This window comes from Lacihabitans sp. CCS-44 (assembly GCF_024343735.1).
Lineage (GTDB): Bacteria > Bacteroidota > Bacteroidia > Cytophagales > Spirosomataceae > Leadbetterella.
This window is the reverse complement of record NZ_RJUE01000054.1, coordinates 115,343-173,013: the sequence shown is the minus strand read 5'-3', so window position 1 is coordinate 173,013 and position 57,671 is coordinate 115,343. Positions and strand designations below refer to the sequence as shown.

Genomic DNA, 57,671 nt, shown 5'->3' with positions numbered 1-57,671 from the left:
TATTAATGGCTCCAACGGTTGCTTGTAGCATTAATATTCCATCAACATAAATTTTTTGATTTACACCATCGTAGGTACATAATACATGTTTCCAAATATTATCAATACTATAAATTGGAGATGAAATCGTACTTGAACCCAATTCAAAATTCAATTTGTAAGAATCAAAAGAGCTTGCCTCGCCACATGATGACGGAGTTATATTTCTTTGGATGGATAATCCAAATGCATTATCGCTCACATCTTTTCCTTTTCCAATTAATTGCTCTCTCTCGGTGTAACAATTCAAATCAAATAACGAAGGTTTTATCCAAGCGGATAATGTCATTGAGGTGAGATTTTGAAAGCTTGAATTGTTAGCAACGGAAACGAATTGTCCAGAATTGGGACTAAAGTTTAAAGCTTGTTGACTACCCCTTAAAATAAAGTTTGGATTACCTTGTATAATGCCGTTATTACTATTCCCGCTCACATCGTTTGCATTACCATTAAAAGGACAATAAAGCAATAGTCCATCAGTTGGAATAGTTGGTGGAGAGGTCGTTTGAACTTCGGGACAATCTTTTATTTCAGCTTGAAAAACTGTATTCTCGGCAACAAACCCTGGTTCAAGTAAAATATTTTTCCCAGCCCTGTAAGAAATTGGTTGGTATATATTTGCCTTTGATTTCAGATTATCTTTGAATGCATATTCTCCTTCTGGTTGCATGACAGATTCAAAGACATCAGAAAATTCGCAATTTTTTAAATTTAAATTTATGGTGGCTTTGTTCAAGCTTTCACAAGAGTTCTTTGTACATGAAGCGTAATAATTTCTATTATTAAATATATCTGGAGTTTTGAATTTATTCCCAACAAAAATAGGGTAACTGTCATTTAAATTTTCGTACCAAGAAACCAATCCATCATCGCATCCTAATATTTCAATATTACTATATTGACCTGAAAACACTTCTTTGGTTACATTTGAAGGAGCAGAAGGTGTAGAATTAATTTTAAATTCGACTTCAGACCTAGCAGTTTCTAAAGATCCGCAAGCACAAGAAACATAAAATTTTGTGGTGGATTCATAATTCTTGAACTCAACTTTGTTACTAGAAGTCTCCAAGAAAATATTTCCATCAGTCAGATTTTGATACCACCTAAACACTCCATAACAGTTTTGTGCTTCTAAAGTATCAGTACCTGGCCCGCACCTTTCAGAGGAAATAGTAAGAGGTGGAATCATTTCCTCATATTTACAAGGGTTATATGCCCAGAAATCATTTAATTCTGTTGAATGCCAAACATTATATCCGCCACCAAAATAGCCAACTCCGTTCACTTCAAACGAAAAGGAACTTACTCTTGAAAGACTACTATGGGACCCAAAATTATTCCAATTATCATTTTCAATATTATATTCAAAGAAAAGATTATTTGCATCAGGATTTCCAACATAATCCCCGCTCACATATCCATTTTTGTTTAGACCGAATGAAATGTATTTCCATTCAGAAATCATTGGGATATTCTGTTTTGCAATCCAAGCATCAGTTTCTGGAATATATTGATAGAAATCGGAATAATACTTCATATATCCTGTAGGCAATAAGCTCCTGCCGCCGCCCATAAAAATTTTATTATTGGCAGCAAAAGTAAATGCGTTAAATCTATCTGTCGGAATATTATTTAATTTAGTCCATATATTGGTGATTGCATCATATTGATAAAAATCATTTAAACCCATATACTCATTATTTGAAGGACTTCCACCTCCTACGTAACCTTTTGTCCCATTACTAAAGCCAAAAGCATTATTTCTTTTGGCACCAGGAAAATTCGCTTTTTGTGACCATGTATCTAAAACTGGATCGTATTCCCAAAAATCATTGGTGTTATTATGATAAGATAAATTACCTGTACCCAAATATCCTTTATTATTAATAGAAAAACTAACTGCCCCTGGTCGTCCTATTGGTAAATCATTTTTTTTAGTCCAATTGTTATTGGATGGACTGTATTCCCAAGTATCTTTTTTTATTCCTTTATACTCACTTCTACCAGAAACTACATATGCTTTTTCGTTCAATACAAAACTTGCTGCATCCGCAACACTATAATTGTATTGAGAAAATTTCTGCAACCATGAATAGTTGGAGGGGTTAAGTTCCCATAAATCTGCTTTATAAAAATTATAATATGTATTAAATTCATCCCTTCCTCCTCCTACGAATACTCTGGTTAAATTTGAAAACATAAAAGCTCCATTCCTTGCAGATATTGGAGTGGAAGAAATATAATTCCAACTATTTGAAATATTGGGATTATATTCATAAAATGTTTTACTACTTGCGTGTCCAGAACTACCTCCAAATCCCTCCCCCATACCAATGTAAGCTTTATCACCTACAGTTGCAACCGAGGATCTAGAAGTCGATGAAGTTGGGTAATTTCCTTTTTGAACCCAAGTATCACCTAATGGATCATATTCCCAAATAGCCGTTTGATATATTGAACTTGTTTGATAATTTGCCCCTAAACCGATATAACCCTTCCCACTAATGGAAAACCCAATTCCTCTTTCAATACCAACACCACCAAAATCTCTTTTTTGAGTCCAGATATCCAATAAAGGGTCGTATTCATAGAAATCCTTTCTTAACCTTGGTCCTATATTATCACCAGCCAAACCAGTTCCTATGTAAGCTTTTCCATTCAGCGAAAAACCAGCCGAACTAGTTCTTTTGTCTATGAAATCTGCTTTTCTCGTCCACTTATCAAGTTCAGCATTATATTCCCAAAACTCTTTGGTTCCACCAGCACCAACATATCCTTTATTATTTATTGTCAATCCTACTGCAGAAATTTTGCCCTCACCAGGAAAATCAGCTTTTCTCGTCCATTCATTAGTAATCATGTTGTATTCCCAAAAATCATTAAGTGCAGAACCTTCAGCTTGGCCATTAACAGTTTTTTGACCACCACCTATGTACCCCATATCTCCAATTGAGAAACTGAAACCATTATACCTTTCTAAAGCCATAGGCGTTTCTATCCCCAAGCTAGCTTTTCTTTCTACAGTATTTTGGGCAACTAAAAAATTAGACGCTAAAGAACTAATTAGCATAAATATAACCAAGGGAGTGTAAGAAGTTGTTTTCATTTTATATTGAGTTTTTTTAAATCTTCTTTTGTTACTATTGGAGGAAACCTTCCTGACTCCATTTTCAATAGTACTAATTGAGCAATTTTAATACAATCTACTTTTGACTTAAAGCCCATATTGCCGTCCCTACCTGGTACAATTTCTTGGTAAATCAAGACTTTTGACTCCTTCCTTATTTTATATCCGTAAGATTTATCAGTTTTTTGAAAGATTTCATAATTGTACACTGAAATTTGAAAACAAAAAGCAGTGACCTCAAGAATTATTATCAAACAGAATTTGAGCATTTTATTGTTTTTATATCAAAATATTATTATTTTATTTAATATTCCCTAACTTCACACCCTCCTCCTCCTAGCCAAAGGCAAACGCTTCCCACAAGAAAGAAGTACCTCACTCTCATTGTGTGAAGCAATAAACTGTCGATTTACCAAAAAGCGGCGGTGGATGCGGGAGAAGGCTTTGGACGAAGAAAAATCAGTTTCGTATTTTTTGAGGGTGTAGGCGTGTATCTCTCTGTGGCCATCTTTGAAGTGAAAAATTGTATAATTGACTGAGGCCTCCAAGTGGGTGATGTTAAAAGAGTTAGATAAATGTTCTTTCATAGTTTATTTGGATAAATTAATCATCCAAATTTCAGAAAACCAACGAAAAGAGTCAACCGCTAAATAAAATTCGGTCGGATTTTATAATATTTGGTAAATGTGGATTTAGCATTATAAAAATATTGCTAATAGCACTGCCGGATTTTAAAACATTTTAAAAATACATTAAGAAGTAATTAAATAAAAATCGACAAATACCCTAAATCCTCAACTTTGCCAGTAAATCCTTCACAAAACCTAGCTTCAGTTTGGTGGGCGAAAAGCCCATCAAATATTCTTTCAAAACCTTGCTGCCACTCCTTGAAGCCTCCAGCTCAAGGCCATTATTAAGTATTATTTTTTTAGTGGTAGGCGTAAAAGTTTTGAGGTAGTTGAGGTTTACTATTATACCTTGGTGTATTTGTATAAAATCATAATCTCTACAGAGGTTGTCAGCATAAAACCCTATATTTTTAAAGCCTTTCAACTCAGAGCCGTCAGTAAATTTAAAGACTGTCAAAATACCGTCAGACTTGAGATACATCACGTCTTTTAATATTACGTTTTGAATCTGCCCTTTGGCGGTTTGCACCCCAATTCGCTGGTTGAGGTTGTTGGGGTTGTCTAACAATTCCAGCAGCAAGTCAAGCTTGTGATTTTGGTCTTGCTTCTGTTTTACAGTTTCTATTATGGCCGAAACGGAGTCCTTGAGCATGGCTTGGTCTAGGGGTTTCACTAGAAAATCGTTGGCAGAATATTTTATGGCCTTTATCGTATTTTCGGTGTTGCTGTGTGCAGTTAGAAATATAAACTTGAAGGCCACACCGCCTTTGGCTTTGAGGTTTGTTAAAATATCAAAGCTCGTACCATTGATGATGTCAATGTCAAATATCACAAAATCAGGCTCTAGGCTACGGATTATTTCTTCGCCCTCCTCCACGCTTTCGGCCTCGCCTACAAGGTCTATTTCTTCAAAGTTTGTGGTTAGAAGTATACCTAACGACTCTCGAATCTTCGGATTGTCTTCTATTAGTATGGTTTTAATCTTCATATTTTTGTTGAATTTTAATTATTACAGTTGTTCCCTGCAGTTTATCTATAGTTTGGATATTTATCTCATAATCAGACTCGTTCAGCAATTTCACACGTTCATAGACCAAGTGTGTACCGTAGGATTTGTAGGAATGCTCCGACCGTCTTTTGATTTCGGCAGCAGCCGCTCTTCCTATGCCGTCATCGTCAATGGTACATACCAAAACCTCCTCTGCGTATTCAAACTTTATATGTAAACTCCCCTTGCCCTTTTTGTGTACCAAGCCGTGTTTTATGGCATTTTCTACAAATGGCTGAATAATAAGTGGAGGTAATTTGATACTATCAAGTGGTAATTCTTCCGAAAATGTAATTTGATAATCGAATTTATCTTGGTGCTGAATACTCTCCAAGTCTAGATAGGAATGTAACAATTCAATTTTATGCCTGAGGCTTATCTCATTTTTCTGAATCCTCGGATTATTGGCCACCACACTTGACTCCAAATATCCTCGCATCAAACTTGCGAGTTTGGTTAAACTATTGTTGGCCAATGCGGTTTCTTTCTTGAGTATTAAATGCTGCAAAGAACTCAATGCGTTGAATAAAAAGTGAGGATTAAGTTGAGCCTGTAGTGTTTGTATTTGAAGATAGTTTATAGTTCTTTCCTTTTCGGCCAACTTTCGTTTTTCATACCTGCCTTTAAAGAAAGAATACAAAAACCATGAAAATAAGAATGCACAGGCTATTCCAAGATATAAGGCGAAGTTGGGCGATTTATAAAAAGGTGCCTGAATATCAACCTTTAAATCAACTGGCAACAAGTTTTCGTCCAAAATGCCCTCCGTTTTGGCTCTCACTTGAATCAGATGTATGCCATTGGGCAAGGCCGAAACAAAATACTCAGACGATTTCTGCCAGCTGCTCCAGTTGCCACCATCAACTTTTACACTATATTGCGACTCCATAGGCCTATTAAAGCCGTTCGCCCCTACCTCCAAATGGATTTCGTTTTCTTTCAAAACCAGTGCATCTTTTTGAAAAAAACTTATGTTCTTTTTGTTAATCTTTTCTATGTATGGTACCAATGCGTTGTTGTCCAAGTCCAATTTATCTGGCTCTATTACACTCAAAACAGAGCCCGACGTTATCCAAAGCCTACCTTTAGAATCTTTAAATAGTCCATTTTGACCGGGCTCAAGACCTTCGAAACCATTGTGATAATTATAGAGCTTAATAAGTGCTGGTTGGTTGGCCTTCAGTTTTTTTCTATCTAGTATCATCAGACCTTCCTCTACACCAACAATCAACTTATCGTCAGACACTTGCCCAATAAGTGTTACAAATTTTTTAATTTGATTAGACATGACTTTCTGCCAAGAATCGCTGCTTTCTACATAATAATATAAGCCATCAACAGTGCCAGTCCAAAGCGTACCATCCACGTCTTCAAACATGGTAATAAATCCTCTAAATGGTATATTTTTTTTCGCTTGGCTATACTCCTTCGATTTTTTCTTGAAAACATCGGCAAAAGTCTCAAATCTGTTCATACCGCCCCAACCGCCCAACCAATAGCGTTTTTTACGATCTTTATAGATATACATGTAGTTGGGATAGGACAATAATTCCTTCCCACCATGCAAGAAAAACTCTTTTTCGGGAGAAAAGGCTGGGTAAACACCTATACCCAATGCACTTCCTTGAAAAATATAGTCATGTTCGGCATCGTAATAATTATAATATGCCCCGTAGAGATTCGGCATACTGAAATTGCCATTTTTGTACAATATCTGACTACTAGAATTGGGTAACCAAAGCCCCCCTCTTTTATCCTTAACGGCTGAAAAATAAAACCGATTGGCATCGGAAACAGTATGAATATTTTTATTCCGCCCAACAAACGGAAAAAGCTTCAAATGACCATTTTCAGTTCTGACAGACTTGCCATTAAAGACCTTGAGGGGTGCCTCAAAAGACAGCATCCAAATATCATTTTTATCATCCTCGGTGACGGACCAAACGTATTCTGCATCCTTTTCGTCGAAATGTCTAATGCCATTGTTGGTAAATTGCAGAAGACCTTTCTCAGTGGGCATCCAAATCAATTTCTCATCTTTTGATTTGACACTGCTTAACACAGCTACAAATCCTTCATTTAGTAAATTTAAGTCCTGAGAGTTTTTAGAAATATAGAAAATCTTGTTATTGTTGGCCACAAGTTGGTCTCTTTTAGATACACTGACTACATTTAAATTATCATTTTTATCTAAGACTAGCCATTTTTTAAATTCAGTCGCTCCCTCTTTTATATCGTATACTATTGTACCACCTTCATTTCGATACTTGGCAACTATCTGATTATCATCCGAATAATTAAATGAAGCCAATTCCCGTGGATAAGTTTCTAATATTTTTTTATAATTATTATTTGAATCATAAGTGTATACATCCTCAGAAACAAGTTCAGTGTTGATACTATTGCCGTAGTAAACCTGGGTGTTAGAATCAAAATATTCTGGAGAGAATGAATACCCCTTGGAAATTTCCCTAAATGTATGTCTTGTAAATTTTCTTGATGTGAGACTATATGTAAAAACACTGTTTGGGATTCTTGAATTATCTTTTGTAGTTATACAAATTAATTGTTTTTTTTGATGATTATAATACAGTCCATTACCGAATTGATAGGTTTCTACTTCCCTAGGCAAAGCTATTTTTTTAAATGAAATATTATCATAAAACATTAAATACTTGCCATTCATGAAGCAAATTTCGCCATTAGGCAACTCAACGATTTTACTGAAACGGGTATTATTCTCTAATCCATCCTCAGTATAAAATCTTTTAAATGTCTTACCATCAAACCTATTCAGGCCATTTTTGGTAGTTATCCACAAGAAACCTCGGCTATCTTGAAAAACAGAAGTGCACTGCATGGCCGAGAGGCCGTCTTTGATCGTAAAAAGCTTGTAAGGGTATTTTTGAGCGGATAGAGTAAAGCTCGTTTGCAGAAATAATAATAGGAAAACGCCAATTCTATTTTTTTGAGTTACACAAAAGCGGCAGAAATTCATAAGGAATGGTATAGGTTTGTGCAATACTACTTAATCTTTGCTGTCCACTAAATAAAAAAACAAAAAATTTATTATTCGGCAAATATAGACTTAGTGATTAAGTATATTTGGCGGAGAGTCCGTCAAAACTCTTAAATATTTTGTAAAATATGATACAACAAAATTTTCTACAAATAGCTCTGGAAGAACTCAACAAGAGATACCCCACCGATGCTAGTTATGATTTTTTGGTAGAAAAAACCACGCAAGAAACCGAGATAGAAAACCTCAAAAAAACGGTAAAATATGAGCAGTTTTTCTTTGTACTCAATCTTCCCGAAAGAAAAATAGAACATGCCTACGGCATCGGAGAATGGCTGGGTTATCCTGATGCCAACTTTGCCTTATTTGACTATTTCCGCATTATTCACTCGAGGCACTTAGCTGCTCTAAATATGTCGGCACAGTCGGCTTTTGCAACGGCCAATTCTGATGCTTTTAGTTTAAAATTCATGGGTCAAAAGATTGTAATTCAGATACCTTTGTTACATGCCAACGGAAAATATATCTTGACGAAAAGAACACTTTATCCGTTTCAGATAGACAAAAAAACAGGCATGGTAACCTCCTACCTCAATCATTATGTGGTACTAAAGGAATACCAAGACCTTGACGCCATGGATTTAAGAGTGGGAAATGAGGCGGAGCTTGTGACAAAAGCCGAAAGCAATGCCTTGAAAAACAATCAAAAAATGCTGCTTGATACTTTAAACAAACCTTTTAGCTTCAACACAAACGAAATAAAAATCCTTGAATTGATAGCCTTCAAACCCGATATCACACAAAAAGAAATATGCCAAAAACTAGATATCAAACTAGAAACATTGCAAAAAACCACTAACCGAAGAATTATAGCCAAGGCAAGAGAACACTTCGACATAGAGGCTTTTTCGAGTATTAAGGAAGTGGCCATGTTTCTGAAGAAAGAAGGTGTAATTTAATATATTTACCTAAGCCTTGGGGAATATATCATCTAAGATCGGGTGTAGCAGATTGCGAATCTCTACAACCTACTGGCTAGAACATCGAAAAACAATGAAAATATTGAAGCAAACAAAACTAGGCACTAGACTTATGCATCCTTGCCTTTTTTTATCACTGAGAACACATGGTTTTGAACAAAGGCCCACAGTGTTGTATGTACGTATGCCTTTTGCCTCGTTGCCTTAGTGCCTTAATACCCCCTCCCTCCCCCTTCCAAAGAAATTTCTCTTACTGCAATAACGATTTCGTGAAAAATTCATAATTTCGTAGTCTAACCTTTAATATTTTAATACTATGAAAATCGTAAAAACTATTTTGTTTGTAGCTGGCGGCTTGGTTTTAGTGGCACTTATTGCCGCTGCCCTCATGCCCAAAAGCTACACTGTTACTGTTTCTGAAACCATCAACAGACCCAAAGCCGAGGTGTATGATTACCTCAAAATATTCGCAAATCAGAAGGAATATTCTGAATGGACCAAGCCTGACCCAAATCTGCAGCCTGTCATCAGCGGTGTAGACGGCACTGTGGGCTCAAAATCTTATTGGAAAAGTTCGAACCCCGATGTGGGCGAAGGAAGCCAGACCATTACGGCCATGTCTGACAACGAGATAGCATTAGACTTGGAGTTTATTTCGCCAATGGAGGGCCACGGAAAGGTCGTGAACAAATTTGAGAGCAAAGACTCTACCACCACGGTAGTAACGGTTTCTACGGCTTTTGATGCTCCATTTCCTATGAACCTACCCTCGATATTGATCGGTAAACCCATGATAGAAAAAACTGAAAAGCAGATATTGGTGAATGTAAAGCAGATAATGGAAGCCAAGAAATGAGAGAGGCTTCCTTAAAGACACTAATTCCTATAATATCAGTTCTCCAAATAACAATACTGATTTAATATTTGAAGATTAAGTTTAAAATTGAATAAAGTATCATTTAAATGAGCAAACAATGAAATTAAAGCTATTCATATCTTTTATATTTTTAGCCGCTAGCTTTGCGGCCTATAGCCAGCAAATTCATGAAGGTCACAACATCGCCACTGGTGAAAAAGGATTAATTAAGGTTTCTGTCATGTATCCTTATGCCGAAGGTAAAACCTTTAATATGGACTATTACGAAGCCAAACACATGCCTATGGTGGCTGGGTATTTAGGCTCAAATCTGGTTAAATATACGATTGAAAAAGGCCTTGGCAATGGTATTCCAAACCAAGCATTGCCTTATATGGCGATTGGCACATTTTACCTAAAAAACATTAGCGATTATCAAGCCGCCATAGGACCTCATCGAGATGCCATACGTGCCGATTTCCCAAATTACACCAATGTCACGCCTGTTATATTAGTGAGTGAGGTAGTGAAGTAGCAGGATTTAAGAGATTTGTCTTTTCCGAGAATTGACGAATCTCTTAATTTCATCACATTTTCATCTTGCTCATCATTTTACCAATAAAATTGGTGGCCATTCTTGGGCTAAGCCGATAGAGCAAATCTAATATGGTAGCGTCTTTACCTACAGTTACCCTATATTTATTATTTTCTATAGCTTTGACGATTATTTCAGCTGCTTTAATCGGAGAAAGTGCCATTTTAGCCTGATTTGCATTGGCTTCCATTTTGGGTTTCCCTAGGCCAGAATTTTCGGTGATATTGGTAGCTATAGCTCCTGGATGCACCACTGTAACTTTCACCTGTGTATTTTTCAGTTCAGCATACAAGCCTTCTGTTAGAAGCTTTACGGCTGCTTTGGCAGCACCGTAGATGGTTTGCCCAGGAAAAGGTATAAAACCACCCATGCTCGAAATATTCACAATATGTGCTTCTGGTCTTTGTAAAAAATGCGGCAAAAAAGCTTTTGTCAAATACAAAGTACCAAAGAAGTTGACATTAAAAACGCGATTGATTTCTTCATAAGACAAATCATTGACAGGAATAAAATGTTGGATGATACCGGCATTATTTATAATACCATCTACAGCTCCAAAATGCTTAATAACCTCGAGCGGCAAGGCATCTGCCTTTTCTCTGTTGCTGATATCTAAGCTTACCGCTAAAAACCTATCCTCTGCTACCTTGGCCATTTCACGGGTTTCTATTAGCTTGTCTAGGTGAATATCTACTCCGACGATATTGGCATTTTTTTGTAATAATAACAAGGCCAGCTCTCTACCAATACCACTACCAGCACCAGTGACCACTATGATTTTGTCTTCTACTTTCATCGATTATTTGCTTTTTATCATTAATATACCATCTTTTAAATCAGTTGAAGTTGCCTTTATGCTAATATTTCCAGCTTTTCCATTTGGTTGAATTATAACTAAGCCTCGACCTTGAAATACATTTTTCTCAGGTTTCTTAAAACTGCTCATATCTCTTGGATTTCCATTTCCTGCACCTACCAAAATGCCATTTCCAGTTATTTGATATTTTATCAATTTATCATCAATATTAGGTACAATGTTTCCTTCCGAATCTACAATTTCAACAGCTATATAAGCCAAATCATTTTTGCTGGCTTTGATGGTTGTTCTATCTGATTTTAAGCGAACGGCAAAAGGTTTTCCTGCGGTGGTGAGTGTTTCTGAGGCAATTTCTTTTTCGCCTTCAAAGCTTCGAGCGACCAATTTACCTGCCGTATAAGGGACATTAAATTTGGCAATGATGGATCCTTTCTCCAGTTTTTGTTCAGCAATAATTTTACCATTCAGTTCCAATTTAACAACTGAACTTCTCGTAAAAACCCTCACTTGAAGCGTGTCATTTTCATGTCCCGGCCAAGTCCAGCTTTTCATTTCATCTGGAAAATCATAAAAGCCAGTAAGCTCTTTTTTGCCTGCCGGAATTGGGCGATGAACCATCATTTCGATTGGGGTGTTTCGCCAAACTACATCCAAATAATAGGATGAGGCTTTTTTATTACCAATTAAATCTAATTCGCCTGTGTAGGCATTGAAAATTGGCCATTCTGGTGCCATGAAAGTATCCTGAAATCCGCCAACTTTATCGGTTTTGTTTTTCAATCTTGATAAACCCAGCCCGGCTTCGCCCAAATAATCAATGGCCGACCAACTAAACATTCCAATCACGTATGGATTTTTCTCTACATAATTCCAGTTTTCGAGTGCTTTTGGTGGAAAATACTCGGTAGCCACCATAATTCTTTCGGGGAATTTCTTGTGGTCACCTTCATAATATTGCGTAGCGTAATTATAACCGCCCACATCTAAACTTGCAAAAGCGGGGTCGGTAACGTCCCATTTTTTCCGAGCTATTAAAGGCAAATGAAACGGAATAGCATTGATAACGGGCCTTGAATCGTCCAAATTTCGAACAAAATCAGCTAATATTTTTGATGTTTTATGCCCAGTGCTGTCAATGATTTCGGGAATTTCGTTGCCGATACTCCACATAATTATGGATGGATGATTAAAGTCTTTTTGAATGATAGAAGTCAAATCTTTTTGCCACCAGTCTTTGAAATAATCGGCATAGTCGTCAGGCGTTTTGTTGGTGTTCCACATATCAAAAGCCTCATCCATTACCAACATTCCGAGGCGATCACAAGCATCTAAAAGTGCCGCCGAAAATGGATTATGGGCAAACCTGACAGCATTATATCCATTTTTTTTGAGTAATTCTATCTTCCTTTCTTCGGCTCGGTCTATAGCAGCAGCTCCCAAAGGGCCATTGTCATGATGAATACAGCCGCCTTTGAGTTTGATATTTTTCCCGTTTAAAGTAAAGCCAGTTTTGGCATCAAAATGAATACTTCGTACACCGAAACTTTGCGTTTGCTCATCAATAAGTTTTCCATTTTGCTTCAAAATCATTTTAGCTTTATACAAATAAGGGTTTTCTATGTCCCATAATTTGGGGCTTTTGAGATTTATCATTTGCTCAACTTTGTCCTTGCCCGAAACCTCGGCGGCATTGGCACTAATCAATTTATTATCAGCAGAATAAATCTCCACCGTTAGCGAAAGATTAGCGACACTATTTTCAATTTCAGTAGTAAAATGAATATCAGCAACTTGCTCAGAAACGTTTTTAGAAACTATCTGAACACCCCAATTACCAATATGACTGGGGTTTACTACATTGAGCCACACATGACGATAAATGCCCGAACCAGAATACCAACGAGAGTTATAACCTTCATTTTTGACCTCAACCGCTACCACATTTGGCGTGCCGGCGGGGTTTAGATGCTCCGTCAAATCATGCACAAATGCCGTATAGCCATACGGATGATTGCCCAAATGATGCCCATTTATCCAAACATCGGCATTCATATACACACCATCAAACTGGATGAAAACCTTTTTACCAGCGGTGCTTTTATCCATTGTAAAAGTTTTGCGATACCAAGCCGTGCCGCCCACTGTAAATGCTGTGGCGTTTTTTCCTGCATTATTTTTATAGAAAGGCCCCACGGTACTATCATTTGGGGTATCAGTCAAATCTTCTATGCTCCAATCGTGCGGAAGGTCTAATTTTCGCCAATCGGTATCATTAAAATCGGTGGCTTTCGCATCAACTCCTTTGCCTTTTTGGAACTTCCAATTGGCATCAAAGGACTGATTTCTTCCTTGTTTTATTTGAGAAAAAGTGGTTTGAATTGAGAATAAAATAATGACAAAAAATATGATACGATTTTTCATAGCCTTTTTCCCATTTGGAAATTTTTACTGTTTAAAATAATTGTTTTGTCAGTTGAGTCTTATGGCGTTTCCTCCGCCTTTAAGTTTATAGCCTTTGTTTTTCCAAACAAAAGAGCCACTTACATTTTTAGGAAGATTAATATTCGCTTCGCTTTTATCTAAATCATAAGCCACCGAAATCATGCCTTGGGGATGGGGCATTTCGCCACTGATTTTGCGATTTCCGCCCAAATGCGGCTCAATTTTCACTGTTTTAAAGTTCGGCGAAGCACTTTCAATACCCAAAACGACTCTAAAAAACTCAATATTTGGACTTGCTCCCCAAGCGTGGCAGTCGGAGCGGGTTTCTTCTACCTCCGAGTCTTCGCCCAAGGTTGTCATGCCCAATTCTATATTTTTATGCCAAATACTCAGCCAATTGCTGTAATCGCTTCCCAATCCTGCTTTTGTGAGGGCTTGATGAATGTAATATTTGAAATAAATTGAGCCTTCCGTAAGGGTTTTGTCTGAAAGAAGAAGTTTGCCAAGTGCTTGGGTTTCTACTCCAGAAACTACTCCTGCCAATATTGCCAAGGCGTTGGTGTGTTGCGAGAAAATGTTTTTTTCGGGCGTATCAGCAAATAGTTTTTTAGAATCGTCCCAATATTTTTTTCTGATTATGGCTGAAAATGCTTTGGCCTGCTTTTCATACAGATTTGAAAAGGCCATCATGCCTTTGTGCTTTTCTAAATCGGCGGCATATTTATACGCCAACAAAAGTTGTAAATCCAATAAAGCAGAACTACCATCTTTGCCGATAGGTGGCATTCCTCTGTTCCATTTTTTTACCCAATCCACAAAAAACCAGTTGGGCAGATTTTTCAGCGAACCCTCTTTGTCTCTAAATCCTTCAAAATAATTGATAATTTGTCGAGTGCCTTGTAGTTTGTTTTGAACAAAAGTACTGTCAGACCCATACATCATATAATCGTGGAGCATACCGATATACCAGAGCGAAAACGTAGGTATAATCTGCTGATTGACAGACGGATAACGACTGGCCGTAATTCCTTCTGGCTTTCTGGAATTGTCCATTAAATTCAATGCATTTTTCACCAATCTGTCATCGCCAGTATTATAAAGAGTTACCATTGCCTGAATTCGGGTGTCGCCGATGTACTGTAATTGTTCGTAATATGGGCAGTCCATGTAGGTATCCATGGCACAAAGTCGGGCAGTTCTCCAGCCAAGATTTAAGATTTGGTTGATTTCTACTTTATCGGTGTTGAGTTTGGCCTTTTGTTGAAAAGGATAACCCGTGAAAGTGCTAAAAATGTCTTCAAGATTAAGTGCAGTATCCTTTGTTTCGATTTTTACTTCTACATAACGGAATGTCCGATAAGCCAATGTCGTAAATGATTGGTTTTGAGAACCATTAGATAAAATAATGTCTTTTCTACCTACCATAAATTTACCTTCAATTTCATCTCTATTGCCTTTTTCCTCCGAGCCTGATTTGTCTTTTGTATAAAATGCTTCGGCGTAAGTTAGGCTTAGTTTGGCATCTTTTCCACCACTAAAAAGTACCGTTGGGTAGGCATTTGTCAAGAAAGTTTGGTCGAGTATTAACGTCGCAATAGTATTTGCAGGAATCGAAATCGTATTTCCTTCTTTCGGGAAATTGTTTGAAATAGTAATTCCTTCAGCTTTTCGTAGCTTTTCAAAACGTTGTTGGGTCAGTTCCATTTGGGGCAATATTGAAGGTATCAATCGCCATGAATTTCCAGCATCTAATCCAATCGTATTTTGTGACATAGCTGGGGCGACAATTTGTGCATTTTTCCAATCACCATCATCAAAATTGACATCTTCCCAGCCTTTGATGTGCTGACTCATATCGATTTTTTCACCAGGTCCAGCCACATAATAACCCCTCACATTTACTTTTGCTGGGTCAGGCATAAATTCACTCACCAATAGCGGTTCATAGCTATTGTCTTGCACACATTTCCAAGAATTATTGGTATTTATTACTTGTGTTTCTGGGTTGCTTCCTTGAATAACCAAGGCTGTTTTTACCGAAAACTGAAATTCTGGTCTTGCCTCGGCCTCGTTCCAAACTTTGACTGCAATGGTGTTTTTTCCTTGAGCTAAAAACGGGGCTAAATCAATAATATCGTAGTTCCAATGACCAATATCGCCTTTTGCTGGACCAATGCCTACCAATTTATTGTTTACAAATAATTTGTACTTGTTGTCGGCAGAAATAAATACCCTGAAATTTTTCGGAGATTCTTTTAGTTCAAATTGCTTGCGAAACAAATACACGCCATAAGCAGTCGGATTTGTTTTTGGAACAGAAATCCATTTGGCGGGCCATATTTTTTGAATATATTCTGCTGGAATTTCTTGTGAAAAAACATTCGATTTGACCAAAAACAGGGCAATTAAAATTCCGATAACACAGACATTATTTCGCATATATTTTTGAATTTACTTGTTAGACCTTTAATTGAAGAAGAGAACACCTAAACTTTGGCACTCCCTTCTTATATTTTTTACTTAACTCTTTTCGCTTTCACATCAAACATATCCATCAATTTACCTTTTAGGTTATCAGCATCTACTTTTTCAAAAGGGATAGATAAATCATAGCCTTCTGCCGTAAAAAAAATAGTCATGTTACCATCAACTATTTCAATGCTAGTCATTGGATTAGCCACTGCAGTTGGCTCTGCAGGATTTGTCATTTCACCAATCAATTTGCCATCTTTAAGGGTAATCGATGCAATCATTTTTGCGTCACCATTCGGTGTACCCAAAATTGTAATTTCCCATTTTCCCAGATAAAAGTCTGAAGCTGTTGCAGTTTGAGAAAAACCATCAAGAGCAATTCCGAAGAATAATGCGATAAAGAAAATATTTACTTTTTTCATTGTTTAGGAGCGTTTCGTCGCCACGATTTTTAGATTATGAAACAAATATATACTAAACCTATATATTGTCTAAATAAAAAGACAATAAAATTTTAAAATATTATATCTTTGAATATTAATAAACTCTGAATGGCATTTATAGCTAACGAAAGCTACCTTTGCAAAAACTATTTAATGAGATTTTTAGATGAATAGATTCGATAGTAAAACCTATATTCCTCAACTGGCGATAGATTGTGTGATATTTGGATACAAAGAAAAAGAGCTCAAAGTACTGGTTTCAAAACTTCATTTGAAAGGTGATATTTATTCTTTACCAAGTGGGTTTATTTTTCAAAACGAAGGAATAGACGAAGCCGCCCACCGAATTCTTAGGGAACGTACAAGTATTTCAAATATATTTCTGGAACATTACAAAAACTTTGGACAGGCCCAAAGAACGAATAAAGGGCTTTTTGAAAAAATAATGGAACAGAACAAAGATTTTTTCATGAGTGAGAATATAAATTTTTCACAAGAAGACTTTGTCTGGCTCACAAGCCGATTTGTTTCGTTGGGCTATTATGCTTTAGTGGACATAAATAAGGTTACACCCACCAAAACCGAATTGGATGAGTCTATGGAGTGGTACAACATCCACGAATTACCCGACTTGATGATGGATCATTTTGAAATGGTAGAAAAAGCCCTTGAATCGCTTAGGCTAAATCTGGATAATAATATTATCGTATTGAATTTACTTCCAGAAACCTTTATTATGAAAGAGGTGCAGGATTTGTACGAAACGATTTTTCAGAAAACCTATGCCAGAAACAATTTCCAGAAGAAAATACTGGAGCTAAATGTTCTCGAACGACTGGAAAAGAAATTCACAGGTGCTGCAAACAAGGCTCCGTATGTATATAGGTTTAGGAAAGTTTAAATTCCGAAATTGACTATTTACGAAAAGCAGATTATTAAAAATCAACAATTATTCTTACTTTTATAATTTACCTTTTTTTGCAGTCTAAACATCTGTGAAAACAAAAATTAACCTTAAAACTATCTAAATGAATCCAAAAGGTTTATTCTTTATACTTGGTTTATCATTTACACTCAATGGCTATTCACAGATAGTAATCAAACTATCGCAGACCTCCGAGCGAAAGGAATCAGTTAATAATGAAACTTTTACCAAAACTGCTAGTGGCGAAGTTAACATCATAAAAAATGTTTCGGAGCCTACTATAACAGTATATTTACCTGACCCCAAACTGGCCACAGGAGCAGCCGTGATACTTTGCCCAGGTGGAGCTATGCGGGTACTTAGCTGGAACAACGACGTAATAAAAATGGCAAAATGGCTCAATTCACAAGGTATAGCCGCCATAGGACTAAAATACAGTCTAATGCAAAACAGCACCATACCCATGCCCAAAGACAGCACCAAACCTTATGGTGCTCCTTTTAGAGTAGACATAGCCGATTACCAGAAATTTAATAAAGCCAACGCAAACCCCTCTACGGACCCTGAGGGCACAGAAATAGTATTTAAGGCCGCCTCTGAAGCGAAAGAGGCCATATTAAAAGTAAGACAGCATGCAAAGGAATGGGACATAAATCCAAACAAAATAGGGTTTCTTGGTTTTTCAGCGGGTGGTGGGGTAGCTATAGCAGCTACAATCCTTCATGCAGAAGGTGAGGCAAGACCCGATTTTTTGGCCATAAATTATGGCCCATCGCTCATAGATGTTTCTGTTCCTAAAAACGCTCCTCCGCTGTTTGTTTGTACCAATGTAGACCATCCAAATGTGGCGGCCGGTTGCACAGCCTTGTTTATGGAGTGGAAAAAAACTGGAAACTCTGCCGAAATGCATCTTTTCAGTGGTGGAAAAGGCGGCTACAGTATTGACAAACAAGAAAATACAAGCGATGCTTGGAGTGAATTATTCCTAAATTGGCTAAAAGCTCAAGGTTTTCAGAAAAAATAGAAGAAATTTAAAAATCGTGGCGACGGATCGCAATTACAAATGAAAAAAATACTTTGTTTATTTCTAACGCTGAGTGCGATAAGTGGATTTTCGCAAAACTCAAAAATTATTGAAAATGGTGGCACAGGGCTTTACAAAGCCATGGTTGTTGGAGAGAAATCTCTTCCACAACACAGTATATTTCGGCCCACAGACCTGAGCAAAATAAAAAAACTGCCCGTGATAGTTTGGGGAAATGGAGGTTGCTCAAATTCATCCAACAATTACCAAAATTTCTTAAATGAAATAGCTTCTAGAGGATATATTGTTTTGGCCAATGGCCCATTTGTGCCACAGGGCGATTCCCTAAGTGCTGAAGACCAAAAGAAACGCACTACTTCAAAAATGCTTTTAGAGTCGGTGGATTGGATTACTGCTCAAAATGCAAATAAGAATAGTCCTTATTTCAAAAAAATAGATTTAGAAAACATAGCTGTGGCAGGTATGTCTTGTGGAGGTCTACAAGCTATTGAAGTGGCAGGTGACCCGCGTTTCAAAACTACTTTGGTACTCAACAGTGGGGTGCTCAACGCTCCTCCACCTGCCAATATGGGGCAAATGCCAGCTGCCACCAAAGAAAAATTACAGGACATACATACACCTACTTTGTATGTAATTGGCGACAGTACCGACATAGCTTACAAAAACGCAATGGACGATTTTGGCAGAATAAATCATGTGCCAGTAGTGATGGCGAATCTGAATGTGGGGCATAGCGGTACCTACCGCCAGCCACATGGTGGAGCATTTGCTCCATTAATTTTAGATTGGTTAGACTGGCAGATGAAAGGAAAAAAAGAAAACGCTAAATTATTTTCAGGTACCACCTGCGGCTGGTGCAAGAAGGATGGCTGGAGAATTGAAACAAAAAATTTTAATACGAAGTATGATTAAATATTTTCTTCTTCTAGCTAGTTTTTTGACTTTCTCCATGACAAGTCTATCGGAAATTGGCTGGATTGAAGCCGGGAAAGGTGGTCTTTTGGAAGCCGAAACTAACCTAAAGAACTCTGAAGGAAAGCTAGGGATTTTAAACAGCCAAGGGGCGGTAGATATGAAAAACCATGCGTTTTTTGAGCCTCTGGGATCAAACGGACGTGCATGTGTTACTTGCCATCAACCCATGAATGGCATGAGCATATCTACTGAATCACTCCAGGAGCGATGGAAAATCACAAGTGGAAAAGACCCGGTTTTTGCTGCTATTGATGGGTCAAATAATCCAAAATTACCACAGCACCTAGAAAGTTCTCATTCCTTATTATTGAATCGGGGCTTATTTCGAATCGCATTGCCTTTTCCCAACAAATTTGATAACGGCAAACCGATTAAAACTGAATTTACGATAGAAGTAGTGAGTGACCCCACAGGTGTAAACCTTGATTCAGATTTGGGTTTGAAAAGTAAAAATCCTACCATTTCGGTTTTTCGTCGTCCTCGCCCAGTTGCTAATATGAAATATGTGATGTCGCCAGACCCTGTTTTTAATATCAAAACTGGTACTTTGGCAGCAACAGACCCAGAAACCGGCTTGACGGTGGGCATGAATATGATGGCAGACTCAAGGCACTATACACTGAAACAACAAGCAAATGATGCCTATTTTGGACATTTAGAAGGACACAAGGGTCTAAGCAAAGAACAACTGCAACAAATCTTAGATTTTGAAAAGCAGATTTATGTGGCTCAAAGCTATGACAAATGGGGCAGCCCATTGGTAGAAAAAGACGAACCTGCTGGCTTAGGTACCAAAGCTATGAAAGAAGGGAAAGTTCATATTTTGGCAAATAACAACCGAGACCCAATTTTTCATTGGTTCAGGACTTGGGAAAAGCCTGAAACCATGCCCAACACCTTAACAGCCGAACAAAAAGCATTCAGAGCATCGGTAGCGAGGGGAAATGATATTTTTATGTTTCGTGAGTTTTGGATTCGAGATGCCACACATATCAATACAATAGGCCTTGGAAATCCAGTAAGACGGAGTTGTACAACTTGCCACAACGGACAAATGACTGCCCAAGACCTCGCCCCGGGCTGGGTAGACTTAGGCACTACAAACTATCCAACCTGGACAGAAAATACTGTATCCAAATTGACATCCGATTTACCGGTTTTCAAATGTACCTGTGATAAATCTGCTCCCCCACACCCTTATTTGGGTAGGGTGGTTTATACAACAGACCCAGGCCGAGCTTTGATTTCGGGGAAGTGTGCGGATATTGGCTCTATTGTTATGCAACAGTTTAGAGGTTTATCTGCTCGGCCACCCTATTTTGCCAATGGCTCTGCAAAAACCTTGGGCGAAGTAGTTGATTATTATGACCGCCGATTTGATATCAAACTTACTGAAAAAGAAAAACAAGATTTAGTAAACTTTATGCGTGTCTTATGAAACTAAAAATAGTATTGGTTACTTGGAGATTCATAATTGACAAATTAGTTAGTAGTGAATTGATTATTCGTAAATCGTTTATTTATTTTTCAACAAACCAACTCAATAACTTCCTCAATACTAAAGAGTTGAAACCAAACAGAATGCTACACAAAGCCACATTAACCGTTCTGTTTTCTATTTTTACTTTAATTGCATTTTCCCAAAACAAAAAAACAAATCAACCTACTAAATGGTTAAATTTCGTCAGCTGCCCGATTATACGAGACTCTAAAACACTACCTTGCTGGTTGGTTGAATACGAAGGCGAATTGTATTACTTAGGCCAACAAGGCCGAACCAGCTCGGCTTTTTATCCCCCACAATTAAACCATCAAGTTCTTGTGGAAGGAGTTATAAGTGATGAACCCCGTATTTGTGGCGGTATTCCACTTAGCAATGTTAGGATTTCTGTAATGCAAGAAATTAATAGAAATTGTAATACAATATGGCCTGCCGAAGAAGGGTATGAACCACCGAAACCGATTCCACCAGCCTCTAGATCGGCCATGCCTGATAGTCTGAGAGAATTTACCATCCCATTCGATTTTGACAGTGATTTTTTAACGTTACATACCACGTTGATTGTAAGTGAAGCTGTGAGAATTGCCCACATCCTTAAAAATGCAAAAATTGAAGTAACAGGATACAGAGCCACCACCCTGCTTTCAAATGAAATACAGATGAAAGAAAAAGAAAATATGGCAGAAATCCGTGTAGAAAAAATCAAAGATATTCTCATAGAACTTGGACTACCAAAAGAAAATATCAGAGCACATTTCTCAGAAAAATCTGAACCTTTTGATGGCCTAAATGATGCAAACAAAAGAAGAGTAACTATTAAAATAATTTAACAGCTTGCCTCTTTAAAGTAAGCTGTCAAAATCAAAAAACAGAAAAAACATTAACTATGCCAGTTACAGATACATCACAAACAAACCTTTTCGGTGAAACTTCAGTAAAATTCGAATACTATCCCGTGCTGCTTCCTGATGAGGCAGGAATGATGGAGATAGCAGTTTTAAATCAACGATTGATAGAACATGGAGTAAAACCTTCTGGCATCACAAAACTGCCCCATGTATCAATTGATGGCGTTATTTGCCCTGAAAATGACACAAAAGTCAAAACTGAAATATTTGAATTTCTTTCAAAAAAAGAACCACTATTGATTGAATTCTCTGAGATGGGTTATTTCCCAAACCCTGGCGGGCTAACCATAATAATGCAAGTAAAAAATGCTGAAACTGTCCATGCTTTCAACAAAGAATTTATGAGTGCCATTGGTGGTAAACTCACCAAATTGAAACTCCACCTTACTTTGGCCAGATATGTCAGTCGAGAAGTTTTTGAAGTTTTGAAAAACTCCGATATCGAATATCCCAAAAGTTTCATTTGCGAAAGTGTGGCTATTTACAAAAAACAACAGAAAGCAAAAGGGCCGTATGAGGTGATTGAAAAAGTGCCGTTTGGAGGATAAGTATTAAACAAAATCGTATGGTATAACTAAAATTAACCGGTGGTTTTGGCATTTGCGTGATAATTATAAAGTAACATATCAGCAGAAAATAGAGAAAAAGCCTGCAAATTCATGATAATTTGCAGGCTTTACTTTTCAATAAGGATTACCTTATTTTACTCTACTGGCTTCCACATCAAACATATCCATAAGTTTGCCTATTCCATGGTCTTCATCTTTTTTGGTGATTACCAAAGAAATATCATAACCCGAGATAGTAAAAGCTAAAGTCAATTCGTCGCCTTTCGCTTCTGCCGAAGTCATTTCGGTTTCGTTTTGCTCTCCTTTCGCAATAAAATACCCTTTCAATTTTCCGTCTTTGGTTTCAAAACGCATAGGAATAGCCGCATCTCCTTCTGGAGTACCTTTTACCAAAACTGTCCATTTCCCTTCAAAGAAATTGCTCGAAGTTTGAGAAAAACCTGCGGTAGCCAAACCGAAAATCAAGGCAAATAAAATCACACTTACTTTTTTCATTTTATATGCGTTCCGTCGCCACGTTTGTTTATATCAAAAAATTCAAAAATCGTAAATCATTAATCCAAAATCCTCAGCGGAACACCGCCCAATCTAAAATCGTTAATCATCAATCGTAAATCTAAAATCGTTAATCGTAAATCCTCAATCGTCAATCTACAATCCTCAATCTACAATCGTAAGCAGAACGCCGCCCGATCAAAATCACTTCACTCTTGCTCCTTTCACATCAAACATACCCATCAATCTGCCTTTAAAATTGTCGGCGTCTTCCTTTTGTAAGGCTATACTGATGGCCATTCCATTGGCTTGGAAAAACACTTTGATATTCTCGGCATCCGTTTCTTCTACTTTGTCTAGGGCCTGAGTTCCTTGTGGAGAAACCATTTTTCCTGTCAGCACACCGTTGTTTCGCTCGATGATGAAATCCATAGCAGCATCTCCACCTGGGGTCCCGATAAACTTAGTGGCCCATTTTCCCACAAAAAAATCATTTCCTGCTGCAGCTTCAACCTTTACTGGCTCTTTCAGAGATGCCTCGTAAGCCAACTTGAATTCAAGGCTCATCACCACCATCAACGAGCCCGCATCGGCCTTAGGATTAGAGAAAACCAAGTAAACATCTTGCGGTTTTCCGTCCAAATTGTTTGGTAATTGAACCGGCACTGAAACAGTTTTCGGCGTAAAATCCATCTTATCAGTAGCTTCAAGGAAAGCCGAACGACCAAGTAATGCACCTGTTGGACTTCCCAACCTTGCCTCTATCGACCCACCAGCGGCATTGAGCTGAGGCTTAGGAGCAGTAGCTCCAACCTGAATCTCTGACACACCCGTCAAATCAACTTGCTTCATAACCATGTAAGCTCCTGACTTTGAAGGAATGGCCAGGTTATTTCCACCAAAAGCCATTTTGTTGATGTCCACATATTCGTCAAATCCATGAGCGTCTATTTTTGAGTTTCTCAACACAAAACTTTGCTCAGATTTTAAAGCAGGTAAGCCATTTGCACCTTGGTCTTCATAAGCTGCACGTACAATATACACCCCTTTGTTTTTGTCAGAAGCTGGAGCTTTTGTGGTGAACGAGCCCTTTACAGGTAAAGATGTCTTCGGTTTCTCATTGGCTATATTCAAAATATACTTTACCATTTCTGAGGCATCAGCCGTAGAGATTTGTGGGTGTGCAGCCATGGCCGTTTCACCCCAAACACCACTTCCTCCTGATAAAATCTTTTTTGTCAATGTTTCCATGGCTTTGTTATCGCCTTTGTACTTCACTGAGACATCGCGGTAAGATGGCCCGATAGATTTCGAATCTTTCTTATGACAAGCCATGCAATCGCTGGCCTCGATAAGCTTTTTGCCTTTCGCAAAAGCAGCACTTTCATCAGCCGAACGGTGACCCATGGCTATCATGTTTTTATCAAAACCTTCAGACAAATAATCAATATTCACGGCTACATTTTCAGCAGAAATACCATTTTCCAAATCGCCATCTTCTTTGTCTTTTACTTTTATTTCGTAATCAAATGATTTGTTAGCGATATAGAAACTCTTGTTGGCCTTTGGCATATCGAGACTCAAAATTGGTGGCTCGTTTCCTGCTGTAATTTCCATTGACTGCGTGTTAATGCCGCCTTTGCCATCGTTTACAGTAAGCGTAGCCTTGTAAACACCAGCTTTGGTGAGCGTTAAGTTGGCATCTTGAGCAGGTATGATTTTAACAAAACCATTTTTTGAGGTAATCTTCCAAGCATATTTCAGAGGATCTCCGTCTGCATCGCTAGTGCCTTTTGCACTCAGTTTTAAGTTAAATGGAATCGCTCCACCCATCTGATTGGTCGCCACTTGTATTTGCGGTTTACGATTGAATCCGTTGTATTCTATACGAATCAAACGGGCATCATCGTTGGCCGTGAACCAGCCACTGCCATATTCAAGCATATACAAATCGCCATTTTCTGCAAACTCCATATCCATAGGATTGCTGAATTTATAGCTTGGCATAAATCGCTCCATAGAGGCATAATTGCCATCTTTGTCAAAACTCACAGCCATTACCCATCCTCGCATCCATTCGTAGGCAAAGAATTTGCCATCGTAATATTTTGGAAATGCCCTCTGAGCTGTGGCAAACATATCTTTGTAATACACTGGTCCTGCCATGGGATTGCATCCGCCTGCACCTACCAATGGAAATTCCTTACTGGCACCATAACCATACCACAACATGGCACCTTTGGCTTCAGGTAAAAGTGTAAGTCCTGTATTGTTTGGAGAAGTATTTATGGGTTTCAAATAATCCCATTTGTCACCAGAGGTGTTGGTTGCAAAATCAAATTTATTGTAAGCTTTGTTATCACCAACAAAATGCGGCCAGCCATAGTTGCCAGCAGACGGTGCTTGACCAAACTCGCAAGTTCCATCAGCACCACGATTAGCATCTGCTTTAGAGGCGTCAGGGCCTACATCGCCCCAATACAATTTACTATTTTTAGGATCAACAGATATTCTATAAGGATTACGGTGTCCCATAGTGAAAATTTCTGGACGTGTTTTGTCAGTACCTTTCGAGAAAAGGTTTCCTTCTGGAATTGTATAAGTACCATCAGCTTGTGGCTTGATTCTTAATATTTTACCGCGTAAATCATTGGTATTTGCCGATGATTTTTGTGCATCCCAAGGACTTCTGCCGGGGCGTTCGTCACTCGGGCTATATCCGTTAGAAGCATGCGGGTTGGTATTATCACCCGTCGATAAAAACAAGTTCCCTTGCTTGTCCCAATCAATAGAGCCACCTGTATGGCAGCATTCTTCACGCTGGGTTTCTACTTTCAACATTTCTTTTTCAGAATCCAAAAGAATCTCATCACCTTTCATTGTAAATCTTGAAAGGACGTTATAAGACCCCTTTGTAGAAGAATAATATAGATAAATCCACTGGTTCTGGGCAAACTTAGGGTCTTTATTTAAACCCAAAAGTCCATCTTCGGCTACTGCTTCTTTTCCATCTTTGCTTACATATTTTAAGCTTACTGGAAGTTTGGTAATGGTTTTAAGCGTTTTTGTCTTTGTGTTATAAAGTCTTACTTCGCCTTTACGTTGAATAAAAAGCACACGGTCTTTATCTAACACACTTAGTTCTACGGGTTCATCAAGTTTTTCTTCCAAAACTACCTTCGTGAAACGGTTTTCTTCGGGTTTGGATTTTGAGAAGTCCAAAGGCTTCGGAGCATCTCCACCTGAGGCGTATTTGATACCAGCATATAAATGATTCAAGAACAAAGGCTCGGCAAAGGTTTCGTCTGTATGACCCATGGCCGTGTAAAACGAACGCCCACCTTGAAATTCTTGGTACCAGCTCATCGGGTGATAGTCTGGGTTACTTCCACCAATGTAGCTTTTCTCGTCAATTTTTAATACCACATTGATTTTCGGAGAAATATTCTTGAAGCTATAAAACTCATCGCTTCTTTCAAATTCGTCTGGCATTCCGGCCGTAAATTCATTCTTTTTTGTTACGATAAATTTACCTTTCTGTACGTTGCTAGGTGTAGATGGGTGATCAAGAAACCACGCACCGGCCAATTGGTTGTACCACGGCCATTCGTATTCAGTATCTGTTGCGGCATGAATACCCACATAACCACCACCTGCTTGGATGTAGCGTTCAAAAGCATTCTGTTGTTCATTATTAAGAATATCACCCGTGGTATTCAAGAAAATGACGGTGTTAAACTTCTTCAGAGTTAGTTCAGTGAACTGAGCTGCATCTTCTGTAAAACTTACTCCAAAGCCCTTTTCTTTGGCCATTTTGGCTAAGGCAGTCTTTCCTGCTTCGATAGATTGATGTCTAAACGCCGCTGTTTTGCTAAATACCAAAACATTTGTTTTGGTTTGTGCAGAAAGGGTGTTGACAAAAAACAACAAAAATGCGGGTATTAGAAACCGCTTAATTGTGTTTAAAACATTTTTTTTCATATATATTTAAAATTAATTAATTGCTAATTCATTCTCACTAAAAAATAATCACTCACAAACACCGCTCAAAACTCCATATCTACAACTCTTCCATATAATTCAAATCTTTATGGAAAGTCTCATCAAGGTTTCTTAAACCCCAAAAAGCCAACAAAATAGCTATCACTCCAACCGCCATGGCTGCGTTTACGGTTCCTATATATGGACTCAAAAAACCAAACAATAAGGTCTGAGGAATAACAGTGGCTCTAAGAATATTTAATGAAGATGTGGTTACAGTTGATCTAATATTTGTGCCATACTGTTCAGCAGCCAAGGTCAATAATACAATGGAATAGCCCACACAGAAACCCAAGAACATAATGAGTCCGTTGTAAATAATTATGGATTTATTGCCGAACATAAAAAATACTACCGCTGCCACAGCATACATGGAGAGGTATAAACGAATGGCTTTTTTCCGGCTTTGAAAATACTGACTCACGAATCCGCCTGTCAAATCTCCGAATGTTAGTCCGATGAAATAGTAAATTACTACTGTAGAAACCGAGGGTATCTCCACCATTCCCCACGCCTTGGCGATTTCGGGCGTAAAGGTCATTACTACGCCGTTGACATACCAAACTGGAAAGCCAAGTACGCAAATGCTGATGTATTTTTTAATGTAATCTTTGTTTTTAAAGAGTAATCGCAAATCACCTTTGATGGTGGTTTTGTCTTTTATTTGATTATAAAGACCCGACTCAAGTACTCCCAAGCGAAGAATTAACAATAAAAAGCCTAAGCCTCCGCCTAGTTGATAGGTGAACTGCCAAGAATATTTACCTCCAATAAATGCCCCGAATATGGCTCCTAACATTCCGCAACCACCAATTATAGCTGGTCCGATGCCACGATATTTTTGAGGCATTTGTTCGGTTACAAGTGTTATGGCTGCTCCAAGTTCGCCAGCCAAACCGACTCCAGCCAAAAACCTCAAGAGTAAATAAATTTCAAAATTAGGAGCGTATGCATTGGCAAAAGTGGCTGAAGAGTATAAAATAATTGAACCAAATAGTACGGAAAGTCGCCCCATTTTATCGCCAATAATTCCCCAAATAAAACCGCCAAGCAGCATCCCTGCCATCTGAACATTGATAAGCGATACGCCTTTGGATAGCAATTCGGCTTCGGGTACACCCACGGCCAATAAACTACTTTTACGGACAACACTCAATATCATTATATCGTACAAATCAACAAAAAAGCCCAATGCTGAGGCTATTATAGCAAGCCAGATATGTTTTTTCATTTGTTTCTAATTAACTACCACTGTTGCCACGAATTCACAAATAAATTTCTAAAAGATTCATTTCACCCATCATTCACCGAACCGTCGGACCGCACTCATCACTCATCATTCATAATTCAAAACTCACCGAACCGTCGGACCGCATTCATCACTCATAATTCATAACTCACCGAACCGTCGGACCGCATTCATCACTCATAATTCATAACTCACCATTCATAATTCATAATTCATAATTCATAATTCCAATTATACTCTCAAACTCGGCAAGCCAACTCCTGCGGCATCAAAACCTCCATCAGCACAAAGAATTTGTCCATTGATATAACTTGCCTGTTCGCTACATAAAAAATAAACCGCGTTTGATATTTCTTCGGTGCTACCGTATCGAGCCAAGGGAATGGCATCGGCATAAGAAGTGCGAATGTCGGCACTATGCACCAACTTTGCCATTTCGGTCTCTACCGGACCTGGAGCAACTGCATTTGCACGAACGCCCATATTACCATATTCAACGGCCTGCTGTTTTGTTAGGTGCATGATGGCCGCTTTGCTTGTGCCATAAGCAATCCGTAATGTACTTGCTCGAACACCAGAAATACTGGCAATGTTTACAATACTGCCTTTTCCTGCAACTAATGCCGTCAAACATGCTTGACTGCACAGGAAAGTCCCATTTAGATTAACCCCAATTACGGCACTCCAATCCTCAAAAGTCACATCTTGAACAGGTTTAAAAATTGCGACGCCGGCATTATTGACTAAAGCATGAATTTCAGGAAACTTAGCCGAAATTTGACCAAAAACTTCAGTAACAGATTGATGACTAGACACATCACATACATAGAACGAAAAGCCATCTTGTCCTTCCAAGTTACTTTCACATTTGGCCAGTTCGGCAGTATCTATATCAAGAATCACCGAGTGATACCCTTCCAAATTAAATCTTTTGGCTATTTCTAAGCCTATGCCACGAGCGGCTCCTGTTATTACTGCTATTTTCTTATCCATATATTTTTTTCTCTAATACATTTTCAAAATACCCTCGTAATGACGTCGCTACTTAAAGAACCAATTCTATGGGCAAAGCAAATGATAGTGTCTCCTTTCGATACCTTTATTGGCTTGTCATACACTTTCCAAGACAAGTCGGACTTATGTCTTTTATAACCTATTGAGGCTCCTTTTGTGCTGCACTCAATTTTTACAAAATTCGAGGACGGTGATATTTTAGGATTTCCTGTTTTAAGATTATAATCTTTCCCAGCTTGCCACTTCTTTACTACTTCAGATTCTGATATAGAACCTAAATCCCCGTATTTGCGAAGCCACTGTTCATGCATGGCTCTTAATTCAAGAAGTTTAGTTTTAAACTCAGGCCTTTCGGCCAAATTGTTCGTTTCAAAAGGATCGACCGATGTATCAAACAATTCTTCCTGAGGTTTATTGGACCTAAACCAATGCATTTGCAGACCCGACAATTTACCTTGATCTCTCAATTGAATTAATTCAGACATACCTTTTATTGACATCCTATATTGAATATCCTGATAATAAGGCTTGTCTGGCATGTAGTTCTTTAAATATTTGAATCGCCCATCACTCACTGCTCTCACTCTATCTACTTCAGAATCCATTCTATCACGAGCAGCATAAATATATTTGCGTTGGATTTTGGAAGCTTTCTCGCCAAGAAAAGATTGGCCCTGCATAAATTTAGGAATATCGAGGCCAGCAAGAGAAAGTACTGTTGGGGCAAAATCAACAAAGCTAATTAATTGATTATCTTTCTTTCCTGCGTTCGCGTTTTTGGGAAACTTTATAATCAGCGGAACCTTCAAACCACGCTCATAAAGTTCTCTCTTAGCGTAAGGTAAGCCATCTCCATGGTCGCTATAAAAGAATATTATTGTATTTTCGTACAGCCCGTCTTCTTTTAGTTTGGCAATGACCTCTCCTAATTTTTTATCCATTTCTTCTATATTGGATAAATGGCGAGCTAAGTCTTTTCTTTGAGCTTCAGTATCAGGAACAAACGGCGACAAAATCACATTTTTGGGATCAACGGTAAGCGGTCTATTATCCCTTGAAAAAATCTGGCTCTCATGTGTATCCATGAAATTAATAATAGAGAAAAAGGGCTGACTCTTACTTGATCGTCCACGCCAGTCGGCCTTTCTCGAATTCTCGTCCCAAACAGTTACCGGAGCTTCAAACTGATAATCTTGTTTTTCATTGTTTGTACAATAATACCCAGCTTTTCTTAAATATTCTGGAAAACAACGAAACGACTCTGGCGTGACAATAGAATAATTTGGAAGATTTTCCAGCCCAGGAATTTTAACATTTCCTGGCAGATAGTTTCTCATGTTATGCCCCCCAATAGATGTCTGGTACATGCCAGAGATGAGAGCGTTGCGACTTGGGGCACAAACTCCTGCGGTAGAATACACCTTAGAATATTGAACACCATCTGAAGCCAATTGATCAATATTGGGCGTTTTTGCTACTTTTCCTCCATAACAACCCAAATGCTCCGGTGACATATCCTCACAGGTAATCCAAAGGATATTCTGCTGTTGATTTTGTTTAAGATTAGTATCAACCACAAAGCCTAAACACAGCAAAATCGGTATTAAGACTGCATATTTTCCGTATTTCGATATTTGTAAATTAGGCTTCATTTTGTTATTGATATTACAAGCAAATCTTCTTTTGTAATTATTTTATTGTCCAAAAAACAGCATTTTCAATGAGTTTCACAAAATTTGTATCCTTCCAAGCTGTTTCATCATGCCCCATTGAAGTATAGAAAGTTTTGCCCTTGCCAACACGCTTGTGCCAAGCCACAGGATGGTCTTTGCCCATACCGAAGTTTTTGTTTGGAGCTAAAATAGGAATATTGGCTGTAGGATCAATTTTTTCGCCGTCTATGGTATACAATATCTGAAATTCTTTCTTACGTGGATTCTCAAAAAACACATACCATTCATCTGCACGGCTCCATTTTTTAGAAATACCAGTAGTAAGCAGACTATCAGACTGCTTATCAGTTATTATACCAGCAGTTTCGTGGGGTATTTTGAGTGAATGATGCGAAAACTCAGAACCCAATAGGTTTTCTACATACCACGGCCAATGATGAGAATTATCGCCAGCTCCATGAATACCTATCAGACTTCCACCATTCTCTACATATTGCTCTAAAGTTCTCTTTTGCAGATCGTTGATTACTTCTCCATTAGAATTATTGAATATTACCGTTTTAAATTTAGCCAATTGTTTGGCATTAAATACACCCCCATCTTCGGTTTCATAAACAAACCAATTGTTCTTTTTACCCATATCTGCCACAACTTTTTTCGAAGCTTCAATGGAGCTACTATGACGAAAGCCCGAGGTTTTTGAAAATAGCAAAATGGCAGGCTGATTGGCAGGAAAAGCTATTTTAGGAACTTCGGTCTCATAAGAAACCGGAAATCCATTTTTTACTTTATAAACAAATCCTGCAAAAAGAATTCCGAGCATAATAACAATACCAAGGAAAACCCAGAGTATAATTTTAACAGCTTTCTTCATAGATTAGGAATAGATTCATTGATAGAACATACGAATTCTGAACAAATGTAGAAAAAATTTCAACATTGTCTATTTTTTAGACAATATATTTTAATTTTATTATATATTTGAATAATTATATTTTACAAGCGGTTATTATTACGTATAAAAGACACACCCAAAGACATCCAAAACATGAAACTATTCGATGAAAAAAACCTCATTCAACAATTGTCGATTGACAGTGTGATATTTGGTTACAAGAATAAAGAACTAAAAGTGTTGGTTCCACAACTCAATTTCAAGAACCCGCTTTTTTCTCTTCCTGGCGGTTTTATTCTTCAGGATGAAAGCATTGACTTGGCTGCCAAAAGGATATTGGAAGAAAGGACAGGCCTAACAAATATATTTTTAGAACAATACAGGGTTTTCGGCGAAACAAACAGAACAAATTTTGACTTAATAGACAACCTCAATGACCTCGGCAAGGAAAACTTCTTAGGCCTTGGTATTGAAGAATCTGATATAACCTGGCTAAAAAAGAGATTTGTGTCTATTGGTTATTATGCTTTGGTGGACATAAACAAAGTAAACCCCAAAATAACAGGCTTTGATGGAGATATTAATTGGCACAATATTAAAGACTTGCCAAAAATGATTATGGACCACAACGAAATGGTCAGCTATGCACTTGAAACTCTTCGGCAGAATCTTGACCATAAACTGATTGGTTTTAACCTACTACCCGAAACCTTCACCATGAAAGAGGTTCAAGAATTGTATGAAGCCGTATATGACAAACCCTTAGCCAGGAACAATTTCCAGAAGAAAATGCTAGATTTGGATGTTTTAGAAAGACTCGAAAAGAAATTTACTGGAGCGGCCAATAAGGCTCCGTATTTGTATCGTTTTAAGAATGACAAAAATCCTAAAATCGATTAATTGATTTACAAGATTTTAATTGTAAAATTTTAATATCTAATCAATTAAGCCCTTCTTTAAAAATACCCAAAGAGTATTTAATGTACTTACAACTAGAATATTAGACCCAAAGAGCCTATCGAAAAGGCTTTGGTTTCATTCTTTCGTTTGCCGATTCTATTATTTCACCAAGTCTCTTTTGTCTAGTTTCTGTTTGTTTGGCCGAGCCCAGCCAATACAATATGATTTTTTTTGAGGATTTACTCAGGCTTTGAAAATATTCTCCTGCCACTATATTGGCCTCAAGTGCGTCCGCCAAATCTGCCGGAATTATCATATCCTCTACTGCATCTAAAGTAGACCAGGAACCATTCTGCTTGGCCCTTTCTATCGCCTGTAAACCCGCCTCGGTCATCAGTCCAGCATCCGACAGTTGAATTATTTTCTCCTTGTTTATCTTTGACCAAGTCCCTTTGGGTTTTCTGGGACTTAAAAACTGCATAAATCTTTCATTGTCTATGGTTCTCCGAACACTGTCGATCCAACCGAAACACAGAGCTTCATCAACCAACTCACTCCATGAAACAGATGGAACACCGGCCTTCTTTCTATATAAAACAAGCCAGACCGCAGGCTTTGAGAGATGATTTTCTTCTAACCAACGCCTCAAATCCTGTCGGCTTGTCGGGCAAAAAGTTTCTATTTCTTGTTTGGGCATTTATGTTATTTCATTGTCACTAAAATAATACAAACCATCAATATTCCCAACAAATGATACGCTCCGCTGATAATACCATACAAAATGGGCCGCGGAATGTTGGGATTAATGGCAATATTGACCGCATTAGCTACCAAAAATCCTCCACCGATAAGCAGAGCAAATTCTACAGCATCTGCTATTGAGGTTATATTTAGGCAATACATCAAGAGGGCTGCTGTCACTGTGATAACCAAAGAACAAAGTGCGGGTCCGATGATAAAAATTGGTTTGTTCGGCAGAGTTTCTCCCGCTTTGCCCAGCGATACTTTGTAAGATTTACTAAAAAATACGGTAAACCATAAGGCTCCGAGTAGAAAATATGCCATAAATGCAAGAAAGACACTAATCCAGTTGAGGTTGGTAATTTGACCGATCATAATTTTATTTTGTTTTGATTATGATACAAAACTAAATACCACGAATGACAGCCCTATGTCAGGGGTATAAAAGGCTCAATGATATTTGTCAAAAAAACCTTGAAGTGTAAGTTTATGAGGTTCGAATTTCTCCGAAAGCACGCTTATTTTTTGAATTCTGTCTAATCTGAAATACCTAAATTCTTGTCTTAATCTGCACCAAGCCACCAAAAGCCAGTTTTCTTGGGTAGATAGCAAGGCAAAAGGTTCAATTTTTCGTTGAGTGGTTTCTGTCAACTCATTGGTGTATTCTATTTCTGTGACCAGAAAATTTGTAAGAGCAAACTGCAAGTCTGACAGATTGTGGCTGTTTCTTTCGCCATTGATATTTTGACTGAATCGTGTCCTATCCATCAACAAATTGGCTTTATCTTTAATATTACTTCCTAAAACCGCCTTTATTTTGTCAATAGCTTCTGTGTAATTTTTTATAAAAGACGCATCCTTGTTTTTTAAAACCAATTGTTCGGCCAAAATCAGAGCATTGGCCTCTGCCTCTGAAAACATAATGGGCGGAAGTCGATAATGCTCCATCAACGAATATCCCTTACCTTCTTCAGTCACAATAGGCACACCAGCTTGCTCCAGGGCTCTCATATCCCTATAAATGGTTCTGACGCTTACCGAAAACTTGGCAGCTAGTTCTGTAGAAGTCAAGATTCGCTTGGTTTGCAACTGCGTAACAATGGCCGTCAGCCTTGCCAGTCGACTGGTATCATTGTCTTTCATCTAAAATTTTGCATTTCAAAAGTTTTGCACCATTTGCGAACTTACAAAAAGATATTAAAACTCTTTAGTTTGAGCAAAAATTGGAGGCCAAATTTCTCTAAACTGTCTCTTGAATGGTATCGAAAACAAGACAAGCAAATTTAAAAAAATCAGTAGTTCTTATCCCACTTTTATTTTGGCCAAGATGGTTTTGTCAATGTAAAAAGTACCAAAGGGAATAAAACAGGCCAATATCACTTTCCAAGTGGTGGTTCTGAACTTCCAACCTTGCTCCACTCCTACCGACAGTGAATTGAACAAGAAAAGCAAAAATATGGCTCCGTGAACAGGCCCAAGCATTTTTGTAAGTGAGGGATTGCCAAAGTAATACTTGAGCGGCACGGCGACAAATACCAAAATTAACAAGGTGATGCCTTCCAAAAAGCCAATAATTCGCAATCGGCCAATTTTTGTTTTGATTAAATCTTTCATATTATCTAAAATAAGGGCGGTTGGCTAGTGGAGAAAATGGCCAAGGAATAGCTATAAAAATGATAAAAAGTGCAACAGAGAACCAAACGAGCATGATTTTGAACTTTTCATGGTCGGCGGTTTTTCTTTTGGCCAATGCAGAGCCTATAGTTATAAAAACGACCGCTAAGAGTATCAAAAAAATATGAATTAGACCAAAAAAAGTGGCGTCTTTATTGGTTATGGCAGCTTTGAAATTGGTCCAGAAATACTTAACAACCAAACTCTGGCTGTATAAAACTATGCCAATTGTCAGTTGAATATGAACAATGGTGGCTGTCCAATGTCTTACCGAATTATCGACTTTGCCAAAACTAGATTTTGACCAATAGCCTTTAGCGGCTCTAAAAATACCGTAAATTAAACTAGCCAAAACCAGCCACCTAAATACAGAATGACAGAATGTAAGCGTTTGCACCATAAATTTCTTATTTATGACGCAAAATTAAAGCAAAAAACATACTAATTAGTATGTTTTTATGAAAAAATTATTTGAGACCGTCGAGATACACCTTAAGTTCCTCTAAATAAGCAAAATAACAATCTTTGCTCTTGTAAACTTTTCCGAAGTTTCGGATTCCCCAATAACCTGACATCACAAAATAAGCGACCTGTGCGGCATTTACATTGGGCCTTATGTTACCGTTCTTTTTGCCTATTTCTATTAGTTTTTCAAGTGTCGAGTGCCACTTGCGGGTTAATGAAGACAGAACTTCGCTAAATTCAACATTCCACGGAGTCATTTCTTGTGTTAAATTACCCGCGGGACAGCCATATTCAAGCTTCAGAAATTCATTATTAAAAAGCAAATCGTACATCATTTGATAAATAACGCCTATCGGTTCCGTGGCGTTTTCAAGTGGCTTAATGAACGACTCCTCCATGGTCGGCTTCAAAATTTCATTGATGATAGCCAAACCCATTTCGTCTTTAGATTTGAAATGATAAAAAAATGCTCCCTTGGTAACCTTAGTGGTGGCTATTATCTCATCGATGCTGGTGGTTTGATAACCCTTTGCATAGATAAGTTCAAATGCCTTGTGGAGAATATTGAGACGTGTAGCAGCCGCTTTTGACATAAAAGATACTAATTGGTATTTATGACAAATAACGCAAAAGCCAGTTTATCTGACAAATGAAATGAATTTCTTTTTATTATCACCGCCATTTGCTCCGGTTTCTCAAACTCAATTTTGAGAGCAAAAAACCTAGCAAACAGACAATAAAGCACGCATTTACAAATACTTATGAGACCCGTCGCAATTGGGCATGCGTTTCGAAAAACCACAAATGCAATCGTTGAAGCCTTTTCCGTTCATTATTCTTTCTGTATAACTCTCTATTCGCGATGCACGAGCTTTTGATGATTTCGCCCCCGTAAAATAAATATTGTAAGCCCTTTGGCGGCCAGGAGTTAAGGCCTCAAAGGCTGTTTTGAATTGAATATCTGAACTAAATTTCGATAATAATTCCTCCGGAAATTCTAGCACTTTATCCTTCTCTGCTACAGGTTTAATACCTACTTTCTGGGCCTCTATTGCTTCATAAATATAGGCCAAAAGTGTTGGTTTTAGTTTTTTCACTTCATCTACATTATAAAACCGCATCAGCCTTGAAAACTGAGAATTCTCACCAGGTTTAACCAAAATGCTCTCGGTGTCGGCTAATAGTGAACCATTTAAAAAACTCACAAAAGCAAAATCCTTGAAACTGCTCACTATTAAAAGATTGGTACCATCGAGCGTATAGCAAGGCTGTTTCCATTTCAATTCTTCAATAAGGCCCGTTTCGAGCACAATTTTCCTGAGTTCATTGAGTTCGTCCTGCCATTTGCGATCTTTCTCAAAAAAATCATTCAGTAGTTCATTCATCATTTCGAATAATTTTAAGTAGTTTTTCTATCTGCAGGTCTAAAATACCAAGAAACTGCGGTTAGAACAAGTAATAATATGGATGGAAAAATCTCACTTGCAGGATGACCTACAAAAACATGAGAGATTGTCGCACCTGACATCGCAAAGAAAAAACCGGCGTAAGCCCACTCCTTGAGCAAAGGATTTTTAGGAATTAAAATAGCAAGAACACCTAAAATCTTCCAAACACCCAGAATCGTAAGAAAATAAGTTGGATAACCCAATTCTCCCATTTTCGCTACCTCTTCTTTCATTTTTATCAACTGCACTATACCAGTAGAGGTCATGCCTAAAGCTAGCCAAAGCGTGGCAACCCAATAGATGATTTTGTTCCTTTTATTCATTATGTTTTAGTTTAATTTTTCTACAATATCTTGTAATCTGTTGTGTGCCATATTAATACCCTGGGCAAAAGGTAAGGCCAACATTTGGTCGCGTAAAACTACTGAACGATAAATAACATGCATGGTTAACTTACTTTTGGAGTCCGAAACTGACTCAAAGTCAAGGAATTCCAATTGTGGTTCGAAAGGCGTGTTTTCCATCTGAAAAGTCCTTACGATTTTTGAATTTTCTAAAATATCATGTATAACTCCACTAAAAACGTGCACGTTTCCCATAGGATCGGAAGTTTCGAAACGCCAGCCTCCTTGTTTTTGACTCTCCAATTTAACTACTTTTGTGCCCATCCATTGCTCCACAATTTCAGACTCAACGTAAGCTCTAAAAAGTAAGGCCAATGGCAAATCAAAATCTCTGGTGATAATTATCTCTTGCTTGTTTTCCTCCGCATGTATTTTGGTTTTCTGCTCCATTTCAAATGTATTTTTTCATAATATCCTCCAATTTGTTGAATCTATCGTCCCACAATTGACGAAATTGCTCCGCCCAGTCCGCCACTTCCTTCACTTTTGAGGGATTCAGTTGATAAATGACTTCTCTCCCATTTTGCTCTTGCCTGAGAAGTTCACATTCGGTCAAAATCTGCAGATGCTTGGAAACCGTTGGTCTTGCTGTGTCAAAATTGGCCGCAATAGCTCCAGCAGACATTGACTGAGTAGCCAACAGCAAAAGTATGGCACGGCGGGTAGGATCTGCAATGGCCTGAAATACGTCTCTTCTTAAATTCATCTGTAGCTATTTGACTACAAATATATATGTAGTTATTTAACTACGCAAATTTTATCTATAAAAATTGGAACCAACTTCAAAAAAAAGTAAATCAAAATGAGTAAAAAAACTTAAATTCGAGAAGAAAATTATAAAAAAAGCCACGAATGAAGCTCATTTACACTCGTGGCAGAAAACATTTAAAAAAAAATTACCGATTAATTTGAGCAGCCATCCATTCCATCAATGTAGTAGGTTTACCATTTAGAAGCACCTCAGAACCATCAAATTCCGTGTGAGATTGATTGGCATGGGAATATATCCATGACCAATGCCCATTAAAATGATAATTTTCTCCTCCAAACATTCCAGACAAGTCTGTTACATGGTTGTAAAAACTAAAATGCACATTTTTTGCACCTACTTTCTTCAACCTTTCATAAACTGGTATAACAGTAGTTACAGGATCAGTGACTTTATCATCTTTTGACTGAATAAACCAAATAGGTATATTTTTAATGCTGTTTATTTGGTTATCAGATATATACTGCGATTGATAGGCTAATGCACTAATATATCCAGCCGCAAAATACTTAGGATCCTTGAGCAAAAGCTTCAAAGCCATATATCCTCCGTTAGAGCACCCTCCAATGTAAATACGTTTTTTATCAATTCCAGGATGCGTATTTACGTAGTTCTTGATTAATGCCATCAAACCTACATTATAGATATCTTCGCTACTCCCTGGTTGCATCTTTCCTTCTTTATCGTGCATCCAAGCACCAGGTGTTTGTGGAACTAATACATAAGCTCCTCCAAAGTATTTTTGAATATCAGGACTTGCATAATTAAAGGCCTTATTTCCCATCAATGCAATACTTGGGTCAGTACCACCCTCGCCGCCTCCATGCAACCATATAATAAGGGGGGATTTTTCAACAGACCTTTTTGGAACAAAATCGGCGAGAGTTAAACTCTTTCCTGGCTCATATTCAAATTTCCCAGAAAGATCAAAATCGTCCCCAATAGGCATAATTCTACCTTTCTTTTTATTCCAAACGTGGTTGGTTTTAGTATTAGTAACAGTGACCTTGTAGTCAACCCACTGGTTTCCTCTGCAATCGGCTTTTTGTGAATACTGCAATGCTGAGCAAATTTGAGAATTAGGAGCCACGTACAAAATCAGTGTCACATATGACCCTTCATCTATTCTATTCCCTTTACTGTCTGAAACATAGGCAAAAACTATGGTGCGATTTCCTTTTGCAAATTCAGGTGAAATAACGGCACATGGGTGGCTTCTTTCTGCCACTACTGAATAATCAGTCATATTCACTGCTTTCGTCGGTGTGTCGAGTCCAACAGTCACCTTATTAACCATAGGCCCCCAATCAAAACCTTCTACCACTAAGGTATATTCAGAATTTTGACTTGTTTGAGCATACAAGATTTGGCTTAAACTTATTGATAAAAAAAATAATAGCATTCTTACAAATTTCACTTCTTTCATTTTATTCATGTCCGTATTAAAAAACTTAAAAATTAAGGAATTGGATATCATTAAACAACATTTTTACCTGCAATATTTGTCCAAAAAATTAATCACAACTCTTTTTTCTTCAAGGCCTTAACTGCAAAATCTGCTGCACGAGCGGTAAGAGCCATGTAGGTTATCGAAGGATTTACACACGACGACGAAGCCATGGCAGCTCCATCTGTTACAAATACGTTTTTACAGTCATGAACTTGGTTAAAGGCATTCAAAACCGAGGTTTTGGAATCATGACCCATTCTGGCAGTACCCATATCGTGGATTCCTAAACCCATATGTGTTGGTCGGTCATACGGCGTAACATTTTTAAAACCAGCCATTTCCAGCATTTCTACTGCAGACGAAACGATGTCTTTACGCATGGCCCAGTCGTTTTCAACAAAAGCGGCATCGGTTACTATCATAGGTATTCCCCATTTGTCTTTTTTCTCAGGATCTAAAAAAATCCTATTGTTTGGATCAGGCAATATTTCGCCAAATCCACCAATTCTAATACTCCATGGGCCAGGCTTGGTTAGACTTTGTTTGAAATCATCACCAAATCCATCGGCATTTACACCTCTTTCCCAGCCTTCTCTACTGGCTCCGCCTTGATAGCCAAAACCCCTCAAATAGCTCGTTTGTTTGTCATTTCCCCAATTTCTAAACCTTGGAATATAAAGGGCATTGGGTCTTTGGCCAAATACATAGTCGTCTTCAAATCCATCAATAGAAGCTGTTGCTCCAGACCCCAATTGATGATCCATTAAATTTCTACCTACTTGGTCGCTGTCGTTACCAAATCCATTTTGAAAACGTCCTGACTTTGAATTGAGCATCAAGGCTGCGGTGTTGATTGAGCCGGCATTTAAGAATATTATTTTGGCAAAAAAGTCTTCGGTTGTAAACGTATGTTGGTTTATAACTCGCACACCTACAGCTTTTTGTTTGGTGTCGTCATAAATTATTTCGGAAACAATACTGTCATGCAAAATATTAAGGCGGTTGGTGAGCATAGCTGCCGGAATAGCTCCTGACAATGAGCTATAATAGCCTCCATAAGGACATCCTCGCTGGCATTTATTACGATATTGGCATGAACCCCGTCCCAATTTAGTATGGATTTCTTGCGGCTGTGTGAGGTTTGCCACACGTCCAACCGTAACTGGACGGTTAAGTTTTTCAAACATTTTGTTTTTGAAATATGCCTCAGGTGCAAATAATGGCATCGCTGGCAAAAAATGGCCGTCAGGCAGAACATCCAATCCCTCTTTTTGTCCTGATACACCTACAAACTTTTCTACATGCGTGTACCACGGCTCTAAATCTTCGTATCTAATGGGCCAGTCAATACCAACCCCTTCTTTGGCATTGGCCTCAAAGTCGTGCTTGCCCCAGCGATAACTTTGACGACCCCAATGCATCGATTTTCCTCCAGTGTGATAGGCACGAATCCAGTCGAAAGGACGTTTTTCTATGTAAGGATTTTCTTTGTCGTTCGTCAAATGATTTACCACTTCTTCGCTTCCAAGACCCCAAAATCTACTGTTTGCCCAGCGTTCTTCAGCCGACAAATTTGAGGTTTTGCCACGGTGTTCTATTTCCCATGGTTCTTTCATCGCGGTATCATATCCCGACACATGTTTAATTTCCTTTCCACGCTCAATCATCAAGACTTTCAGCCCTTTTTCGGTGAGTTCTTTAGCTGCAAAACCACCGGTCATTCCTGATCCTACCACTATGGCGTCAAACGTATTGTTTTTTTTTGATTTACCGATAATATTCATCGCGTATAAATTTTTAAGAAGGTTGAAAAAAATAAAGCGTTAGGCCAGTTTTACAATATTTTTGGCCTTAGAATTTAGTAAGCAAACGATTTTTGTGAGCTTGAAATCTTAATATTTTCTAATTTACCCGGAATGGGATGGTAGTCAAAAGAAGCCTTTAAACCCTCTTCGGAGGTAAAATATCCCAAAAGGGTTAATTCCTTCATCAATCGCCAAAAAGGAATAGTTTTTCCCGTGATGATTTTGGATTCTTGTTCCATCAATTTCAGGACACCACTTTTTTCATCTTTATTTAATTCTAAGAATTTAACTTTTTGTAAAGTAGCTAAGCCCTCCAGAAAACTCTTTTGCTCGGTTTCTTTATAGCAATCTTTCAGCATCATTTCAACAAATGCTGGCACACCTACTTCTTTAGCTCCTGGCGAGGATTGGCCATTAGTAATAGATTTTGGGAGGATTATTTCGGCTATTTCTGCTATCAACATTTGTTCTGAGCTAGTAAGGCTAAAATTCCCAAGGTTAATATTGGCTTTTGTGGCAGTATCCCGGTGGTTCAATGCCAGGAGCGTTGGGGCTGAAAACGTACCGCCCAACATCAAGGCTACATTTCTAATGACCTCTCGTCTGTTCATTTTTTTATTTTAATAAGATTGAATTATTACAGACAAATATATTTATTGAATTAAGAAATCAGCACATTGAGTGCAATAAACTTTTCTTGAGAAGCAAATAAATCTATAATATTTCAGGCTTTTCCTTCCATGGCCAAAATTATGTCCTTTTTAAAACAGTTGTGAGAAATTCATTTTGATTTAAATTCATTTTCAAAACAAAAAATATTATTAATTTGCCCATTAATATTAAACAACCTTATGAAAATTTCTAAATTATTTTTTTCAATTACTGCGTTCGCATTGTTTTCTTGTTTCTCGTCGTCCGCCTCGACGGTTGACAGTTTAGAGGTGCCAAGTGCGGTAATGAACAAAAAATATAAAGCAGCCGTAGTTTTACCCAGCTCTTACTCAAAAAATCAAGCATCCTATCCAGTACTGTACCTTTTGCACGGTGGTGGCGGGCATTTTGGAGACTGGCTCAATTCGACACCCGACAAATCAGTGGTTAAAAACCTCGCCGACCAATACAACCTTATTATTGTTATGCCCGAAGGAGAGACCTTTGGCTGGTACATGGACAGTCCTTTTGACAAAAACAGTCAGTTTGAAACCTACATTACAAAAGAAGTTATTACTAAGATAGACAATACCTACAGAACTGTGAAATCAAACAAAGGCAGGGTAATCACGGGCCTTTCGATGGGTGGGCATGGAGCTATGTACCTATCCACGCGTCATCCTGAATTATTCAGTGCTGCTGGCTCCATGAGTGGTGCTTTGGACATGAACTACACCAAATTTAAGATAAATGAAGATTTTGCAAAATCGTTGAAAGACCGTTTTCTTAAACTTTTAGGTACAGCGGACACTTCTAATGATGTTTATGTAAAAAATTCTGTATTAAATATGGTGGATACCATCAAAAAGAACGGCATGCCTGTCATTATTGACTGTGGCGTTGACGATTTTCTGATAGAGGCCAACCGAGAAGTTCACAGAAGACTGTTGTATAATAACACCCCACATGAATATACCGAGAGACCTGGGGCACATACTTGGGATTATTGGCAAAACGCCATACCTTTTCATGTTTTGTTTTTCAGTAAAGTATTGAAAGCCAATGGCGTGGCTATAGAATAGATATATTACAGTTTTCATGAATAAATTCAATAAATTCTTTATTTTTATATCCTAAATTATTAAACAAAAATGAAAAAACTAAAACTCGTATTTTCTCTGATTGTGACTTTGCTTACTTTCCAATCAGTTAACGCTCAATCTGTTGACGAAATGGTGAAAGAATGGGAAAGAGCCAAAACCTATACCAAAGAGTATTTGGACGCTATGCCAGCTGACAAATATGATATAAAACCAACACCAGAAATGCGTTCTTTTGCAGAACAAATGCTACATTTCACAGATGCTAATTATGCTTTTGCTGCCGCCGCAACGGGCGAAAAAAGCCCAATAGGGCAAGGTGAATCTGAGAAATCAGCAGACAAATCGAAAGAAAACACCACCAAGTTGGTTTTGGCGGGCTATGATTTTGTGATAGCTGGAATCAAAAAAATGACTCCAGCAACGATGAGCGAAAATGTAAAAATGTTCGGTCGATTTGAAATGACAAAGGGCATGGCTATTGCAAAGGCTTTTGAACACCAAACCCACCACAGAGGTCAAACAACGGTGTATATCCGCCTGGCAGGTGCAAAACCGCCACAAGAGAAGTTGTTTTGAAAATAAATATTTATCAAAAACAAAATGGAGTTTTCTTTGATTAGAAAGCTCTATTTTTTTAGGAAAACTACCTTTCCAAACCAAGTGAGGGTATTCTAGATTTTTCTTATTCTTTAAAAATAACTTATCGTTCATTTCTGAAATTACTTTTTGACAAGCTTTGCTTTCTTTAGTTTTGCATCAAATATTCCATAATGAAAGACAACAAATTACTCATCAATAGAATCGCCGTTTCTACTTTCTTTTTTGTAAACGGTTTTTTGTATGCCAACTGGACCTCTCGCTTGCCTGAATTACAACGTTTTTTCGGGCTGAACAACGCTCAACTCGGTACAGTTTTATTCTGTATCGCATTGGGTTCTATGGTTTCTATGCCTTTTGCGGGTTGGTTGGGGAGCAGATTTGGCTCGGACAAAATTGTCAAAATAGTGGCGATTCTATTTTGTTTGGCTATTCCGATGGTGGCTATTTCTCAAAACGAATGGGTAATACGTCTTTGCTTTTTCTTTCTTGGAGCAGCCTCCGGCTCCATGGACGTCACTATGAACGGTCAGGCGGTTTTGGTTGAAAGGCTTTGGGGCAAAATTATATTCTCTTCATTTCATGCTATTTTCAGCATAGGCATGGCCATTGGAGCAGTTGCTGGGGGTATTTTTTCGAATTTTGAAGTTTCTCTTCAAACCCATTTAATCATTATTGGATTTTTAGGAACTCTTCCCATATTGTGGGCATCTACAAAACTTATAAAAGACCAAATACATGAACTAGAAACCGTAAAATCTAAAGTTAAAACAGATAATTTCTTGGCCTTTAAAACTATACTTCCTTTTGGCATCATTGCGTTTTGTTGCATGACTGGCGAAGGCTCTATGGTAGATTGGTCGGCTATATTTATGAACACCGTGGTGGGACAAAGCGAAGCAATAAGTGCTTGGGCTTTTGGCACTTTTGGTGTCTCCATGACCATTGGACGCATATTTGGTGATTATTTCACACTCAAACTAGGCAAACAAAAATTGATGTTGATAGACGCTTTTTTTGCCATTTTGGGTTTAGGAATTTCCCTAGTTTTTGTGTCGGTTTGGAGTACATTTTTGGGTTTCTTTTTAGTAGGTTTGGGACTTTCAACCATAGTGCCTATCGTCTTTTCGTCAGCCGGAAACCTTAAAAATATTAGCCCATCGGCCGGTATTTCTATGGCTACTTCAATAGGCTACACAGGCTTTTTTATCGGCCCACCAGCCATTGGATATTTGGCTGAAAATTTCGGATTGAGACTGGGACTAGGCTTTGTATTAGGCTTATTTATAGTAATGGCCGCTGTTTTGACAACCCTAAGAACCAAAAACTCTTAAGCATTTCTGCTTCAAATTCCCGTTGCAGCTTCCATGGCCTCGGTATATCTTGTGCCTACTATTTTTACTTTTTCAGAGGCCGCTGTAAGCTCTGACAATTCCTCCGGAGAAAATTGAATACCGGCTGCACCATTATTTTCAATCAGGCGGTGAATTTTGGTGGTTCCAGGAATTGGGACAATCCAAGGCTTTTGAGCTAAAATCCAAGCTAAGGCTATTTGTGAATTAGTTGCATTTTTTGTTTCAGCAAATTTGGCAATAACATCAACCAAGGCTTGGTTAGCCACTCTGGCATCAGATGAATATCTTGGGATAATTGCTCTGATATCGCTTGCGGCAAACTCTTTTTTTTCATCAATTGTACCCGTCAAAAAACCTTTTCCGAGCGGACTAAAAGGAACGAAACCTATTCCCAATTGTTCTATAGTGGGCATAATTTCGGTCTCATGCTGGCGAGTCCAGAGCGAATACTCGCTTTGCAACGCAGAAACTGGCTGTATGGCATGAGCTTTTTTGATGGTATTTGCCCCTGCTTCAGAAAGTCCAAAATACTTAACCTTACCCTCCTTTATCAAGTCTCTTACTGTGCCAGCTACATCCTCTATGGGTACCTTTGGATCTACCCGATGTTGATAAAGCAAATCGATACACTCCACTCCCAATCTTTTCAAGGAACCTTCCACGGCACGCCTGATGGTTTCGGGGCGGCTATCTACGCCCATCATTTTACCTTCTTGAATATTAAAACCAAACTTAGTGGCAATAATTACCTCATTTTTAAACGGTTGCAAGGCTTGTCCTACTATTTCCTCATTGTTATATGGGCCATAAACTTCGGCAGTATCAAAAAATGTAATGCCCAGCTCAACGGCCTTTCTGATAAGAGATATTGAGTCTTCTTTAGGAGGAAACGGAGCATAGGAAAAACTCATTCCCATACAGCCCAATCCTATAGCCGACACCTCTAAACCCTGATTTCCTAAATTTCTTTTTTGCATAAAAATACTTTTTTTACCTTACAAAATTAATACAAGACAATGCCAAAATTGAACCAATTTCAAACATTTTATTACGAAATTCAAACAGGAATTACCTTTTCAAATACGTATTATTGACATTATAAACCAATCCTGCACTCCACAGAAAGCCTTTGCCATTAATCTCGGTTTTTAGGGCTTTACTAGCAATGGCATTGAAAGATACTGGAAATTTTTTCTTGTATAAATTCAGTGTAATGTTTGCATAAGTGCCGTCGTTTTTATCCATTTTGAGGTAATAAACTTGCGGAATTAAACCCAACCTATACTTATTGGAAAGGTTAACATTAAGCACACTTCTGATGGCAATGAAGGCCGTGTTTTGAATAATATCTTTGCTTAGGCCCTTGGAACCTAAATAATAGAGCCCAATATTGCTGCTTTTGTTAATAATATAGGTTGGCGAAGTTTCCCATGCGAAGTATCTCTGTGCCGATAAGTAATCTTTCTTGATGCCGTTGTCAACCACAGAAATATCCCGAAATACCACCGAAGGATGTGCTCCCAAGCCGAGTGTAAATTTCTTTTGTTGAACGAGCTTGTATCTCCACCAAAAAACAAAAGTCCAAGGTTTGCCATTCATGCCAAAGCGTATCATGGGGTCAAAACTCAGGCGACCCTTGCCCATGTTCATATCAAACAACACCGCTGGCTTTCCAAGCGAAAATGTAGGTATGAGCGAAACACCATTGTTGGTAGCCGTTATTTGCCCTCTCAAAAAACTGGGCGTTTGGGTGGTGTCAATTGTTTGAGCGGAAGAAAAAAAATGTAAAAAAAATAAAGCAAAAAGAATAGCCGCTTTTTTCATCTGAAAATATCTATATTTAATTTTTGCAAAGTTCGCTTCAAATCAGCGATAATAGCCTACCCGTTTCACTGCTTTATTTACCACTTTTACCTATGAGCGGTGGTTTATAAAAAAGACAGAAAGATTTGTTCTATTTTTGGATTGGAAATCAGAAAAAAAGGAATGGAAAAAATTGAACAACTAAGCAGTGTTACAAAGTTCAACTCGCAAAGAGGTCAAGAAACTTTGCACCCTTTGGTGAGTGTTTTGGATCAATCCAAATCTAAGAAAATAACAGCCAAAAGGTATTTTTCAGAGCTATTTGTCATTTTTTTGAAAGATGTTCGGTGTGAAGATTTTCAGTATGGTCGTAGCCAATACGATTATCAGGAGGAAACTTTACTGTTTATTGCTCCGAATCAGACCTTTGGTTTTGAAATGCCCGACGATGTTTTGATTCAACCCAGCGGCTGGGCTTTGATATTTCATCCCGACTTTATAAAAGGTACAGTTTTGGCAAAAACTATCAAAGAATACGGCTTCTTTTCTTACGATGTTAATGAAGCCTTGCATATTTCTACTCGTGAACGTCAAATTATACTGGAATGCTTTTCAAAAATAAAGGAAGAATTGGAGCGTGGCATAGACAAACATAGTAAAAAGCTAATTATAAATAACATAGAGCTATTCCTCAACTATTGTGTTCGCTTTTTTGACCGCCAATTCATCACCCGTGAAAACATAAACAAGGATACTCTCTGCAAATTAGAGAAGCTTCTTGACGAATATTTTGAGTCGAATTTACCTCAGCTATTGGGCTTGCCAACAGTAGCCTTTTGTGCTGAAAAAATGAATTTATCAGCTAATTATTTCGGAGATTTGGTAAAAAAAGAAACTGGTAAAACTGCCCTAGAATACATCCAAGCTAAAGTTATAGACATAGCCAAAGAAAAGTTTCATGACCAAAGCAAGTCTATCAGCGAAATAGCTTACCACCTAGGGTATAAATATCCCCAACATTTAACTCGACTTTTTAAGCAAAAAGTTGGGCTGAGTCCGTTGGAGTGGCGAGGGATGAATTAGGCTATCAATTTGAAAAGCCTATAGTTTTTATTCCAATTGATTCCGCTTTTTTTAACAACTTTTGATCATAACTGCAAAAGGTATCTTTGGTTTCATCCGCCAAAGCTAAAAAAATACAGTCATAAATTGGATGGTTAAGATGATAAGAAAACCTTTTTGCAACATCCAACAACTCAAAATCAGGAACAAAGACATCGACCAAGTCAAAAGTGAACTTCTCATATTTTTCCAAAATCTCCATTGGAATGGCTTTAAGAAAATGATACTTTCTCAGGACATTTATTATTTCCAACTTTAAAAAATTCGGAGCGACCAGTGTGTTTTCAGAAGCTAGTTGGATGAGTTTTTCTTTGGGATCAAAACATAAATCTAGGTAAACATTTGTATCAAAAATCATCGATTTCTGTCTTCTTCAATAAGACCTAATATCTCATTCATATTTGAAACGTACTTATTTTCCAAAGACATATTCTTCAATTCACTCAAAGCTTTTAATTTTGAGTTTTGCACTGAATTACCAATTTTTAGAGCATTATCTAATAATACAATTGCCTCTTGTGTCATAGAGCGTTTTGATGCTTTTGCAGACTCTTTAATGGCCAAATAAGTTGATTCGGGTAAATTTCTTAATTGAATTGTAAACATAATGCATACATTTTGTGTACTAAAATACTAATCTTGTTTCAAAACACCAAACCTTTACGATAAATTCCCTCTATATTTTACGATACTTTTTAACTGAAATTTGGGTGTACTTGCAAGCAGTTGTGCGGATAAATTGAGCTACCAGTTTATAATTCGAAGTATTCAAATCAGAGAAACAAAACATTTCTGAAACAAAACTCACTGCAAAAAAAACTTAAAACGAGTAAGTTAATCCTGCATTCCAGACAAATTTATTGACCTCGATTTCGGTCTTGATACTTTTAGAAACCATGCCGTTTATAGAAAGTGGGAATTTCTTTTTGCCGATAATCACGGTGGCGTTGGTGTAATATCCTTTTTGATTGCCAAGTTTCAAGAAATAAAACTGCGGAATAGTCCTTAGAAAATATTTTCTAGAAATATCAAAAGTGGAAACAGAATTTATGGCCAAAAAATAGGTAGGATCTATCACTCCGACGGCTATTTGATTAGCTCCAAGCAAATAAACGCCCAGTGTTGTATTCTTAGAAACGGCATAACTAGGGGCAACCTCGGCCGCAAAATATCGATTTGCTGTTAAAACTTCCCTCTTGTTTCCATTTTCAATGACTTGGCTGGCAGAAAACACAAACGAAGGATGAGCCCCAACTTTCAATTTAAATTTTTCTTTTTCCACCATTTTGTATCTAAGCCAAAATATAAAACCCCAAGGCCTGAGTTTATCCGTTGCAAAGTTCATCATAGGTTCAAAGCTCAGCCTTTTGCCCTTTACAGCCAAGTCAATCAGAATGGCTGGTTTGCCTAAAGAAAAAGTTGGCACCAAAGAAACCCCATTGTTGGTGGCTGTAATATTTCCTGAAAATTGAATAGCAGCCTTTGTGCTATCTTTTTTTTGACCAAATAATCGAATTTGACTAAACACAACTAAAACTAAAATCGTAAAAATCCTTCCCATTAAAAATAATTTATCTGTTAAACACTAAAAAACAAAAACTTAGCCCAAAGAGCCGCAATAACCTATCCATCAAAAAGCCATAAACACATCGAAACTCCTCATTCCCAATTCATAATTCAACATTCAACATTCCTAATTCATAATTCATAATTCCTAATTCCCAATTAATCCCCATCACTCTTTCCTAAACCTCGACGGACTTATATCCATGTGCTTTTTAAAGAAATTATTAAAATGCGTAACTTCCACAAAACCAAGAGCATAGGCAACTTCTGAAATATTCCACTTGCTGTGTTTGAGCATAATTTTGGCCTCTTGTAATACCCGTTCAGCTATAATTTGTGAGGTAGTCTTTTGGGTTGTTTCTTTAACGGCTCTGTTTAGATGATTGACATGAACATTGAGTTGATCAGCAAAATCCGAAGCCGAACGCAAACTGATGACAGGATGGCTCTCATCAATTGGGTACTGACGCTCGACCAATTCCATAAACAGCGTTGAAATTCTTTGAGACGCATTGATTTGATGTTTTTCAAAAAGTGAAGCAGGCTGCATTTTCATGGCGAAATGCAAAAGCTCAAAAACCAGATTCCGAAGCACATCGTATTTGTGCACATAGTCTGATTTTATTTCATCAAACATTTTAACAAATACCGGCTTTACGGCCTCTGCTTGATCATCGGTAAGCTCAAACACATGATTACCAGAAGGTTGAAAAACTGAATATTGGTTTAAATCGCCAAACTTATGGAAAAAGTGCTGATTGAAGATACAATAAAACCCTTCTTTTATTTTTTCCAAATTATCGCATTTGTAAGGAATTTGAGGATTTGAAAAGAACAATGCTTGTTTTTTTACCTTTATTACCTTGTCGGCATAAAGCATTTCTACCTCGCCCACTACCAACATAACTTTATAAAAATCCCGCCTTTTATAGGGCAAAGGTTTGGCCTTATTTGGATCTATGGGTTCGTGAGCAAAAACATTAAAATGTCCAATCTCACTCTTAAGATTTTCTGGAATCCAGTCGTATTTTCGCTTATAAAAATCCTCTATCGACTCTATTTTTTCCATAGTTTATTTTTTCACAATCAATTTTCTATCAAGCGAATAACCCATGCTCAGATTCCAGTTGAAGGGCTTTCCAGCTATATCAGATTTGATAGGAGCATTGATTGTAGAGCCCAAATAAAAAGGCGTTTTCTTTGAGGTCAAAGTAAAATTTGAGGCGATATAAGTTCCTTTAAATTCGTCCAATTTTAATAAAAAAACCTGCGGATTTATGCGAAAAGATAGTTTTTTGTTGAGAGGGATTGTTGAAACAGACCTCAGCATAATTACAGATGTATTGTTATGGGCGTCGTCGCTGACGCCTTTGGCATACAACATAAACAAGCTGATGCTGTTGTTTTTGTTGATGACAATATTTGGAGTAAACTCGAATGGAATCACCCTCGAAACCGCCAAGGTGTTTTTCACTTCGGGGGTAGTTTCGTAGGCAAGCACCCTAAACGGAACGGCCGGAAAATGACTTCCAAGTGTGGCCTGAAAACGTTTTTGGTTGATGACTTTATAACGCCAAATAAATATAAAAGACCACGGGCGGCCATCTTGAAGGGCAAAACGAAACTCTGGCTCGAAACTAAATCGTTTACCACCATTGATATTGAAACCGAAAATAGCAGCTGGTTTCCCCAACGAAAAAGCCGGAATAAAAGAAAAGCCGTTGTTAGTAACGCTGGCAGTACCTCTAAAATTTATAACCTTGGCGGTACTGTCTTCAGTTTGCCCAAATGTACTTTGAAAGCTAAATAGGACTAATAAAAGCAGAAAGACTTCTCGATAAAAAACAGTTCGAAATCGCAAAATCATTGTAAACGTTAAATTAGAGTAGATTAACATTACAAAATTAAGACTAAAAAATAAGAAAAATGAACAAATTCGAAAGAAATACTTACGAAAATCAAATAACCGTTTTAGTGCTCAGCTATAAAAAGGTAGATTTAAATCTCAGCAAGAGCTTCATTCAAAATGGAAAAAGACTTCAGTTTTGCATCCAAATCAAAAATGTGCGATGCCACCATCAACTCATCTATCTCGGTTTCGGCAATAAACTGTGAGATATTCTTTTTGAGTGTTTCTTTGCTTCCATAAAATGTGCAGGAAAGCATATTGTTGACAGCGTTTTTCACTTCTGGAATATTATAACTTTCTGGAAAAATGCCCGCTGGCCTGAGCGGCTTGCGGGTATTGGTAATGATTCCCACAAAAAGATTCAACAAACTGCTTAATAACATGTTTGCTTCATCATCAGTATCTGCTCCTATCACATTTACGCAGGCCATCACGTAGGGCTTTTGCAATGCCGTAGAGGGCTTAAAATTACTCCGGTAAATTTTAATAGCAGCACGAAACTGGGCTGGAGCAAAATGTGAGGCAAAAGCATAAGGAAGTCCCATTTCAGCTGCTAAATAGGCACTGTCGGTACTCGAACCCAATATCCAAATTGGTATATCCAAGCCCTCGCCCGGAAATGCCCGCACTTTTGCATCCGCGTTATCCTCGCTAAAATAGGTTTGCAATTGACGCACATCTCTCGGAAACGAATGAGCAGTTTCCTGATTTCGCCTCAAAGCCATAGCCGTGACTTGGTCGGAACCTGGTGCTCTACCCAAGCCCAAATCTATTCGTCCTGGATAAATGGTTTCGAGTGTGCCGAACTGCTCGGCTATAACCAGCGGACTGTGATTAGGAAGCATTATTCCTCCCGAACCTGCTCGAATAATCCTGGTTTTTGCTGCCACATGACCTATCAAAACAGACGTTGCTGAACTAGCAATGTACTCCATATTGTGGTGTTCGGCCATCCAAATTCGTTGATAACCAAGATTTTCCACATGCTGTGCAATTTTAACTGTATTGTCTATGGCGGTGCGGTGATTTCCTCCCTCTATCACCGTAGCAAGTTCAAGAACAGACAAAGGTATTTTGGTCATTTGATGCAGGTACTTTCATTAACAACCCGAAGTGTATTTGGAAAGTTTGCTGCATTGTACAATTGTGCATTTTTTTTTTGGGAATTCATTAAAAAAACAACTTCCCGATAAATCTTGTAATTAAAATAACTCGGCCCTTACAAACATCCCAAAACTATTCTCTTTGTGCTTGGCGGGTCCGTAGAAATCAAAATTACTACCAAGACCGAATTGATAATTTTTAAAGCTTGCTCCGGCCCTTAAATATACATAGCTGCGGTTGTGCAATTTGGTGGATGGGCTATAATCTATTACGGTTTGGATCCGAGTATAAAGCCCCCAATGTTTGTTGAATTTTGGCTTAAATTCTAGTAGTGAGAAGTTTTCAAAATGGTGCCTTTCTGTCAAACCCATTTGAGGTTGGATTACCACCAAAGTTTTTGGATCAGCATGTACAAATTGCAAACCCGCAGTAGGCTTAAAACCTACGAAATGATTGATAGAAAATCCTGTGACTGCAGATAATTTCCTCCAGACTTTGACGGTTAATAATGATTGGGAAAATATTTCATTTTTAGGAACAACATTTTTATAATCAGCAAAAAAAGTCGTTACATTAAAAAAACCAAATCTGCTTGTTGGGCTAAGCTGTTTGGTAGTATTCAGCTGAAAATTAAGCCCCCTGTCACCCAGCATCAATTCCACAGGCATTGGAGGATTAGGATGAGCTTTTTCTTCAGAGGTTTGAGCCAAAACTGAACTTGAAAGTGTTACTAAAAGTAAACTTAAAAATAAGTTGGAATAGAAAAATATATTTTTCATCGAACAGATACAAAGACACCAAATCTATTTTTGGCGACATGTCAATAACTTTAATACAAAGTTACTGCTTTCAGCTTATTGTATCTCTGATTGAGCATTTATTTATTGGATATTTGCTAAGATTTCTGAATAAGACAAATGATTTATCCTAAATCAAATTTTAACAAAATACCCCACCAATTTTTAAAAAAATGATGAAGATTACTAACTAAAGTATCATGGAAAACTATTTACAATAATCAATTAACGCTTACTAAAGTAGAACACGCTATTTTAGTTTGCACTGTTTAATGTTAACTTAAGCTCTAAATTTCACTTACCATCGGGAAGAGAAAGACACCTATGTTTTGGTTAGAATCAGCATTTAACATTAGCGAAAGGATCGCGAATTACCCACTTGTCTTGCTTCGATTTTATCATATCTGTCTCAAGTAACTCATTATACTGGGTGGTTAGGTTACCCAAAATATCCTCATAAACTACAGATAACTGCTCTGAATTTTTCTTAACTAAGACAACCTCTATAAGGTCGCACACCATATTAAAGTCTCTGATAGTAGGATTCTCGTTTACGTAACGGTAAGATGTAGAAAATGTATTCATATAGATTCTTTTAAAAAAATGGTTTTGGTTAGAGCTATAATGAGGTAATTACTTGATGTATTTTACTCCTAATATAACTTGAATATTTGAGGGCAAAAACCATTCCATTTTGCATGCCAAAAACCCTAAAAAAGAGCTTTTTAACAAAAAAAAATGGTATGATACCGCTTAATAATTTTATTTGTTTTTTGAACTTAAAAAAAATCAGAATTGAAGAAAAAGCATCTCCCAATTTATAGTAAAATCTTAAAGCTAGCTTAAACTATCTTAAGAAAGTTTTGGGTGCAAATCGATATTTCTAAAAAATATTTCTTTGTGAATTTCATTGCTTTTTTCTACCCATAAAAATACTTTTTTTAAAGTAATTTGTGTTTGAATATAGCTTTAAGAAAACTAAATCCAACCCATTAAAAACAACTACATTTATATCGTTTCTACATCTATATTCTTGTCATGTCAAATCACTTCATGCATGAATGCCGAAGATGGATTCAGAACATTTGAAACTCTTTTTTTGAGAATTAGAAATTTTGGAATTAACAGTACGATAATATGGCGAGCCACTTTCAAATAAAGACCTTATAGAGAAGAAATTCCTTATAACTATCCTGATTGTTTTGGTGGTAGGAATTTCGAAACATCTCCATATCGAACCAAATGCATTCAAAGCAAATCCACTTTTTTATTTTACAATATATGTTTTAATGCTAAACATTTTCAAGTCTCTATGAACCGTATTTAAGATTTTAAAATTTCGGCGTGTAAAATATTTGCTAAACACATCATATATATCATACCCCAAGTATGCTATTTTTTTACTATTTCGGATACTGAAGGTAAACAGTGAGATACTCAGGTTCATTTTGGTACTGTTTGCAAGTAGTGCAGACGTTTTTGTATTGTTCTTGCCTACAAAAAAGCTATTCGGATAGATACTTAATTATTCTTGAAATTTGGCTCGGAGAGTTTACACACATGATGCAAGGATTCTATAATTTCGACGCCGAATCTTTCTTAATGTATCTCATTGCAAGCGTTTTACAAACTGTTCATTAGGTCCTCTTAATTTTGTGTATGAGAAGCTATTGTAAGCACAGTACAAGGATAAATTTAACTGATACCGGAATAGTTTTTCTATCATAATCGCATTCAAATCTGAACAACAACTAATGCTATTAATCCACATTAAACTAATAATGAGCGACTTAAAAGTGCGTTTCTATTATTGAAACACACAGAAATCATTCTTTCCGAAATCATAAACATTGGCTTAACATATAAAAAACGAGGACTAATTCTTTAGAAAAAGAATTTGAAAACTATTAGCCGATAAAAACTTCCTAAGTGCATAAAAAAAGTAAATTCCTTAAACTCTTAATATGCATAAAATGTTTTTAATATATAGGATTAGTATAGATAATTCTATAAATTGTGCAAGAATACTGCCATTAGAAAACTATACATTAAAGCATGAAAAACAACTCCATCTACTTGGTATTGATATTTATATTGATATCGTGTGAGATTATTGCATTTCGTATCACAAAAGCACAATATGGAGCCAATATAACTTTCGTTTTCCGAGAATTGGTTACAATAATGCTTGCAATTTGGTATTATAGAGAACTAGACCAAAAACTAAACAAAACACAAAAGAAATTCCTCATAATCATACTGATTCCCTTGTTCTTAGGTCTAAGCAGTTACATTATTCCTAGCGAATATGCCATCAAAATAAATACTTTTTTCTATTTTGTTATTTATGTTTTATGGATGAACATCATTAATTCCCTTGGAGCGAGTTTCAACAAAAAAAGATTTCCTCGCACCTATTATTTACTTGTTCCAATAATCTTTTCAATTCCAATAGTATATTATTTCATGGTATTGTTTCCAATGTTGGATTCAAAAAATAAAGCTTTATCATTTTTGTTTGCCTTGTTTGCGGGTAGTAAATATGTATACATATTATTTTTGCCAATCACCAAATATTTTTCAGGAAGATATTTGATAATTCTTGGTGTTTGGTTAGAAGGTATCACTAACATGATGCAGAGCTATTTCTACTTCGAATCTGAATCATTGTTTATTTATCCGTTTGCTAGATTATTACAAACTATCTCCACAGTTATCTTAATAGTGGGAATGATATACTATTTCAAACGGACCTCAAAAATAATTATAGAATAAAAGTGGCAAATATCAATAAATTAAAATCATTTAAAGATATTTTGTTTACAAAAAGTCGTATATGTACTTATACAATGAACTGTTTTTAGAAGCTGTTGATTGAAAAAAAAGGCTTTAATATTAACAAAACAAATTCCCTAATGACTTTTATTTTGAAATTGTTACAAAGTACATACCTTAAGAAAATTGTTTTTTTATTTGAGTTTGAGGTTTTCAAAAAATACATTAATTTAGTTGCTAGAATAGCCTACGATAAACTAACAAAAAGCCTTGAAAAACAACTACATTTTTGTGGTAACAATATTTCTATTGTCTTCATTTGAAATTATCACATTTCTAAATACTGGTGATGGCTCAATGAGCACTCTTGATTTTACATTTAGAGAATCTGTCAATGTAGTATTGGCGATTTGGTACTACCAATATCAAAATTCAAAACTGAACAAAATACAGATAAAATTTCTCATAACTATACTGATACCCTTACTGTTAGGTCTTTCGAGATATACATTTTCTAGTCTAAATGCTATTAAAATTAATATTGTTCTATATTTAGTAATTTATGCTTTGTGGTTGAATATCTTTAAATCTTTAGGGGCAGAATTTAAAAAAATCAAGTTTCCAGGTACTAATTATTTATTGGTCCCAATTGTATTTTCTATTCCTTTCCTGAATTATTTCTTTGTGATACTACCAATGGAGGATACTCAAATTAAAGTTTTGTCCTTTTTATTCGCATTATTTGCGGCCTGCACTTGCGTTTTTGTAATGTTTTTGCCGCAGGCAGTCAAATACTCAAGCAGATATTTAATAATTATAGGTATTTGGCTGACAGAGTTTATACACATTATACAAAGCTATTTTGTATTCAATTCTGAAACGTTCTTTATATATCCATTCGTAAGAATTTTACAAACCACTTCCTATATCTTCTTAATATTTGGCATGATTAACTATAATAAACGCCATTCTAGAATAATCATAGAAAATTAGCTTCATTGAGATGCTTTCAACTTTTGAATTGTCATCTTTTGTAAATCGATTCCTTTACATATCTTCAAATCAAAACTAAGAAATACCACATAAAAAAAGAGAACACCCTAAGCTGCTCTCTCTTCTTAAAAACATAAAATCCTTATTTAACACCTATAATTTTTACATCGCCCAAAAGCCCAGCTGGTACCAATGGAGAGTTAGAACGATAAAATGGCATAGTGGTAAAAGTCGTCTTAACCGCATTAGGTTGAGCATCGCCGATCAGTCGGTTCACCCAAGTATTCGTCACTTCTATCTTTATATCATTTTTGCCATCTTTCAAGGCCTTAGTTATATCAACCTTGAAAGGCTTCTTCCAAACTGTTCCCATGTTTTGGCCATTTACAAAAACTTCAGCCATATTCTTTACATCTCCAAGGTCCAACCAAACCTCACCGCTTGCGGGACGATTAAGTGATAATACATTTTCATAAATTGCTG

General features: G+C 37.3%; 53 protein-coding genes (2 of these 53 running past the window's edge). 15 read left to right on the top strand and 38 right to left on the bottom strand.

Translation table 11 applies throughout. From position 1 onward, the window contains the following. The 5 genes from EGI26_RS10150 to EGI26_RS10130 form a co-directional block, all read right to left on the bottom strand. Nucleotides 1–3,145: the 5' portion of a LamG-like jellyroll fold domain-containing protein gene (locus tag EGI26_RS10150; protein WP_255078063.1), read on the bottom strand. Its footprint begins 158 nt before the window's first position; 3,145 of the gene's 3,303 nt are visible here — the first part of the coding sequence; its start codon is at nucleotides 3,143–3,145; its stop codon lies beyond the left edge, outside the window. Further along, the gene (locus EGI26_RS10145) at nucleotides 3,142–3,435 is read right to left on the bottom strand and encodes a DUF4907 domain-containing protein (RefSeq protein WP_255078062.1); all 294 of its coding nucleotides are present in this window, start codon (nucleotides 3,433–3,435) and stop codon (nucleotides 3,142–3,144) included. Before EGI26_RS10145 ends, EGI26_RS10150 begins: the two co-directional genes overlap by 4 nt. A gap of 51 nt (nucleotides 3,436–3,486) precedes the next feature. Continuing rightward, nucleotides 3,487–3,753, bottom strand: a complete 267-nt coding sequence (locus tag EGI26_RS10140) for a LytTR family DNA-binding domain-containing protein (protein ID WP_255078061.1) — start codon at nucleotides 3,751–3,753, stop codon at nucleotides 3,487–3,489. A 199-nt stretch (nucleotides 3,754–3,952) separates the two neighbouring features. Continuing rightward, the gene (locus EGI26_RS10135; protein WP_255078060.1) at nucleotides 3,953–4,783 is read right to left on the bottom strand and encodes a LytTR family DNA-binding domain-containing protein; all 831 of its coding nucleotides are present in this window, start codon (nucleotides 4,781–4,783) and stop codon (nucleotides 3,953–3,955) included. Further along, nucleotides 4,773–7,841, bottom strand: coding sequence for a histidine kinase (locus EGI26_RS10130; RefSeq protein ID WP_255078059.1), 3,069 nt, complete (start codon nucleotides 7,839–7,841; stop codon nucleotides 4,773–4,775). The genes EGI26_RS10135 and EGI26_RS10130 overlap by 11 nt, the downstream gene beginning before the upstream one ends. A 149-nt stretch (nucleotides 7,842–7,990) precedes the next feature. On the opposite strand from EGI26_RS10130, the gene EGI26_RS10125 reads away from it, so the two are divergent. The 3 genes from EGI26_RS10125 (at nucleotide 7,991) to EGI26_RS10115 (ending at nucleotide 10,233) form a co-directional block, all read left to right on the top strand. Then, complete coding sequence (locus tag EGI26_RS10125) at nucleotides 7,991–8,821, top strand: hypothetical protein (RefSeq protein ID WP_255078053.1); 831 nt, start codon at nucleotides 7,991–7,993, stop codon at nucleotides 8,819–8,821. Nucleotides 8,822–9,158: 337 nt separating this feature from the next. Then, nucleotides 9,159–9,698 (top strand): hypothetical protein, encoded by a 540-nt coding sequence (locus EGI26_RS10120; protein ID WP_255078051.1) that lies wholly within the window; start codon nucleotides 9,159–9,161, stop codon nucleotides 9,696–9,698. 118 nt (nucleotides 9,699–9,816) lie between these two features. Next, nucleotides 9,817–10,233 carry an EthD family reductase gene (locus EGI26_RS10115; protein WP_255078049.1) on the top strand — a complete coding sequence of 139 codons (417 nt, stop codon included), beginning with the start codon at nucleotides 9,817–9,819 and terminating at the stop codon, nucleotides 10,231–10,233. Between the two features lie 52 nt (nucleotides 10,234–10,285). Here EGI26_RS10115 and EGI26_RS10110 read toward each other — a convergent pair whose 3' ends face one another. The 4 genes from EGI26_RS10110 to EGI26_RS10095 form a co-directional block, all read right to left on the bottom strand. Beyond that, nucleotides 10,286–11,089: an SDR family oxidoreductase gene (locus EGI26_RS10110; protein WP_255078047.1), complete on the bottom strand. Its 804-nt coding sequence runs from the start codon at nucleotides 11,087–11,089 to the stop codon at nucleotides 10,286–10,288. 3 nt (nucleotides 11,090–11,092) lie between these two features. Then, nucleotides 11,093–13,531 carry a glycoside hydrolase family 2 TIM barrel-domain containing protein gene (locus tag EGI26_RS10105; protein WP_255078046.1) on the bottom strand — a complete coding sequence of 813 codons (2,439 nt, stop codon included), beginning with the start codon at nucleotides 13,529–13,531 and terminating at the stop codon, nucleotides 11,093–11,095. A gap of 48 nt (nucleotides 13,532–13,579) precedes the next feature. Next, nucleotides 13,580–15,991 (bottom strand): alpha-L-rhamnosidase N-terminal domain-containing protein, encoded by a 2,412-nt coding sequence (locus EGI26_RS10100; protein WP_255078044.1) that lies wholly within the window; start codon nucleotides 15,989–15,991, stop codon nucleotides 13,580–13,582. Nucleotides 15,992–16,068: 77 nt separating this feature from the next. Continuing rightward, entirely contained in the window at nucleotides 16,069–16,446 is a 378-nt protein-coding gene (locus tag EGI26_RS10095) for a hypothetical protein (protein WP_255078043.1), read from the bottom strand. 187 nt (nucleotides 16,447–16,633) lie between these two features. Here EGI26_RS10095 and EGI26_RS10090 point away from each other — a divergent pair, with 187 nt between their 5' ends. From EGI26_RS10090 to EGI26_RS10065, 6 genes are all read left to right on the top strand, one after another. Beyond that, nucleotides 16,634–17,368 (top strand): NrtR DNA-binding winged helix domain-containing protein, encoded by a 735-nt coding sequence (locus EGI26_RS10090; RefSeq protein WP_255078040.1) that lies wholly within the window; start codon nucleotides 16,634–16,636, stop codon nucleotides 17,366–17,368. Between the two features lie 127 nt (nucleotides 17,369–17,495). Next, a complete protein-coding gene (locus EGI26_RS10085; protein WP_255078039.1) occupies nucleotides 17,496–18,416 on the top strand; it encodes an alpha/beta hydrolase in 921 nt (306 codons plus the stop codon). Nucleotides 18,417–18,455: 39 nt separating this feature from the next. Further along, on the top strand, nucleotides 18,456–19,349 hold the full coding sequence (locus tag EGI26_RS10080) for a S9 family peptidase (protein WP_255078035.1): 894 nt from the start codon (nucleotides 18,456–18,458) through the stop codon (nucleotides 19,347–19,349). Further along, the gene (locus tag EGI26_RS10075; protein ID WP_255078034.1) at nucleotides 19,342–20,850 is read left to right on the top strand and encodes a hypothetical protein; all 1,509 of its coding nucleotides are present in this window, start codon (nucleotides 19,342–19,344) and stop codon (nucleotides 20,848–20,850) included. The genes EGI26_RS10080 and EGI26_RS10075 overlap by 8 nt, the downstream gene beginning before the upstream one ends. Next, complete coding sequence (locus EGI26_RS10070) at nucleotides 20,847–21,743, top strand: hypothetical protein (protein WP_255078031.1); 897 nt, start codon at nucleotides 20,847–20,849, stop codon at nucleotides 21,741–21,743. The genes EGI26_RS10075 and EGI26_RS10070 overlap by 4 nt, the downstream gene beginning before the upstream one ends. A gap of 56 nt (nucleotides 21,744–21,799) precedes the next feature. After that, nucleotides 21,800–22,369, top strand: coding sequence for a 2'-5' RNA ligase family protein (locus EGI26_RS10065; RefSeq protein ID WP_255078029.1), 570 nt, complete (start codon nucleotides 21,800–21,802; stop codon nucleotides 22,367–22,369). Nucleotides 22,370–22,519: 150 nt separating this feature from the next. Here the strand turns inward: EGI26_RS10065 and EGI26_RS10060 are convergent, their stop codons facing one another. The 6 genes from EGI26_RS10060 to EGI26_RS10035 all read right to left on the bottom strand — a co-directional run bounded on the left by EGI26_RS10060 (nucleotide 22,520) and on the right by EGI26_RS10035 (nucleotide 31,736). After that, nucleotides 22,520–22,885 carry a hypothetical protein gene (locus tag EGI26_RS10060; protein WP_255078027.1) on the bottom strand — a complete coding sequence of 122 codons (366 nt, stop codon included), beginning with the start codon at nucleotides 22,883–22,885 and terminating at the stop codon, nucleotides 22,520–22,522. A 204-nt stretch (nucleotides 22,886–23,089) separates the two neighbouring features. Next, complete coding sequence (locus EGI26_RS10055; RefSeq protein WP_255078026.1) at nucleotides 23,090–26,866, bottom strand: ThuA domain-containing protein; 3,777 nt, start codon at nucleotides 26,864–26,866, stop codon at nucleotides 23,090–23,092. Nucleotides 26,867–26,945: 79 nt separating this feature from the next. Then, entirely contained in the window at nucleotides 26,946–28,157 is a 1,212-nt protein-coding gene (locus EGI26_RS10050) for an MFS transporter (RefSeq protein ID WP_255078025.1), read from the bottom strand. Between the two features lie 249 nt (nucleotides 28,158–28,406). Continuing rightward, on the bottom strand, nucleotides 28,407–29,168 hold the full coding sequence (locus tag EGI26_RS10045; RefSeq protein ID WP_255078023.1) for an SDR family NAD(P)-dependent oxidoreductase: 762 nt from the start codon (nucleotides 29,166–29,168) through the stop codon (nucleotides 28,407–28,409). Between the two features lie 23 nt (nucleotides 29,169–29,191). Continuing rightward, a complete protein-coding gene (locus EGI26_RS10040) occupies nucleotides 29,192–30,841 on the bottom strand; it encodes a sulfatase-like hydrolase/transferase (protein ID WP_255078022.1) in 1,650 nt (549 codons plus the stop codon). Between the two features lie 37 nt (nucleotides 30,842–30,878). Further along, a complete protein-coding gene (locus EGI26_RS10035; RefSeq protein ID WP_255078021.1) occupies nucleotides 30,879–31,736 on the bottom strand; it encodes a ThuA domain-containing protein in 858 nt (285 codons plus the stop codon). Nucleotides 31,737–31,910: 174 nt separating this feature from the next. Here EGI26_RS10035 and EGI26_RS10030 point away from each other — a divergent pair, with 174 nt between their 5' ends. Further along, entirely contained in the window at nucleotides 31,911–32,657 is a 747-nt protein-coding gene (locus tag EGI26_RS10030; RefSeq protein ID WP_255078020.1) for an NrtR DNA-binding winged helix domain-containing protein, read from the top strand. Between the two features lie 115 nt (nucleotides 32,658–32,772). On the opposite strand, the gene EGI26_RS10025 is transcribed toward EGI26_RS10030, so the two are convergent. From EGI26_RS10025 to EGI26_RS09965, 13 genes are all read right to left on the bottom strand, one after another. Beyond that, nucleotides 32,773–33,354, bottom strand: coding sequence for a YdeI family protein (locus EGI26_RS10025; protein ID WP_255078018.1), 582 nt, complete (start codon nucleotides 33,352–33,354; stop codon nucleotides 32,773–32,775). 5 nt (nucleotides 33,355–33,359) lie between these two features. Continuing rightward, nucleotides 33,360–33,773: a DUF1761 domain-containing protein gene (locus EGI26_RS10020; protein WP_255078017.1), complete on the bottom strand. Its 414-nt coding sequence runs from the start codon at nucleotides 33,771–33,773 to the stop codon at nucleotides 33,360–33,362. Nucleotides 33,774–33,848: 75 nt separating this feature from the next. Then, entirely contained in the window at nucleotides 33,849–34,541 is a 693-nt protein-coding gene (locus EGI26_RS10015) for a YafY family protein (protein ID WP_255078016.1), read from the bottom strand. A 159-nt stretch (nucleotides 34,542–34,700) separates the two neighbouring features. Continuing rightward, a complete protein-coding gene (locus tag EGI26_RS10010) occupies nucleotides 34,701–35,012 on the bottom strand; it encodes a DUF3817 domain-containing protein (RefSeq protein WP_255078015.1) in 312 nt (103 codons plus the stop codon). Nucleotide 35,013: 1 nt separating this feature from the next. Continuing rightward, a complete protein-coding gene (locus tag EGI26_RS10005; protein ID WP_255078013.1) occupies nucleotides 35,014–35,472 on the bottom strand; it encodes a hypothetical protein in 459 nt (152 codons plus the stop codon). 67 nt (nucleotides 35,473–35,539) lie between these two features. Then, the gene (locus EGI26_RS10000) at nucleotides 35,540–36,130 is read right to left on the bottom strand and encodes a TetR/AcrR family transcriptional regulator (protein WP_255078012.1); all 591 of its coding nucleotides are present in this window, start codon (nucleotides 36,128–36,130) and stop codon (nucleotides 35,540–35,542) included. A gap of 156 nt (nucleotides 36,131–36,286) precedes the next feature. Continuing rightward, nucleotides 36,287–36,925 carry a DUF1801 domain-containing protein gene (locus tag EGI26_RS09995; RefSeq protein ID WP_255078010.1) on the bottom strand — a complete coding sequence of 213 codons (639 nt, stop codon included), beginning with the start codon at nucleotides 36,923–36,925 and terminating at the stop codon, nucleotides 36,287–36,289. Nucleotides 36,926–36,936: 11 nt separating this feature from the next. Beyond that, the gene (locus EGI26_RS09990) at nucleotides 36,937–37,308 is read right to left on the bottom strand and encodes a DoxX family protein (protein ID WP_255078008.1); all 372 of its coding nucleotides are present in this window, start codon (nucleotides 37,306–37,308) and stop codon (nucleotides 36,937–36,939) included. Nucleotides 37,309–37,314: 6 nt separating this feature from the next. After that, nucleotides 37,315–37,779 carry an SRPBCC domain-containing protein gene (locus tag EGI26_RS09985; RefSeq protein WP_255078007.1) on the bottom strand — a complete coding sequence of 155 codons (465 nt, stop codon included), beginning with the start codon at nucleotides 37,777–37,779 and terminating at the stop codon, nucleotides 37,315–37,317. 1 nt (nucleotide 37,780) lies between these two features. Further along, nucleotides 37,781–38,095: a helix-turn-helix transcriptional regulator gene (locus EGI26_RS09980; protein ID WP_255078006.1), complete on the bottom strand. Its 315-nt coding sequence runs from the start codon at nucleotides 38,093–38,095 to the stop codon at nucleotides 37,781–37,783. A gap of 190 nt (nucleotides 38,096–38,285) precedes the next feature. Next, the gene (locus tag EGI26_RS09975; RefSeq protein WP_255078005.1) at nucleotides 38,286–39,560 is read right to left on the bottom strand and encodes a prolyl oligopeptidase family serine peptidase; all 1,275 of its coding nucleotides are present in this window, start codon (nucleotides 39,558–39,560) and stop codon (nucleotides 38,286–38,288) included. Between the two features lie 116 nt (nucleotides 39,561–39,676). Beyond that, complete coding sequence (locus tag EGI26_RS09970) at nucleotides 39,677–41,392, bottom strand: GMC oxidoreductase (RefSeq protein WP_255078004.1); 1,716 nt, start codon at nucleotides 41,390–41,392, stop codon at nucleotides 39,677–39,679. Nucleotides 41,393–41,466: 74 nt separating this feature from the next. Continuing rightward, on the bottom strand, nucleotides 41,467–42,024 hold the full coding sequence (locus tag EGI26_RS09965; RefSeq protein ID WP_255078002.1) for a gluconate 2-dehydrogenase subunit 3 family protein: 558 nt from the start codon (nucleotides 42,022–42,024) through the stop codon (nucleotides 41,467–41,469). Nucleotides 42,025–42,264: 240 nt separating this feature from the next. Here EGI26_RS09965 and EGI26_RS09960 point away from each other — a divergent pair, with 240 nt between their 5' ends. The 3 genes from EGI26_RS09960 to EGI26_RS09950 all read left to right on the top strand — a co-directional run bounded on the left by EGI26_RS09960 (nucleotide 42,265) and on the right by EGI26_RS09950 (nucleotide 45,098). Then, nucleotides 42,265–43,146: an alpha/beta hydrolase family protein gene (locus EGI26_RS09960; protein ID WP_255078001.1), complete on the top strand. Its 882-nt coding sequence runs from the start codon at nucleotides 42,265–42,267 to the stop codon at nucleotides 43,144–43,146. Nucleotides 43,147–43,215: 69 nt separating this feature from the next. Continuing rightward, nucleotides 43,216–43,743 (top strand): DinB family protein, encoded by a 528-nt coding sequence (locus EGI26_RS09955; protein ID WP_255078000.1) that lies wholly within the window; start codon nucleotides 43,216–43,218, stop codon nucleotides 43,741–43,743. A 194-nt stretch (nucleotides 43,744–43,937) separates the two neighbouring features. After that, the gene (locus EGI26_RS09950; protein WP_255077997.1) at nucleotides 43,938–45,098 is read left to right on the top strand and encodes an MFS transporter; all 1,161 of its coding nucleotides are present in this window, start codon (nucleotides 43,938–43,940) and stop codon (nucleotides 45,096–45,098) included. Nucleotides 45,099–45,109: 11 nt separating this feature from the next. On the opposite strand, the gene EGI26_RS09945 is transcribed toward EGI26_RS09950, so the two are convergent. Beyond that, nucleotides 45,110–46,096, bottom strand: a complete 987-nt coding sequence (locus tag EGI26_RS09945; protein WP_255077996.1) for an aldo/keto reductase — start codon at nucleotides 46,094–46,096, stop codon at nucleotides 45,110–45,112. Between the two features lie 91 nt (nucleotides 46,097–46,187). Next, on the bottom strand, nucleotides 46,188–46,943 hold the full coding sequence (locus EGI26_RS09940; RefSeq protein ID WP_255077995.1) for a hypothetical protein: 756 nt from the start codon (nucleotides 46,941–46,943) through the stop codon (nucleotides 46,188–46,190). Nucleotides 46,944–47,105: 162 nt separating this feature from the next. On the opposite strand from EGI26_RS09940, the gene EGI26_RS09935 reads away from it, so the two are divergent. After that, entirely contained in the window at nucleotides 47,106–48,005 is a 900-nt protein-coding gene (locus EGI26_RS09935) for an AraC family transcriptional regulator (protein ID WP_255077994.1), read from the top strand. 4 nt (nucleotides 48,006–48,009) lie between these two features. On the opposite strand, the gene EGI26_RS09930 is transcribed toward EGI26_RS09935, so the two are convergent. From EGI26_RS09930 to EGI26_RS09900, 7 genes are all read right to left on the bottom strand, one after another. Beyond that, nucleotides 48,010–48,402: a type II toxin-antitoxin system VapC family toxin gene (locus EGI26_RS09930; protein WP_255077992.1), complete on the bottom strand. Its 393-nt coding sequence runs from the start codon at nucleotides 48,400–48,402 to the stop codon at nucleotides 48,010–48,012. After that, nucleotides 48,399–48,650, bottom strand: a complete 252-nt coding sequence (locus tag EGI26_RS09925) for a FitA-like ribbon-helix-helix domain-containing protein (RefSeq protein ID WP_255077988.1) — start codon at nucleotides 48,648–48,650, stop codon at nucleotides 48,399–48,401. Before EGI26_RS09925 ends, EGI26_RS09930 begins: the two co-directional genes overlap by 4 nt. 214 nt (nucleotides 48,651–48,864) lie before the next feature. Further along, nucleotides 48,865–49,605 carry a hypothetical protein gene (locus EGI26_RS09920; RefSeq protein WP_255077987.1) on the bottom strand — a complete coding sequence of 247 codons (741 nt, stop codon included), beginning with the start codon at nucleotides 49,603–49,605 and terminating at the stop codon, nucleotides 48,865–48,867. A gap of 174 nt (nucleotides 49,606–49,779) precedes the next feature. Continuing rightward, a complete protein-coding gene (locus EGI26_RS09915; protein ID WP_255077986.1) occupies nucleotides 49,780–50,679 on the bottom strand; it encodes an AraC family transcriptional regulator in 900 nt (299 codons plus the stop codon). Between the two features lie 3 nt (nucleotides 50,680–50,682). After that, nucleotides 50,683–51,477 (bottom strand): hypothetical protein, encoded by a 795-nt coding sequence (locus EGI26_RS09910; protein ID WP_255077985.1) that lies wholly within the window; start codon nucleotides 51,475–51,477, stop codon nucleotides 50,683–50,685. A gap of 131 nt (nucleotides 51,478–51,608) precedes the next feature. After that, entirely contained in the window at nucleotides 51,609–52,601 is a 993-nt protein-coding gene (locus tag EGI26_RS09905) for an LLM class flavin-dependent oxidoreductase (protein ID WP_255077984.1), read from the bottom strand. Between the two features lie 120 nt (nucleotides 52,602–52,721). Continuing rightward, a complete protein-coding gene (locus tag EGI26_RS09900; RefSeq protein ID WP_255077983.1) occupies nucleotides 52,722–53,402 on the bottom strand; it encodes a hypothetical protein in 681 nt (226 codons plus the stop codon). Nucleotides 53,403–55,475: 2,073 nt separating this feature from the next. On the opposite strand from EGI26_RS09900, the gene EGI26_RS09895 reads away from it, so the two are divergent. Beyond that, nucleotides 55,476–56,195 carry a hypothetical protein gene (locus EGI26_RS09895; protein ID WP_255077982.1) on the top strand — a complete coding sequence of 240 codons (720 nt, stop codon included), beginning with the start codon at nucleotides 55,476–55,478 and terminating at the stop codon, nucleotides 56,193–56,195. Between the two features lie 1,135 nt (nucleotides 56,196–57,330). Here the strand turns inward: EGI26_RS09895 and EGI26_RS09890 are convergent. Beyond that, nucleotides 57,331–57,671: the final stretch of a glycosyl hydrolase gene (locus EGI26_RS09890; protein ID WP_255077981.1), read on the bottom strand. It continues 2,956 nt past the right edge of the window; 341 of the gene's 3,297 nt are visible here — the last part of the coding sequence; its start codon lies off the right edge, out of view — the gene reads right to left on this strand; its stop codon occupies nucleotides 57,331–57,333.

What these genes read in the sequence shown, in the direction of transcription:
- EGI26_RS09990 (WP_255078008.1), bottom strand. Translation starts at nt 37,308, where the DNA reads ATGAATAAAAGGAACAAAATCATCTATTGGGTTGCCACGCTTTGGCTA.
- EGI26_RS10000 (WP_255078012.1), bottom strand. Translation starts at nt 36,130, where the DNA reads ATGTCAAAAGCGGCTGCTACACGTCTCAATATTCTCCACAAGGCATTT.
- EGI26_RS10095 (WP_255078043.1), bottom strand. Translation starts at nt 16,446, where the DNA reads ATGAAAAAAGTAAATATTTTCTTTATCGCATTATTCTTCGGAATTGCT.
- EGI26_RS09985 (WP_255078007.1), bottom strand. Translation starts at nt 37,779, where the DNA reads ATGGAGCAGAAAACCAAAATACATGCGGAGGAAAACAAGCAAGAGATA.
- EGI26_RS09905 (WP_255077984.1), bottom strand. Translation starts at nt 52,601, where the DNA reads ATGACCAAAATACCTTTGTCTGTTCTTGAACTTGCTACGGTGATAGAG.
- EGI26_RS10045 (WP_255078023.1), bottom strand. Translation starts at nt 29,168, where the DNA reads ATGGATAAGAAAATAGCAGTAATAACAGGAGCCGCTCGTGGCATAGGC.
- EGI26_RS09935 (WP_255077994.1), top strand. Translation starts at nt 47,106, where the DNA reads ATGGAAAAAATTGAACAACTAAGCAGTGTTACAAAGTTCAACTCGCAA.
- EGI26_RS09930 (WP_255077992.1), bottom strand. Translation starts at nt 48,402, where the DNA reads ATGATTTTTGATACAAATGTTTACCTAGATTTATGTTTTGATCCCAAA.
- EGI26_RS10090 (WP_255078040.1), top strand. Translation starts at nt 16,634, where the DNA reads ATGAATAGATTCGATAGTAAAACCTATATTCCTCAACTGGCGATAGAT.
- EGI26_RS09945 (WP_255077996.1), bottom strand. Translation starts at nt 46,096, where the DNA reads ATGCAAAAAAGAAATTTAGGAAATCAGGGTTTAGAGGTGTCGGCTATA.
- EGI26_RS09965 (WP_255078002.1), bottom strand. Translation starts at nt 42,024, where the DNA reads ATGAACAGACGAGAGGTCATTAGAAATGTAGCCTTGATGTTGGGCGGT.
- EGI26_RS10145 (WP_255078062.1), bottom strand. Translation starts at nt 3,435, where the DNA reads ATGCTCAAATTCTGTTTGATAATAATTCTTGAGGTCACTGCTTTTTGT.
- EGI26_RS10130 (WP_255078059.1), bottom strand. Translation starts at nt 7,841, where the DNA reads ATGAATTTCTGCCGCTTTTGTGTAACTCAAAAAAATAGAATTGGCGTT.
- EGI26_RS10070 (WP_255078031.1), top strand. Translation starts at nt 20,847, where the DNA reads ATGAAACTAAAAATAGTATTGGTTACTTGGAGATTCATAATTGACAAA.
- EGI26_RS09910 (WP_255077985.1), bottom strand. Translation starts at nt 51,477, where the DNA reads ATGATTTTGCGATTTCGAACTGTTTTTTATCGAGAAGTCTTTCTGCTT.
- EGI26_RS10085 (WP_255078039.1), top strand. Translation starts at nt 17,496, where the DNA reads ATGAATCCAAAAGGTTTATTCTTTATACTTGGTTTATCATTTACACTC.
- EGI26_RS09895 (WP_255077982.1), top strand. Translation starts at nt 55,476, where the DNA reads ATGAAAAACAACTCCATCTACTTGGTATTGATATTTATATTGATATCG.
- EGI26_RS09920 (WP_255077987.1), bottom strand. Translation starts at nt 49,605, where the DNA reads ATGGGAAGGATTTTTACGATTTTAGTTTTAGTTGTGTTTAGTCAAATT.
- EGI26_RS10115 (WP_255078049.1), top strand. Translation starts at nt 9,817, where the DNA reads ATGAAATTAAAGCTATTCATATCTTTTATATTTTTAGCCGCTAGCTTT.
- EGI26_RS10075 (WP_255078034.1), top strand. Translation starts at nt 19,342, where the DNA reads ATGATTAAATATTTTCTTCTTCTAGCTAGTTTTTTGACTTTCTCCATG.
- EGI26_RS09915 (WP_255077986.1), bottom strand. Translation starts at nt 50,679, where the DNA reads ATGGAAAAAATAGAGTCGATAGAGGATTTTTATAAGCGAAAATACGAC.
- EGI26_RS10140 (WP_255078061.1), bottom strand. Translation starts at nt 3,753, where the DNA reads ATGAAAGAACATTTATCTAACTCTTTTAACATCACCCACTTGGAGGCC.
- EGI26_RS10005 (WP_255078013.1), bottom strand. Translation starts at nt 35,472, where the DNA reads ATGGTGCAAACGCTTACATTCTGTCATTCTGTATTTAGGTGGCTGGTT.
- EGI26_RS10010 (WP_255078015.1), bottom strand. Translation starts at nt 35,012, where the DNA reads ATGAAAGATTTAATCAAAACAAAAATTGGCCGATTGCGAATTATTGGC.
- EGI26_RS10120 (WP_255078051.1), top strand. Translation starts at nt 9,159, where the DNA reads ATGAAAATCGTAAAAACTATTTTGTTTGTAGCTGGCGGCTTGGTTTTA.
- EGI26_RS10030 (WP_255078020.1), top strand. Translation starts at nt 31,911, where the DNA reads ATGAAACTATTCGATGAAAAAAACCTCATTCAACAATTGTCGATTGAC.
- EGI26_RS10040 (WP_255078022.1), bottom strand. Translation starts at nt 30,841, where the DNA reads ATGAAGCCTAATTTACAAATATCGAAATACGGAAAATATGCAGTCTTA.
- EGI26_RS10100 (WP_255078044.1), bottom strand. Translation starts at nt 15,991, where the DNA reads ATGCGAAATAATGTCTGTGTTATCGGAATTTTAATTGCCCTGTTTTTG.
- EGI26_RS09925 (WP_255077988.1), bottom strand. Translation starts at nt 48,650, where the DNA reads ATGTTTACAATTCAATTAAGAAATTTACCCGAATCAACTTATTTGGCC.
- EGI26_RS09955 (WP_255078000.1), top strand. Translation starts at nt 43,216, where the DNA reads ATGAAAAAACTAAAACTCGTATTTTCTCTGATTGTGACTTTGCTTACT.
- EGI26_RS10110 (WP_255078047.1), bottom strand. Translation starts at nt 11,089, where the DNA reads ATGAAAGTAGAAGACAAAATCATAGTGGTCACTGGTGCTGGTAGTGGT.
- EGI26_RS09940 (WP_255077995.1), bottom strand. Translation starts at nt 46,943, where the DNA reads ATGAAAAAAGCGGCTATTCTTTTTGCTTTATTTTTTTTACATTTTTTT.
- EGI26_RS10020 (WP_255078017.1), bottom strand. Translation starts at nt 33,773, where the DNA reads ATGATCGGTCAAATTACCAACCTCAACTGGATTAGTGTCTTTCTTGCA.
- EGI26_RS10125 (WP_255078053.1), top strand. Translation starts at nt 7,991, where the DNA reads ATGATACAACAAAATTTTCTACAAATAGCTCTGGAAGAACTCAACAAG.
- EGI26_RS09975 (WP_255078005.1), bottom strand. Translation starts at nt 39,560, where the DNA reads ATGCTATTATTTTTTTTATCAATAAGTTTAAGCCAAATCTTGTATGCT.
- EGI26_RS10060 (WP_255078027.1), bottom strand. Translation starts at nt 22,885, where the DNA reads ATGAAAAAAGTAAGTGTGATTTTATTTGCCTTGATTTTCGGTTTGGCT.
- EGI26_RS10035 (WP_255078021.1), bottom strand. Translation starts at nt 31,736, where the DNA reads ATGAAGAAAGCTGTTAAAATTATACTCTGGGTTTTCCTTGGTATTGTT.
- EGI26_RS10135 (WP_255078060.1), bottom strand. Translation starts at nt 4,783, where the DNA reads ATGAAGATTAAAACCATACTAATAGAAGACAATCCGAAGATTCGAGAG.
- EGI26_RS09960 (WP_255078001.1), top strand. Translation starts at nt 42,265, where the DNA reads ATGAAAATTTCTAAATTATTTTTTTCAATTACTGCGTTCGCATTGTTT.
- EGI26_RS10055 (WP_255078026.1), bottom strand. Translation starts at nt 26,866, where the DNA reads ATGAAAAAAAATGTTTTAAACACAATTAAGCGGTTTCTAATACCCGCA.
- EGI26_RS09980 (WP_255078006.1), bottom strand. Translation starts at nt 38,095, where the DNA reads ATGAATTTAAGAAGAGACGTATTTCAGGCCATTGCAGATCCTACCCGC.
- EGI26_RS09970 (WP_255078004.1), bottom strand. Translation starts at nt 41,392, where the DNA reads ATGAATATTATCGGTAAATCAAAAAAAAACAATACGTTTGACGCCATA.
- EGI26_RS09995 (WP_255078010.1), bottom strand. Translation starts at nt 36,925, where the DNA reads ATGATGAATGAACTACTGAATGATTTTTTTGAGAAAGATCGCAAATGG.
- EGI26_RS10015 (WP_255078016.1), bottom strand. Translation starts at nt 34,541, where the DNA reads ATGAAAGACAATGATACCAGTCGACTGGCAAGGCTGACGGCCATTGTT.
- EGI26_RS10050 (WP_255078025.1), bottom strand. Translation starts at nt 28,157, where the DNA reads ATGAAAAAACATATCTGGCTTGCTATAATAGCCTCAGCATTGGGCTTT.
- EGI26_RS09950 (WP_255077997.1), top strand. Translation starts at nt 43,938, where the DNA reads ATGAAAGACAACAAATTACTCATCAATAGAATCGCCGTTTCTACTTTC.
- EGI26_RS10080 (WP_255078035.1), top strand. Translation starts at nt 18,456, where the DNA reads ATGAAAAAAATACTTTGTTTATTTCTAACGCTGAGTGCGATAAGTGGA.
- EGI26_RS09900 (WP_255077983.1), bottom strand. Translation starts at nt 53,402, where the DNA reads ATGAAAAATATATTTTTCTATTCCAACTTATTTTTAAGTTTACTTTTA.
- EGI26_RS10105 (WP_255078046.1), bottom strand. Translation starts at nt 13,531, where the DNA reads ATGAAAAATCGTATCATATTTTTTGTCATTATTTTATTCTCAATTCAA.
- EGI26_RS10065 (WP_255078029.1), top strand. Translation starts at nt 21,800, where the DNA reads ATGCCAGTTACAGATACATCACAAACAAACCTTTTCGGTGAAACTTCA.
- EGI26_RS10025 (WP_255078018.1), bottom strand. Translation starts at nt 33,354, where the DNA reads ATGCCCAAACAAGAAATAGAAACTTTTTGCCCGACAAGCCGACAGGAT.